Source organism: Mycobacterium sp. MS1601, from assembly GCF_001984215.1.
GTDB lineage: Bacteria > Actinomycetota > Actinomycetes > Mycobacteriales > Mycobacteriaceae > Mycobacterium.
The window spans coordinates 5,125,938-5,182,720 of sequence record NZ_CP019420.1; the positions used below are offsets into that span (position 1 = coordinate 5,125,938).

The window sequence follows — 56,783 nt, forward strand, 5'->3', positions numbered from 1 at the left end:
CCTTGTCCGGATCCTCGATGCCCACCGGATTCGACGCCGACATGGCCACCGCCGTAGCGGGGATACTCGGCCTCAAGCCCGAGTACTCGATGATCCCGTTCGACGGCATCATCACTGGTCTACAGGCCCAGCGTTACGACCTCGCGGTCGGCGACATCGGTATCAACGACGAGCGACTCGAGACCGTCTCTTTCGTCCTCAATCACACCACCCGCGACCTTCTGGTGGTCCCCCCGGCCAGTACGCTGCCCGCCTCGATCAGCACGGAGGTGGAAGCGTGTGGACTCACCGTCGGCGCGGTGCGTGGATCCCAGGAGGCCGCGGTGCTCGACAAGATTCAGGCGGCGTGCGAAGCTGCCGGCAAGACCTTCACGGCCAAGACGTTCCAAGACCAGGCGACTGTGAATCTCGCTGTGCAGCAAGGTCGTATCGATGCCAACCTCACAGATGAGGGTACTGCTGGCCTTCTCGTCGAGCAGTCGCCCGATGAGTTCAAGGCGGTCGAAGTGGGCTTTGTTCCGTTGTTGCCGACAGGCTTTGCTCTTCCCAACAACGACAACACCGCTGCGATGACGGAAGCCATTTCCGAGGCCCTCGATCATCTGATCGAGTCCGGTGACTACGCCGAGATCACAGGCAAGTACTTCAAAGACGGCGACAAGGGCCAGGTGGAGGCAGCCGAGGTGTACTCGCGCATCGTGGACGGCGCGAAGAAGACCACCAAGTGAGTGTCTCCACGAGATCAATCGGCACGCGCCGCAACGCACACGAGCGGTTGCCGATCGATCAGCTTCCGCCCACCGAGGTGGTGCCCCTGAAGCACCCATTCAGGATCGCGTCGGCCGCTGTGGTGTTGCTCATTGGCGCATTGGGCCTGCACTCGGTGGTCACCAACGACAACTTCCAGTGGGGCCGCGTGTGGTTCTACCTCTTCGATCCACAGATCTTGTCCGGCTTACGGTCGACCTTGATCCTGACGGTGTGCTCTATGTCGATGGGTCTGGTTCTTGGGGTCATCCTCGCCGTCTTCCGCGTGTCGAAGAACCGTGTGTTGTCCTACCTGGCGGGCCTGTATCTGTGGTTCTTCCGCGGGACGCCTCTGCTCATCCAGCTCATCTTCTGGTTCAACTTCGCAGCGTTGTATCCTCGGCTCAGTATTGGTATACCGTTCGGCGGGCCAGAGTTCATCGGGGGCAGCACCAACGAAGTCCTCACGGTGTGGGTCGTCGCGCTTCTCGCCCTCAGCCTCAATGAGGCTGCCTATATGGCCGAGATCATCCGTGGCGGATTGCTCGCGGTGCCAAGTCAGCAGACCGAAGCCGCGCAAGCCCTTGGCATGAGTCAAACGCTGGTGTTCCGCCGCATCATCCTGCCGCAGGCCCTGCGTGTGATCATCCCCCGACGGGCAACCAGGTCATCGGAATGCTCAAGTACAGCTCGCTGGTCAGCATCATTGCGCTTACCGACCTGCTCTACTCGGCGCAGCTCATCTACTCGCAGAACTTCGAAACGATTCCGCTGCTCATCGTGGTGTCGATTTGGTACTTGTTGTGTACCAGCGTCCTGACGGTCGCTCAACGGCGCATCGAGCGGTACTACGGCCGTAGCGCGACTGGCGCACCCGTTCCGAAGCTGGCCAAGCCGGGTCGTCCCCAGAACCGCGTCACGGCTGCGGAGGCTCCGGCGTGATCAACAGTCTGCGCCCAAGCGCCACCACGACGATCGAGAGCCTCGATGTGCCTCGCATAGGAGTAGACGACGTGCCCGACTCGCCCTCCGGCAACGCCGGCGACGTCATCGTCCGAATCATCGATCTGAAGAAGAGTTTCAGCGGACTGGAGGTGCTCAAGGGGGTCAATCTCGAAGTCAATCGAGGAGAAGTGGTCTGCATTCTGGGCCGGTCAGGTTCGGGTAAGAGCACTTTGCTGCGTTGCATCAATCACCTTGAGCGACCCAACGCCGGCGCCGTCGTCGTTGATGGATTCGTCATGGGATACCGCGCCCGGCGGGGCAAACTGCACGAGATGCGGTCGCGTGACACCGCCGAGCAGCGCCAATCAGTCGGCATGGTGTTCCAGTCGTTCAACCTGTTTCCCCACATGACGGTGATGGAGAATCTCATCGAGGCCCCTCGCAAGGTGCAGCGTCGGGGGCGGAGCGAGCTCGTCGCGGAGGCACGTTCACTGCTCGCCGACGTCGGCCTCTCCGACAAGGAGAACGCCTATCCAAGCACGCTGTCGGGCGGGCAGCAGCAGCGGGTGGCCATTTCACGCGCGTTGATGATGAAACCGTCGGTGATGCTGTTCGACGAGCCGACGTCGGCGCTTGATCCCGAGCTCGTCGGGGAGGTGCTGGAAGCGATGAAACGGCTCGCCGCGACCGGCATGACGATGATCGTCGTCACCCACGAGGTCGGCTTCGCCCGCCACGTATCGGACCGAGTCATCTTCATGGCTGACGGGGTTGTCGTCGAGGACGGCCCCCCGTCCCGGGTGATCGACAATCCCCAAATGCCAGAAACCCGAACCTTCTTGAGCACCATTCTCTAGCCGTATTCGACGACGCCCCGCCCCGCTTCGTGGCTGCACCGGCCTGTTCGGCCAAGCCAGTGTTGCGACCGCGGGCCACCGACGTGCGCACACCACCGGTTCGAACGACCCAAGGATGCCAGTGAAGACCGTCCATATCCGCGGAGCACATGACGTTCGTGTGGAGAACGGTGCTGCTCCCACGTTGTTGACAGGCCCGAGTGCCAGCGGCCGTGACGCACTCGTTCGCGTCGTGGCCTCCTGCGTGTGCGGCTCCGATCTGTGGACCTACCGCGGCTTTCGTCCGCCCGCCCACGACCGCGGCATGGGGCACGAATTCGTCGGCATCGTCGAGCAAGTCGGTGCCAGTGTCCGCACGGTCTGCCCGGGAGACTTCGTCATCGCGCCGTTCTACATCGCCGATGGCACGTGCGTGCTTTGTCGCGCCGGGTTTTCCGCTCATTGCCTGCATGGCAGCCTTTGGGGCGCAGACATCGAGAACGAAGGCGCTTCCGCTGGTACCCAAACAGAGCTTGTTCGGGTGCCGCTGGCGGACGGGACGTTGTTTCCCGTGCCCGCCGATGCGGTGAACGACGATCTTCTCCCCGGACTGCTAACCCTGTCCGACGTGATGGGCACCGGTCACCACGCCGCGATCTGCGCGGGAGTGACGCCCGGATCCACCGTCGCCGTCGTGGGGGATGGGGCAGTGGGTTTGTGCGCGATCATCGCGGCCAAGCGACTCGGGGCCGAGCGCATCGTGGCGATGTCGCGCCATCCCAACCGGCAGGCGTTGGCCGCCAAATTCGGCGCCACCGACATCATCCCCGAGCGCGGGGACGACGGTATCGCACGGCTGAAGGACATGTTCGAGGGCGTCGGCCCGCAGTTCGCCTTGGAGTGCGTTGGGACGAAAGAGTCGATGTCGCAGGCGATTCGAGCGGTTCGGCCGGGCGGCAACGTCGGCTTCGTCGGCGTGCCCGTCACCGGTGGAGAAATCTCGGTGCGCGAACTGTTCGTGTCCAATGTCGGCATCCGTGGCGGTATTGCCACGGTCCGCGACTACATGGCCGAACTCCTGCCCGAGGTGCTCGACGGACGCATCGAACCCGGACGCGTCTTCGATCAGGAGCTACCGCTGACCGAGGCTCCACGGGCCTACGCCCTGATGGACCAACGTCAGGCCATCAAGGTCATGCTGCGAGCGTGAGACGGCCAGTTGTTCGTCGGACTTGTGGCGTGTCTGCGGCAAATGTCAACTGCTCCAGAACCCCTATGGATTCGACGCCGACGGTCTTCGGCAAATTCGATCGCTCCTGCTCGACAGGGACTACGTGGTTCAGTGGATTCTTTGATTGCCGTACGCGGGCAACGTTGTTCGCCGACGACAAGTCGATTGCTGAAGCTGCAAGTCGTGTCGGCACTCGCGGATGAGCGGCCTTGCCGAGTCATAGGAATGAGGTACTGTTCATCTGTGGAACAATCGAGCAGAAATGCGCGGTCACTATTTGGTGGTCCTAGCTGCCCTCAGTCGTGCGAATGATTGAAGACACCACATTCGGCGAGATCGTCAGCGAGTCCGGGATCGGCGCCTCGGACCGCCCCTCCATGGAGATGACCGTCGTGTCGAGCCTGTTGGCCGTGCACTTTGGGTTGATGGGAAGAATCGAACGAATTGCGACCGAGAAAGACGACACGTTCCGTCTTCGGGCACCCAGCGGCGATTTCCTGGTCAAGATCTCACCGCCGGATGAGGACCCGGACATCGTTTCACTGCAGACGGCCGCTGTGCTTCATTTGGAGGCGCATGCGCCCGACCTCCCCATCCAGCGCCTGGTGAGAACCCTCGAGGGACGCGAAAGCGTCCTGCTGCCGAAGCGCGACGGTCGTTTTCCACGGGTGATGCGTGTTTTGGAGTTCATGCAGGGTCAGCTACTCGCCGACGTGAGCCCCTCGCCTGTCCAGCTCGAAGATGTCGGCGCGATGCTGGCACGGGTCACCCAGGCACTAACGACCTTCGATCACCCGAGGGCAGAACGCCGCCTGATCTGGGATCTGCAGAACTTCACACAAATGCGCGTGATGTGCGACTACGTCCCCGACCCCGACCACCGTTCGGCGGCCGAACAGGTCTTCGACCGATTCGACGCTTTCGTCACCCCAGTGCTGTCGAGGCTGCCCAAACAAGTTGTCCACGGCGACTTCAGCCCCCACAACGTCGTGGTGGACATGGCGTCGACGAACGTCGTCAGCGGCGTCATCGACTTCGGCGATGTCGTGAGGTCGGCAGTCGTCTTCGACGTGAGCGTGCCGATGGCAAATCAATTGGGTGTCGATGCGTCGTCACCGTGGAGTCGTCCCCTCGATCTGCTGCGCGGCTACTTACGCGCGACGGCGTTGAGTGAGATCGAGATCGAAGTGCTTGCCGACAGCACTCCGGCACGTCTTTTATTGCGCGCATTGGTGGCGGCGTGGCAAGCCGAGCGATCACCCGACCGTCACCGTTATCTGCTGACCCATGCCACGCACGACTGGGCGCGCTTGCAGGGGGGCCTCACCGTCCCGCGAAACCGCGTCGTCGAGGAACTGCACCAGCTCGCCACATCCGTGCGGGACAAGTCTGAAGGAGTGAGGAACGCGTGACATCACACCGCTTGGCGGCGCCCGTACGCACCATGATCAACGGGTTCAACCCCGCCACCACCGGCGACCTGCCGCCGAAGATGCGTGAAAAGGTGCAGCGGCGCGACAACGTTCTAGGACCCGGCTACCGGCTCTTCTACGAAGAGCCGGTAGAAATCGTCCGCGGTAGGGGAGCTCACCTGTTCGACGCCGACGGGGTCGATTACCTCGACGTCTACAACAACGTTCCCGCAGTCGGACATTGCCACCCCAGGGTCGTCGAGGCGGTGAGTCGGCAGGCGGCAACCCTCAACACCAACACGCGGTATGTCCAGGATTCCCTGGCGGCTTACTCCGAACGCTTGCTTGCAACCTTCCCGCCGGAGCTGGACCGCGTCACATTCGCCTGCACCGGTAGCGAGGCCAACGATCTCGCAATGCGAGTGGCCCGTTACGCCACCGGTCAGGAAGGTGTGATCGTCACCTCGAACGCGTATCACGGCCTTACGGCCCAAATTGCGGCGATGTCACCATCGCTGGGCGCCGGCTCCCCGCTGGGTCCCCACGTTCGGGTCATCGACCCCCCTGATGCGCTCCGGTTCGGTGAGGATGACATCGCGTCGCACATGCGCACCCAGGTCCGAGCAGCGGTTGCTGACCTGCAGCGGCACGGATTCGGCATCGCCGCCTTCATCGCCGACAGCATCTTCTCCAGCGATGGCATCTTCGCCGATCCGCGTGGCGTGCTCGCTCCGATAATCGAGGAGATCCACAGTGTCGGGGGACTCTACATAGCCGATGAGGTCCAACCTGGATTCGTCCGCACAGGCGACAACTGGTGGGGGTTTCAACGACATGGGATCGTTCCCGACATCGTGACCCTGGGCAAGCCCATGGGTAATGGCATCCCCATTTCGGCGGCTGTGTTCCGTGGTGGGGTCACTGAAGAGTTCGGCGCAAACATCAGATACTTCAACACTTTCGGTGGAAACTCCGTCTCGATCGCCGCCGCGGCGGCTGTCCTCGATGTCATCGAGGACGAGCAACTCGCCGCGCACTCCCGCGCCGTCGGAGAGCTGCTGCGCAGCGGCTTGCAAGATCTGCTGGGTGGCTCTGACCGTGTTGCCGAGGTGCGCGGAGCGGGACTGTTCATCGGTGTCGACCTCGTCGTCGGCGGCGGCTCACTCGTCCCGGACGGGGAGCTTGCAGCAAGGATCGTCAACGAGATGCGCGCCCGTCATGTCTTGATCTCAGCGAGCGGCGCGGAGGGCAACGTACTGAAGGTACGCCCACCTATGGCATTCGATCGCGCCGACGCCGATCGATTCCTCACGACCGTCGCCGACGTCGGCAACCTGGTGCTCTGATACCGGGCTGGGTGGCCAAACCAGATCAGCCGGTCGCCTGTGCTGACCGCCGGATCTGCATGGATTGGCGAACGAGGTCGCGGTTTTCATTGATGATCGCCGCGATCTTGTTCTCCGCCACCGCCGCGTCGCGACTCTCGAGTGCCTCGACGATCGAAATGTGCTCCTGCTCGATCCCACTGACGTCCTCGTACTCGTGCTGATCGATGGAGAGCACCAGAAGGAAGTATCGCAATTGTGTACTCAAGTGCTTGTACACCCCACTGAGATAGGCGTTGCCGAGCAAATCGATCACCGTCTGATGGAGAGCAAGATCGGCCTCGACGATCCGGGTGGGGTCATGCGAGCCCAGCACCTCGCGGAAGTCCTCCAGGGCGCGTTTCACGGCGGACAAGTCCGTCTCCGGTCCGACAGCCCGGGCGGCGAGGCACTCCAGGTGGAGTCGAGCCGCATAGAGGTCCAAGATCTCCTCATCGGAGGGATCCCAGACGGCCATGCCGCGGCGCTGATGCTGACGGATCAATCCGCCGGCCTCCAACAGGCGAACGGCCTCACGAACTGTGTTGCGGGAGATGCCGAGCGACGTCGACATCGTGCTCTCGTTGATGCGTTCGCCTGGGAGCAGGGCACCGCTCAGAATCATGTCTCGAATACCGTCGGCGACCTGCTGGGACGTGGTGACGTGAGACAAGGTCACGAAGTCGGCAGCTTCCACGTGCCCCACTGTATAACTATGGAGCCCGCGGGCGCTAACACTGTGCATTCTGACGCTGCCCTGGCCCCGGGAAGTCCGCAACTGAATTCCCGCTTGCATCATCGATTGTCTAACTGTAGAACAGATGAACGGGTCGCCGACGGTGTCGGCCTCGATTCAGTGGACTACACGGAGGCACGCATGACCGCCCAACAAACAGCCCCTATCAACCTGCTCAACTACGACGCGCTCAGTTTCGACTGCTACGGCACGTTGATCGACTGGGAGACCGGGATTCGCGCCACCCTCGAACCATGGGCTTCGAAGGCTGGGCTCGACATGACGGGCGAGGACCTTCTGCTGGCATACGCGGACTGCGAGGCGACGGCTGAGCGTGAGACGCCAACGGCGCTGTACCCAGAAATCCTTGCGAACAGCTTTCGACGCCTGGGCACAGTCTTGAACACGCCGGTGACAGACGAGGAGGCACAGCGTTTCGGAGCCTCCGTCGGCGACTGGCCCGCATTCCCTGACTCTCACGAGGCCTTGGTGTCGCTCGCGGAGACGTACCAGCTGATAATCCTGTCCAACGTCGACCGAGCGTCGTTCGCGGCGAGCAACGCTCGACTGGACGTCGACTTCGACTTGATCCTGACTGCACAGGATATTGGCTCCTACAAGCCGAGTCCTCGCAACTTCGAGCACCTCCTTGAGGCCGCAGGCGAACGAAACATTGCCCCCGAGCGAGTGCTGGTCGTCGCGCAGAGCCTTTTCCACGATCACGTTCCCGCCAAAGCGGCTGGGCTGGACTCGGTTTGGATTAACCGCCGCCACGATAACGAAGGCTGGGGAGCTACCCCGCCGCCTCCCGCGCCCGTGACGCCGGACCTGGAGTTCCCGTCCATGCAGGCTTTCGCGGACGCCGTGAAAGTCGCCAAGTCTGCCTAGACGTCCTCACTCAGGTGGAGGTGTCGCGTGCCGCGGGTTCGATGTCGATGAGAGTGCGCCGGGCGCTCCTGGGATGTCCAGTGTTGCTGATCAGGACTTCGGGTGCGGTGCGCCGCATGGTGGCCGGCTGCAGCCGCCGCAACCCTGCGTCCGGATCGGGGACGACAACGGTGGAACCGCTGGTGGGGCAACGGGTTCGGCGGCAGTTGTCGGTGGCGCCCTGTTCACGGGATCACCCCCCGTCGGCCACGACTGGGGGTGAACCGTTCATCAGGGATCTACTGGATCTCCGAGTGAGTCGCGGCGTTCACCTCACCGCACCAGGGCTGCGGCGTCAGCGGGCTTCGGTCAACAGAGTCACGTCCAGACCGTCCTGGGCGTATCCGCACACGTTGTCCTCGATGCGCTTCGACTGCGGGTCATCTCAGACAGCCTTCGCCCCAGAGGCCGCTGTAAATGATGTCACTTCAATCCCTCCGGCGCGAAGGTGACGTCGACGTTGCCCACAGTCATCGTGACCTGACCTTCGATCACCATCACGTGCGCCGAGACCCTTCGGTCGACACTCTGGGCCAGTTGCTGCACTTGCGCGTGCGGTATCTGCACCACCGACAGGTTCGATATCCCCGCGACTTTGGGTCCCACGGTGCGCCACCAAGTGGCTACGCCGGCGGCGAAGGGGAACAGCAGCACCTGGTCGGCCTGGCTGGCCGCCTTGCCCAAGGCGCGCTCATCGGGCTGGCCGACGTTGATCCACTCCAGGATCCGGCCCGTGTAGTCCGCCAGCCGCAAGTCCGGTACGCCAGGGGTGGACAGTCCCGCCCCGAACGCCAACTCGCCGTCGACGTCGCTGAGCCGGTGTGCGCGCAACCCAAAAGCCAACAAGCGCACCACCATCCGCTCATCGGTCTCGCTGGGATGACGGGCAACTGTCAGAGTGTGATCAGCGTAGTAACCGTGATCGACATCGGCGACGCCGAGATCGACTTTGAACACTGTTGCTGAAAGGGCCACGTCCTAGTGTCCACCCTGGTGGTGTTCTCCGAGGAGTCGGGTCGCCTCGAGCGCTGAGTTTGGGTGGCAGGAATCAACACATCGGGCAAGCCAACTGAATTCGAAGCACGGGTGTCGGTGAACGTCGCTGTTCAGGGCGTACGTACTGCCAGAATGAGACATGGCCCAGGTGAGTCTTGATCGCAGTACCTTGGAGCGGTTGATGGGCATCATCCAACAACTGGGGATCGGCGCAGATCTCGACGATATTCTCGAGCAGATCTGCGTCGCGGTAGTGGACATCATCGGATTCCAAGCTGTCGCCATCAATGTTGTGACCGGATCCGGGGAACTCCGGGTTCGTACCGTCCTGGGTCCGCCGGAGTTGGAGAGTCTGGTTGGCGGCACTTTGTCTCAGGAAGGCTGGCTGTCGCTGCTGGACGACAGCGAGCCGTGGGGGGAGCTCCGCTTCCGTAGGTCGCCAGAGTTGGATGAGTCGGTCCCTCACGTCGATCCGTGGCAGCAGCGCTTGGCTGCCCACCCGCCCAGCAGTGTGCCCGCCGAGGTTGAGCCGTGGCGGCCGGAGTTTGCGCTGCTGGTTCCGCTGTGGCGCAGTGGCCACCTACGGGACCTCCTGGGTGTGATCAGTGTGGATCTTCCCAGATCGGGACTCACCCCCGATTTTCAACAGCGTGCCCTTCTGGAATTGTTCGGAAAACAGGCCGCCGCAGCCATCTCACGCGTTCATGCCTTCGATCTGGCCACTGACAAAGCTAATCTGTACCGGGAAGCCTTTGTCGCATCACCGGCGCCGATGTTGGTGCTCGACTCGGACTTGTGTGTCACCGACGCCAACACCGCGTTCACGGACATGTCCGACGCCATCTCCGACGAGGTTCTCGGTCACTCGATCGCCGACCTCGTTGCCTTGCATGACTTCAACCAGACCAAGGCGTCCCTGCAAACCCTCGGTATCCACGACGAGGCCCTCGTGGCCGACGAGTGCGCACTGCTCCACCCCCGAGGCCACGCCTGGGATCGGTGGGTTCAGGTGCAGGCACGCCGAGTAGACAGTGGTGAATCTGGGCGACACTATGTGTGTCTCATTGCCGATCGAACCAATGTGCGCCAGTCGATGAACGCGCTACGGCAGCGCGCCGACTACGACCAACTGACAGGGTTGTACCTGCGTGCGGTGGGGATGGACCACCTCAATGCCTGGTGCCTTTCAGTGGGGGAGGACCTCGCACAGCAGGACCCCCAGACCTCACTGGCCGTGCTGTACTGCGATCTGGACAACTTCAAGCATGTCAACGACACCGACGGGCACCGGGCGGGCGACGACGTGCTCGTGGAGGTCGCGCATCGGTTGCGGCAGTTCACCGATCCGAGCGATATCGTATGCCGTTGGGGTGGTGACGAATTCGTGCTCATCGTCAGGCGCCGCGGCATGAAGGCCATCGTTGACCTCGCCCATCGACTCGTTGCCGCAGTGCAGGCGTTGGCGGCGGCGGCCGCTACCGGCACAGCTACGAGGATCCTCGCCCTGTCCATCGGTATTGCCGAGTTCACCCCTCCCGCTGACCCGGCCGCCGTGCTGGAAGCCGCTGACGGTGCCCTCTATCGAGCCAAGAACGATGCGCATCAACGGGTTCACCTGCACACGCAGTGATACTCCAGGCCGGTCGACCAAGGGCTTCCGGTGGATGCCCACTCCGCCTTCACCTGATTAGGAATACTCGAGGTGGAGATCAAGAGGCAATGAGCTGTAGTGCTTCTGGTGAAGGTCCAGAGCGTCGTGGAGACCGCCGAGAACCGACAATGCGGTGATGGTGGCGTGGCCGCACAACAATTCGGCAAAGTCGCTTCCCCGCTGTGCCAGGGCTTCCGGTTCGACGGCCCACATATCTGCGTGATAGCGACCGGGAGTGAGCGCCCGGGTCTCGACTCGCGCGCCGGTCCAGTCGCGGCGACCGACCGAGCACAGGACTACCCGACTGGAGTCATCGGAGTGGGGCAGGTTCAGGTTGAGCAGTCCGCCTGTGGGTAGTTCGTTCCGAAGAACCCAATGTACCAGTGTTACAACATAACCGATATGAGGGAAGGAATCGGGCGCACTGGCCAGGAACGGGATGTCGGGTTCGGATCCGTGTTGAGAGACCGCTATGGCAGGCACTCCCAGCAGCGCGGCTTCTGCGGCGGCGCCGACTGTGCCCGAGTAGTGGATGTCGTCGCCGGCATTGGCCCCGTGGTTTATTCCGGATACGACGAGATCGAAGTCGGGCAACAGATCAGCCAGGATTGCGGCGCGCACACAGTCGACCGGGCTACCCGAACACGACCACGACGTCTCGGGAAGGGGGATCGCACGGCGAGTGAGACGCAACGGCACAGCAGATGTGTGGACAGAATGACTTCGACCACTGTGGTTTCTGTCGGGAGCGAGCACTGTGACTTGGCATCCAGAACGTGTCAATGCCTCGGCCAGCAGGGCGAGTCCGCCTGCGTCGTATCCGTCGTCATTGGTCAGCAGTATCTTCGGGGCAGCACCGATGCGAGCGGTCACGTTCAGGTGACCTGGCGTTTGATGTGTGCGGGGCTCGACGTGTGCACCGTGATAGCCATACGGTCGAAGCGGTAGTACTCCAGGCTGGTTTCGAAAGGCTCGCCGGACTCCAGGAGCGCGGTCCGCTGGACGACGAGGACGGGGGATCCCGGTGAAAGTTGCAATGTCTGCGCCTGTTTGGAGTCAGCGGGCGCTGCGGTGATGGTTTCGGTGGCTTCACCACGTTTGATGGCATACCGTGATTCCAGAAGTTCGTACAGTGATCCCACCAGTGACTGATCGAGAAGTCCGGGGAACAATTCAGCTGGGACATAGACTGTCTCGACACTGAGCGGAAGGCCTCCGGCGAAACGGGCGCGTTCGATCTTGTAGACATGAGCGTCACCGGTGATCTTGAGGCGCTTGGCTACGTCGCTGTCGGGACGGATCACTCCTGTCCCGAGAATAGTGGTGCCGGTCTCGAGGCCTTGTGCCCGCAGATAGGCGGGGAGTCCGACCAGCTGATCCAGGTCGCGCACCAGCTTCTTGGATGCGACGAACACTCCGCCGCTGCGACCGTGCGTTCTGATGATGAGGTTGTCTGTCTCCAGCTCTTCCAGCGCCTTGCGCACCACCCACCTCGTGACGCCATGGAGCGCGGCCAGTTCCCGTTCGGCACCGATTCGAGCGCCGGGCTCAAGGGCTCCTGTGCTGATAGCGGTTCGAATTTCCGTGGCCAACTTGGAGACCGCGGCGTCTCTGTTCTCTTGCTCTGGCCCAGAAGACTCTCGTGCTGGCATTGTTGCTGACCTCCGATACTCGTCATCCAACCATAGCCGATTCGGTTGGATAAATGGTCGAGCAGTCGGCGAAGCTCAACTCGGGTACGGCAACCTGACCGAAACCGAACCGACGTATTCTGCACTGCGCCAAGGGCTCCGCCACCTTCGCCCTTGCGCGGAGATCACGGAGCCCTGTTGCCAGTGCCTGGTGGACGCGGTGATTCCCTTGATTAGTTGTTGATCCCGGGTAGGAAGGTGCCGGCCAAGTACCGCTCCGCCACTTCGCACGTTCCGGCGGCGTAGTCGTCTCCGAGTTCATGGGCCAGGTCGGCCTCGGGATGGGTTCCCAACCATGCGAGAAGATGAAGGCGGCGCAGGAAAACCAAGTGCGGGATGGCTTGGAAGTCTTCGGCGGAGAGCTGCCTGACCTCGGTGTATCCCGCCAGCCAGGCGGTGACAACCTTGTCGACGTCAGGTTGGTGCTCGATGAGTGTCGTTGAGCTACAGAGGTCCCACAGGTACCAACTGAATCCTGAGTCATCGAAGTCGATGACCCAGACGTCGCCGTCGGCGCTCTTGAGGAGATTGGCCGCACGCAGGTCGCAATGCACCAGACCCCCGCGGGCATCGTCGGCTCGATAGTCCTGCAGATTGCGCCGCACTTCGGCCTCGGCGCGCCGCAACAACTCGGCGCGCTCATCGGTCACGCCCGGGCCGTCGATCCATTGACCCCAGACCGCATCGGCGCCCAGCACTCCATCGAGATCCCAGCGTGGCCGGGTGAACCATGATGGTCTGGACCAGTTTTCGACATGGTGGTGCAGCAGCGCAGCTGTGCGGCCCACCAGGCTGAACGTCGCTAAGTCGTCGGACTGCGGCTCGCTGCCCGGAACGTGTTCGAACAGCGCACATGCCCGCACCTCGTCACCGGATTGCACCCAGACGAAGAGTTCGCCGTCAAGGGTCCGCCGGATGCCTGGGGTCTTGATAACACCGTCTTCGCGCAGTGACTCGATCCAGGCGAGTTCGGAGCGTACGGCGTCGGTACTCTGGTTGTCTTTTCGGTAGACCCGCAGCACGCCGAGCGGTCCGCCGTCCTCGACCAGAAACGTGGAATTCTCCGAAGTGCTGATCAGGCGCGGCTTGGCAGCGGGTGGTAGTTCATACCTCTCGAGGGCCAGCCGCGCAAACATCTCATCGTTGCTCAAAGCGGGCATTGCCTACCTACCTTCCAATGATTGGAGCACGGCGATGATTTCCTCGCCGGCGATACGCACTTCCTCGGGCGGGCCCGCGATGAAGACTCGTCCCGACGCACCGATCATCTGAACATCGACGAGAGTCAACTTGGCGGAAGCTCGTTCGGCGCTGTTTGCTGCTACTGCGGCAAACAACGCCGGTGCCATTTCGACCACCAGCATCGACATGCCGGGCAACAGCATCGATGCATCGCGGTTGCGGTTCTGGATCACCGCGTGTTGGTCCCCGATATCGTCGATCACGTCGTAGTAAAGCACCGTGGGTTTGAGCTGATCGCCTGGTGCTGCACCGATGCTACGAAGAATGGCTTCACCGGCCCGACGGACATGCTCGACCTGTTTGCTGTGCACCTCGAGAATGCCGTATTGCCGTTCGACATACAGCAGGCCGGGGTCCACCTCGGGGGCGGCGCGTAGTGCCACGTCGATGACGCGGTGAATAGCCAAGGCCGGTGCAATCTCGACGATCAACGCGAAGTCGCCTCGTTGCGGAGGATAACCGCGTGCACGCGTCGGCGTTGCGAGGTAGGCGGCGAATTGGCTCTGCAGGCCGTCGATGGGTAGGTACACCCGCAACTCGGTGCGATGCACGGAGCCGCTGGCGCCATTCGACGTCGGTTTGTCTGCGACGGACTTCACGTCCGCCGCAGGCTTGGTGGCGATCTCTTTGGGCTGGGCTGTCATCAGTCGTTGCCGCTTACCGAGAAGTACTTGCCGAGATCCTGGTGGGGCCGGGGGATCACGTGAACAGACACCAGTTCGCCGATGGACGAGGCGGTTTCGGCGCCCGCTTCAGTGGCCGCTTTCACTGCGCCGACGTCACCCTGGATGACGATTGCCACCAAACCATCGCCGACCTCTTGACGACCGACCAGTGTCACGTTGGCGGCCTTCACCATGGCGTCGGCGGCGGCCAGTGAAGCCACGTACCCACGGGTCTCGATCATTCCGATTGCATTGCTCATTGCTATCGCCCTTTCGTAATCTACTGCGGTGGAATGGCTTCGGCAGAGGTGCCGGAGCCGGCTGGAGGTTCGTCGATAACCCCGACGATCATGGCATCCAGCGGTGCCTTACCTGAAAAATGTTGTGCCACTGCTGATCCCTGTGTGACGAGAACGCGGTCGCCGGGTCCGCTGCCGAGGGTGTCCACAGCCACCAGGCGTTTCCCCGATCCGGCGCACTGCACTTCCAAGAGTGCAACGGGCGGAAAAGGGTCCACACGTTTGGTCGCCCAGACCGGGCCCACCACAGTGGCGACGAGCATCAGGTCTCCCTTACGATGTCGACGCCCAGTTTCCGAGCCTTCTCACGGGCCAGCGGTGTCAGAACTGCTCGTGGTGACACCACGATGGCTCGGTTGTCCGCCGCTGCGGCCGTGACGATCTTTTCGGTGACCGCACCGCGCTCGACGCGGACCGCCGCAGAGCTGTCGACTGATGCCGCAGCGGAGAGCGGGCGTTGGGCGTCCGGCGATGTCTGACTCAGACGGAAAGAGATGGTGCCGCGGCGGAGTCGCTGCGACTGGAGTGGATCATCGAGCATCGTGATGATGGTGTGTACGAAGTTGGATACATCACCGTCGGTAGCCAGCACCACGGTGCGGAACTCCGGAACTGTCGGGGAGCTTTGCTCCGGTTCGGCCGCAGCAGGAAGTGACTCGATGATGAGTTCACGAATCATGGCCCTGAGTTCTTGGGCACCTGGTTGGGCTGTCATGACAGACCTTCCAGCAGCGCTTCCGCGGCGTCGGCGGCGGCGCGGACGGCGTCATGTGGGCCGGACAGGTACACCCGCCCGGTCGCGCCCATCATGCGGTAGTCCACCACTTTGATCTGGCTGGCCTTCTCGGCCTCGTTGGTGACCAGGATCGCGTAGGACGACGGCTGCATCTCCATCACGAAGAGGGATTCACCCGGCAGGATCATCGATCCGGACTTGTTGCGATTGATCAGGAAGGCGTGTTCCTGGTCGATGTTGGTCACCAACCGCGATGCCAAGACTTCCGGTTTGCGGGCGTCTTGTTCGGTGACACCGAGTTCGGCCAGTACTGCGGCACCGGCTTGACGCACGGATTCAGGTGAGTGCGAGTGAATTTCGAGGTATCCGAACTGCCGCTCGACGACGAGCATGCCGGCGCGGACCTCGGAGTGTTTGAGTGCCACATCGGTGAGCGGTTCGATGTCCAGACCGGGTGCGATCTCGATGATCTGAGCTGCCATGTTGGTTCGTGGCAGGCTGCCACGGACAATGGTGCCGAGGTAGCACATCGTTTGCGGCTGCAGCTTGTCGATGAAGATGAAGGAGCGGAGGTCGGCCATCAGCGTGTACCAATCAGGTTTCGAAGCTCTTCGAACACAATCGCGCGAAGTTCATCTCGCAGTTCCGCTTTCTCGATTGTGGTGGGGTGGGATTCGGTGCGGGTAGCAGGGTGGGTGGGCTTTGTCGCCGTCTCGCCCAGGTTCGACGGCACCGGGTAGGCGGGAGCGGCAAGTTGGTGATTGGTGACCGTGGCGCGTAGCGCGTCGTCGAAATCGGGCAGGCGGACAGCGGTGCTCTGGCTGAAGGCGGTCACGCTCCACTGCACCAGGTGATCGGGGGTGAGATTGTCACCTGTCGAGCTTCCGCCACGGAAGCCGGTCCCGACGGACAGCGACATCGGCAGCGTGGTGCCCATCCCGGCGTTTCCCTTGCTGCCGGGCACGTTGACGGAGATCCGGTGTGCGGAAAGCGCTTTCGAGTACTCCAGGATAACGTTCGGGTTGTTGCTGTGGATCACCGCGGAGTGACCTGTGCCCGCGATGCGTAGCAGCGAACGTGCATCCCGGATTGCCCGAGCCACATCTGGGACCCGCAGCATCGCCAGGATGGGGGAGAGCTTTTCGTGCGTCAGAGGTTCTTCGTCGACCACGCTTTGGATCGGTGTGATCAGTACTTTCACCCGGGTGCCCACTCGGAAGCCGGCGCTCTCGGCAATGGCAGCCGCGGAACGCCCGACAACCTTGGTGTTGAAGCGGCCACCAGGGTAGACATAAGCCCGAATCTTCTCGGTCTCATCCGGGGTGCAGATGTAACCGCCGTTCCTGACCAGTTCTGCTTCGAGACGATCAGCGATCGAGTCGACAGCCAGCAACAGCGATTCGGCGGTACAGAGCACGGAGTTGTCGAACGACTTCGATTCGATGATGTCGGATGCAGCTTGCGGAACATCCGCAGTCGCATCCACCAGCACCGGCGGATTCCCCGGTCCGACTCCGATTGCGGGTGTCCCGGAGTGATAGGCCGCGCTGACGACTGCGCCTCCGCCGGTGGCCAGGATGAGGTTGACTCTCGAGTCGCCCATCAGGTTCTCGATCAAGGGGACGGTCGGTCTCTCGATCACTTGGATGGCCCCTTGCGGCGCACCGGCTTCCACTGCCGCCACAGCCAGAACATTGGCCGCTTCCACGCAGGTCCGGCGTACCGCCGGGTGGGGACTGATGACCACCGCGTTACGGGTGAGCATCGCGGAAAGCACTTTGAAGTACAGGGCTGCCACCGGGCTGGTCGAAGGGGTCACGGCGAAGATCACCCCGGCCGGTCGGGGAAGCGGACCTGTCGGCCCTCGATGTCGATCTGGGTGGTGCAAAGGTCCCGGCTGCCGTACTCGTGGATGAATCCTCGGGAGGCAGTGCGGTTCTTGGCCTCTTTGTCGTCCACCACGCCGAAGCCGCATTCGTCGACCGACATCTCGGCGAACCTGCGGGCGTTCTGGTAACCGGCCTCGGCGACGGCATTGACGATCTTCTGTACAGTAGCAAAGTTATACTGATCAAAAAGCGTTGATGCCCAACGTGCTTGGTCCAGCTTGGCCTGCGCCGCGGCCAGCTGCAGTAACGGGGTCCGGTCTTCCACTAGCTCGCCTTCCGGTGTGTCTTGGTGAACTCGTCATTGGCCTCGCTGACCGCGGTGTGGAGTCGGGACAGCACCTCTTCGGTGAGTGCCGGGTCGTACAGCACCCCGGGCTTGAGCTGGAGCACGCTGTTGTCCAGGGTGGCGAAAATGGCCCAGATGCCGTTGCGGTACAGGGTTTCCATCACGGCGTTGCCTCCTCTGGGATGGGCAAACTCCAGACCGATCACCAATCCGAGCTGTCGGACTCCCACGACGAATTCGGGGAAGTCGGCTTGGATGTCGGCGAGCCCCCTGCGGAAGGCTTCAGCAATGTAATGCGTGGTGGTGCGTGTCTCGGGACGGTTGAGGATGTTGAGCACCGACAGGGCTGCGACGCAGCCTAGTTCGGCACCGCCGAAGGTCGACATGTGGCCGAATCCATCTTCGTGCAGCCATTTGGAGCTGGTCTCGTTGGCGATCACGGCACCGAGGGGGTAGAGCCCTCCGCCTAGGCCTTTACCTGTCACGATCATGTCGGGCACGAAGTTCTCGCGCTGGATGGCCCACATTTCCCCTGTGCGCATGAGGCCGGTCTGGACTTCATCGGCAATGTACAGCGACCCGTGCTGCTCGCACAGTTTTTTCACCGTGCGGAGGTAGTCAGGCAGTGGTAGGGGAAAGCCGTATGTTGCCGGGACGGTCTCCAGGATGACGGCCGCGACGTCTCCGGCCCGCAACACCCGCTGCATCGCCTCGATGTCGTTGAAGGGTACCTGGACGAAGTCGTGGGGCTGATCGGAGAGGAACAGTTCGGAGAATCGGCGGTCGCCGGTTGCCACGGCGAGTCCGGTGTGACCGTGGTATGCGCGCTCGATGGAGACGATCTTGCGCCGTTGGGTAGCGTGCCTGGCAGATTTCAGGGCGATGTCGACGGCCTCGCCTCCACCACTGCCAAACATCACCTTCGACAATCCGGTTGGTGCCGAAGCCAGTAGGGCTTCCGCGCACGCGGTTCGCGCGAGTGCGGGGAAGTGGTGGTTGCCGACGTCGAAATGTTCGAGTGCGTCACGGACGGCGCCAACGATTTCGGGATTGCGATGTCCGAGGTTGTACGTCCCGCCATTGAGGTGCATGTCGATCAGGCGCTTGCCAGACATGTCGTGGAGGAAGTATCCCTCGCGCCTGTCGATCACCAGGTCGACATTCGAGTCCACCCAGAATTGTGTCTTGGCGGGGTTCCAGTACTCGGCTGATTTGTCGAGGACCTCGGCCTTCGACTCATACTGAAACAACCCGTACTGGTGGGCCATTGGTCGCGACTCCTTCTGTCATAGGTGCGCTCGTAGGGGGGAATGTGTGGGCGTCAGCGCGGTTGGCCGGGTAAGTCAGCCTTCTCGACGATCCGCGCCGACGCCGCTCACCAGATGTTCTGGTGGAAGCTGTCAGGATGTCGATTCGCCGACCGGCGGGTTTCGATCCGGTTCGCTGTCCCTGTCGATATGCAGTGCCCGTTCGACTTTGGCGGCGTCGTGATCGACGCGGCCGCGGGTCATTGCGTACTGCTCTTCCGGCGACAGGACCAGCCGCTTCCTGCCCACCAGTGCGAAGTACAGGATCGCCAGCAGATAGGCAATGGCGATGCCGACGACACCGGCACGGTTGGCTGGGTTCCAGAACAGTGCCACGCCCATGACGAGGGACAGGATGCACGAGATGATGGCACCGGGGGTTCCGAGCCGGCTCACGAAGGGCCGGTCCACATCAGGCATGGACCGTCGCAGGATGATGAACGAAACTGCTTGCATCACATAGGCAATTACGGCTCCGAAAACCGACATCGACAGCAGTGCAGCGCCAACCGACCCACTGCCGAAGTAGTAGAGGAGGGCGGCCAGTCCGTAGCCGACCACGGAGCCGGCGATCAAGCCCGCGTGCGGAGTGTGTCGCTTGCCATGCGTCACCGACAACACGGTGGGGTAGTAACCGGCACGAGACAGGGAGTAGATGTTACGGCCGTAGGCGAAGATGACGCCGTGGAAGCTCGAGATCAGACCAACCACGGCCAGCAGAGCCAACACCGGTGCGGCTATGGACCCGAAGATCGTAGTGAAACCCTCGTTGAGGGGCTCAGCTGATTCGCCCACCACTGCGGCACCTGGTGCGGTTCCCGCGCTCAAAATGACCGTGAGGAACGCCATTACGGTCAGCGTGAGCATTCCCAGCATCGTCGCCCTGGGAATCGCCCGGCCCGGCACATTGGACTCCTCGGCAGTCAGCGGCAGGCTCTCGATGGCCAGGAAAAGCCATGCGGCGAAAGGGATTGCGAAGAAGACACCTTCGACGCCGCTGGGGAACCAGGCGTTGCCTCCGGGTTGGACGGTGACGTTGAGGGCGTTCTGAAGGTCGAAGTGTGGCAATGCGCCGATCCAGAACACCACCAGGACTGCAAGGGACAAGAGGGCCATTGCCAGGGCGAATCGCATGGCTTGTTCCACACCGGCGATGTTGATCAACACGAAGAGTCCGTAGAAGATCAGCCACCACACCGGCTGCGGCAGTTCGAGTCCGATGGTGGACTCGGCAATGCCGCCCATGTAGCCGCCGATTCCCACGGCCACGGTGGCGGAGGCGCCCACGTAGACGATGGTCTCGGCGACTCCAGTGATGAACCCACCCCATGGACCCATGGCCGAGCGTCCGAAGCTGTACGCACCGCCGGTGTGTGGCATTGCCGCAGACATCTCGGCCACACACATGGTGAGCGTCATGTACAGGGCGAAGGCGACCAGCACGGCGACGAGCATGCCGCCGAAACCGCCTGCAGTGAGGCCGAAGTTCCAGCCAAAAAAGTTCCCGGAGATCACCGTGGCTATTGCCAGGCCCCACAGAGTACCTACGCCGGCATATCGCCGGAGTTGCCGCTTCTCGAAATATCCCTGCTCAGCATGGCGGTAGGTCACCCCCTGGGGGTCCTTCGCATCAGCCATGTCGGTTCTCCCTACTCTCAATCGTGGTCAGCCAACCCATTGACAACCAAATGACGACCTTATCCTGAATGGTCGAAGTGAACTGTGTCAAGGGACACTGTGTAATTGGGAGTCAAAGCTCTGATCAAGACTCCATGCACCGCCCCGCACGGTAGGGCCGCGCCGTACCCGGCAGTGGCGTGGTGCGCCCGTGTCCCGAATCGGAAGGCAGTCAGGAACTGCGCACGCTGGTGCCATAGCGCGTGATCAAGACACGAATCATGGTTATTTCCAGCATGTTTCTGCGCGAGTTACTCAGAGATGAGGAGGTTACACACTGAGATCTCCGCACTGCGCAGAGCAGAGGAAGTCCTCAGCTGCGTCCGCTGAGGATCATTGTTTGGTAGTCCGTGGTCGCTGGGGCCGGTGGTTCGATACAGGCAACGCCAACCATTAGTAATTGGTTGACGACGAGTGGTGGTCCCCCTGGCAATCGGTCAGCGGCAACTTGACCCGCGGCCACGACGACTTCGGGGCGAGGACCATCAGGGGGGTCATGCTGTGTGCGGTGCCACCGCACGCAGCTCCATACCCGATCGCGGTTCTAGACCAGGTTCTTGTCACCGATGAGTCCGAGAAGCTCTTCCTTGACGAATCGCCGGAGGTCCTCACGCAGGTAGCCACCAGCACTGTTGGCCGGCCGCGATGTGGAGATGGTCCTGGCGACAAACTCGAATTCGGTCAGATATCGGTCGACATCGGATTGGTCGAAAACCAACGGTGGACGCACTTTGATGACATTGCCGAACTGCCCCGCCATGCTGGTGATCACCTTGCGGTGACGTAGTTCGTTGACAAAAGCGGAGGCCGTTTGCGGATCCGGGGTCTTGGTTTCAAGGTCGCCGACAAACTCGACACCCATGTACATCCCGGCGCCACGGACGTCGGCCTGGACCCCGCTGTCAGCGATGATGCGACGCATGCCGTGCAGAAGCTGTGTGCCCTTGTCTTGGGCATTGGCGATCAGATTTTCGTCGCGGATGACTTCGAGGACGGCTCGGGCGGCTGCAACAGGTGCATTTTCCCCGCCAAAAGTGTTGAAGTACGCCACATTGTCGCCGAAAGACTCGACCACCGGCCGTCGGCAGACGACGCCACCGATAGGCATACCGTTGCCCATCGGTTTCCCCATCGTGATGATGTCGGGGACCACGTTACTGCGCTGGTATCCCCACATCGCTGCCCCGGTGCGGCCGAACCCCGTCTGTACCTCGTCGCTGATGAACAGACCTCCGGCTTGGTGCACAGCTTTGACAGCCGGCCCGAGTACGCCGGAGTCGGGGTAGATGCCATCCGAGGAGAAGAGGCTGTCGGCGACAAGAGCGGCAACCTTGACGCCGTGACGGCGCAGGTCGTCGATCTGGCGTTGGACTTGTGCGGTGAACCATTCGGCCAGCCCATGATCTGTACGGCGGAAGGTGTCCGGCGCGGGTACTGTACGCACCTCGGGACCGAGGATGGTGCCCACACCCGACGACGGAGACCACGACGCAACGTCGCGGGTGCAACCGTGATACGCGTACTCGGTGACGATAATGCCGGTGCCGCCAGTGGCTTGACGAGCCATGCGGGCAGCCAGATCGTTGGCCTCCGAGCCGGTGCAGGTGAACATGACGGTCTCCAAAGCTGAGTCATGCGTTGAGACCAAATTTTCGGCGTACTCGATGATGTCGCGCTGCAAGTACCGGGTATTGGTGTTGATCATGCGCAACTGACGGGCTACGGCATCCACTACACGGGGATGGTTGTGCCCAACACTAGCGACATTGTTGTAGGCATCGAGGTATTCGTCGCCGTGGACGTCGATGATCTTGGTGCCCTGAGCCCGTGCCGGTTGGAAGGGTACCGAATACGACAGTCGGTATGCAGGGCCCATCACCCGATCCCGACGTTCGACGAGGCTACGTGTCTCTGCGTCCAGCGCTGACTGGTCACTCGAAGACAAGGAATTGAGTGCAATGACCTCGACGGGCAACGGCGACGAGTCGAGACGGCGATCGATCATCAGGGGATACCCTCTCGTAGATGTGCCGACGGCGTTGCTCGGCCGGCGGCTCCTGGACGCGGACGCCGGACCTCCGGACAAACTTCGAACTATCGGGTGGAAGTGGTCCAAACCGGGCAACCAAATACTATCAAATGGTTGTTTTCGGTTGTAGCGACCGTATCGAGTCCAAAATTCACTGTCAAGCACGGTTTCCACGCCGAAACGTGCCGGAAGCGCTCAGGCAGGCATCCAGCCAATCGGTCGTGCAACCTGTTGAGGGTGCGCCGGTACCCGCGTGGTCGGCTTTCCCTTTCGGCGGGTTCCTGGCCTTGACTTGAGGTCGGTTCAGGCGCGCGGGCTCTCGGCCATCCGCGCCACCACTTCGGTGAGCACGTCCACCCCGGCCGTCAGGTCGGCATCGTGGGTGTACTCGGCTTCCGCATGCGACACCCCGTCCACACTGGGGATGAAGAGCATGACCGTGGGCACCAGGTCCTTCATGTTGGTCGAGTCGTGTCCGGCACGGGTCAGCACTTGCATGTGGCTCAGGCCCAGGTCGTCGATGGCGGCTTCGGCCAGTGCCACGCCCTCGGGCTGATAGGTGTGCCCCTTCCAGGTGTGGGCGAAGCGCCGTTCGATGCGCACGTCGGCAGCCACCTCGATTTCGGCGCAGGCCCGCCGCAGCTGTTCGTCGGCGGCCGCCAACAACGCATCGTCGGGCGATCTCAGGTCCAGGTGCATGTGCACCTCGCGGGCCACCACCACCGGTGAGTTCGGGTATACCGTCAGCTGACCGCACGAGGTGTGCAAGTGTTCGCCGTGCTGGTCGGCGATGTCCCGCAGCGCCACGATGATCTTGGCAGCGCCCAGGAGTGCGTCTTGGCGGTCGGCGATAGCCGTTGCGCCAGTGTGCGCTTGTGCCCCGACCACGGCGATCTCGTATTTGTTGGCCGCCCAGGTGGCCGGCACGACACCGAGTCGAATGCCCGCCTTGTCGAGTTCTCGGCCCTGTTCGATGTGGATCTCGGCATAGCCGCACACGCTCAGTCCGCCAGGAGAGTGATGGGAACCGGCCTCGAAAACATCGGTCTGGCCCCGCATTCCGAGGGCGTCCAAGGCTTCCCGGACAGTGACCCCGGCGGTGTCGGCGGTAGACAGCGCCGCGGCGAGATCGATCTTGCCGGTGAACACCCCGCTGCCCTGCATCGACGGTTTGAACCGAGAGCCTTCCTCGTTGAACCAGTTCACCACTGCGAGGTTCACCCACGCGCCGTCGGGCTGCTCGGTGTAGTGGCGTTGCAACCGGTCCACAGCATGCGCGGCGGCCAGCACACCATAGGCGCCGTCGAAGCGGCCACCCCGTGGCTGACTGTCCAGATGTGAGCCCACCAAGACGTAAGGGGCACCAGGCGCGAGCTCGCACAGACCGAACTGGTTGCCTATCCGGTCGTAGGCGACTCGAAAACCCCTGGAAGACAACCACTGCGCCAGCCACTGTCGGGTCTGTCCGTCGCCGGCGGTGCCGGCTTGGCGTTCGACCCCGCCGGCCGGGGTGGCGCCGAATCCCGACATGGTGGTGAAATCTTCGAGGAACCAATTGTCGGCCAAGCGATTCGGTGGGATTCGTACCGTGGTCATGGTGCTCCGATTCGACTTCGTATGGTGGTCATAGGCGTGCTGACAACTGGGGCTACAGTGTCGGTGTCACGCGGTCGCCGTAGGCTGCCAGTGTCGCATCGATGCTGTCGTGCTGCAGATAGGCGGCGAACTGGTCGACTTCGAGATCGCGGAGTTCCTGCAGCCGGGTCACGTGCTCATCGGGTGCGCCCAGCAGGCAGAAGCGGTCGATGATCTCGTCGGGGACGAAGTCGGCGTGGGTGTACCCGGCTTTGCGCAAGATATCCCGTATCGAATCGGTGACGGGGCCGATTCTGAGCGACCCCGAGCGCAGACTGACTGTCTTCGTCGCGCTGGCCGCGTTCTCGCTCGACAGTCAAACTGACAGCTGGCAAATCGCCTCGGATTGGAGAACTGGTGGCAGTCCCTGTGTTCGACTTACTGGCAACAGGTTCAGTCGGATTCCGATCCCACCGACGGTGTAGAGGAGTCACGTGTGAGTACACAGTCCGGCGGTGAGTCACCGGGAATCGGCGGTCTCAACTCCTATCAGGAGATCGCCAATCTGGAACATCGGTTCATCGAGTTGCTGGATCAGCGAGATACCGTCGCTATGGCGGCCCTGTTCCGGCACGGCACCTTCGAGTTGAACCATGCCCCCTCGGTCGTCTCGGCGTGGGGCGTCCGCGCTGGACAACCGGGACACTTCCGCGGACTGGGGCGACACTTCGCCGAGTTGGCGCGCAGTGACGGGAAGTGGCTTTTCAAGCGCCTCACGATCCACGCAGACGTCGACTACCCGTATCCGGCGAACTGACGTCGAATGCGCCAGTTCGTGCGCACGCATGTCGCCGGGCATTCTCTCGATTACGTCATTGTCACGTCATATTTGGTAGCCGGTCCCGCTGGTGATGGTCGCCGGGGCGCAGGGCTCGCGGGTTCAATCACACTTCCTTTGCGCCTCGTGCTCGCGACCTTTCTTCTACTCTATGAATTCATCGACGCGCTGGCCGGTGGCGCGCGTGCTGGCATCGAGGAGCCGAATTGAGGAAATCGGGGATCTCGGCGGCGGTGGCGCTGGTGGTGTTCTCGGCGTGGCTTCTTGCCGGCTGGGGTGGGCCAACTGCAGTACAGGCGGTCAGCAACCTTGGTTCGCTCTTGTTCGGCACGGTTGCCTTGTGCTGCACCGTGCTGGCAGCGAGGTCGAGCATGGGGCGTCAACGCCGTGGCTGGACGGCCTTGGCGGTGGGTTTGGCGTGTTGGGTGATCGGCGATGCGATCTGGACCTTTCATGAGTTGGTTCTGCACGTGGCGGTGCCGTTTCCGGGACCGGCGGACGCCGGATATCTTGCCTTTCCGATCGCCGCGTGCGTCGCCTTGGTCTCATTCCCGGTCGGGTACACGGGCCAGTCGCGGGCGCGCATCTTCCTGGACGGTGTTCTGGTCGCGGGTTCGCTTTTTGTGCTGTCCTGGGCCTTGGGCTTGGGAACGGTGTTCCGAGCCAGCGCCGAGTCTGTATGGACGTTCGTCGTCTCGTTGGCTTATCCGCTGTCAGATCTGGCGCTGTTGACCACGGCGACATTGGTGCTGGCTCGTGCACAGGCTGCGCAACGGACCGCTATGCTCTTGTTGACCGCCGGCCTGGCCTCAATGGCCGTGTCCGACAGTGCCTTTGTGTACTTGATCGCCGATAGCGACTACGCCTCCGGTAATCCCATCGACATCGGCTATGCCGCCGGCTTGGTGCTGATGGCACTGGCGGCACTCTCGGCATGGCGCGCACCAACTCTTTTGCACAGCCCGGCGGCGGCGCCGTCGTCGACGGCGCTGTGGCTTCCCTATCTCTTGCTGCCGTTGGCCATTGGTGTCGGTTTGGGCGCCAGTGTCGATGGACCGAACGACGTGCCCGCCTTTGTTGCCGTCGCGGTCTTGATAGCCGCGGTGTTGATCCGACAGTTCTTGGTGCTGAGCGAAAATCGCCGTCTGCTGGCGATCATGGCCCAACAGGCCCTCCATGACCCGCTGACCGGGTTGGCGAACCGCGTCTTGCTGCACCGCCGTCTGCACGAGGCCATAGCGCAACAACGCATTGATGGCAGCCGTGTCGCGGTGCTGTGCTTGGACCTGGACGACTTCAAACTCGTCAATGATTCTCTCGGCCACGCCGCTGGAGATGCAGTGCTGGTCGCGGTCGCCCAGCGCATCGTGGCGTGTGTACGCGCCACCGACACCGTGGCACGCCTGGGAGGTGACGAGTTCGCGGTGCTGCTCCAAGACGGTCCGGAGCCACCTGTCGCCGTTGCCCGACGGATTCGACGGGCATTCGAAGCCCCCTTCTATCTGGAACGGCAGCCCTGGACGCTGCTCCCGAGCATTGGCGTGGGCGTCAGCGACTCAGCGGGCGCAAGTCCTGATGCCATCGCAGACACCGTGTTACGTCATGCGGATGTTGCAATGTATGCGGCGAAACGCGGGCAGGTCGGTGGAGTGCAGACGTACTCCGCTGACATGGGTTTCATTGAGCCCGACGAGGGCGACTTCACCCGGCTGCGCAGTAGCCACGCCGCCTCCTCCGCATCGGGTTTGTCCGTCGATCTCTCTCGCGCACTCGAGCACGGTGACTTGACCGTCGTCTACCAACCAAAGTTCAGTTGCGCGAACGGAGTGATGGTCGGCGTCGAGGCGTTGGTGCGATGGTCACATCCGAGCCTGGGGCCACTGCGGCCGGAACGACCGGTGGCTCGCACCAACGGGCTGATGGACGCGCTGACTGACTTTGTGGTGACACGCGCAGCCGAAGACGCCGCCTCCTGGCGCGATCAGGGGCACCGAGTTCAGTTCGCGGTCAACGTATTCGCACCGACATTGACCGATAGCAGCTTCACGCAGCGGGTGCTGGCGATTCTGCACGCCCACGACATTCCGTTCAGCTGGCTCACAGTCGAGACCTCCGACGAGTTCTTGGCTGAAAACCACTCCAGGACCGTTCGGGTGATACACGATCTGCGAGCACACCACGTGCGCGTCGCCCTCGACAGCTTCGGTAGCGGACATGCCGCTCTGACCAAGCTGATGCACACCGAGGTTGACGAACTCAAACTCGACCGCGCGTTGATCGCCGGGATCGCCCATCAGCGCGCGCCCCGGGTGGTGGTGAAATCGATGGTGGAGATGGCGCATGCGCTTGACTTGGTGTGCGTCGGAAAGGGGGTGGAAGACGGTGATACGGCCCGGCTACTGAGCCATCTCGGCTGTGATGTGATGCAAGGGAACTATTGCAGCCCACCGATTCGCGCCTCGAAGGTCCTTGATGCCGCGCAGGCGCCGACGGGTGGCTGGGTCGGCGCCCGGTCGGAGTCGGCCCAGCCGCATCGGCCGCCTCGTGGGACACCGCCCCCCTAGGGCTATTGCTGCGAGGCGGGGTCTACGGAAATGCGACCAAGAAGCTTGCGCGCGGCCAAGGCGACCAAGCTGCGATCGAATGTCAACGTCATCTGAAATTGTCGACGCTCTTCCGGGGTGCCGGTTGTGCCCTGATCGTATTCGCGCGCGACAAGTACGGCGGCGATATCGGGACCCAGCGTCAGAATCGTCCACTCGCGGCAGAGCGGGTCGCCGGGTTCGACATGTACTCCCCGCACGCCGGGAGCGGGTTCGGGGCGAGCCCGGTGCCGAACACGGCGACAAGTGGGCTGCGTTGGCCGAGTTCGCGATACATCTGTTCGGTGACTCCGAAGAAGTAGCCCGCATGCTGCACAGTGGTCAGCACAATCGGAGGAGTGTCAGCAGCTGTGGCGAGTCGTTCCAGGTGTCGGGAGAAAGCCACCAAAGTGGGTTTTCGCACAGTCCGGACGGGCAGTTTGTCGGCGATGAGCTCGAAGATCGAGCCGCCGCGTGGAAGCGACGAGGTGGTAGGGATGGGTGGGCAAGACCAGGTTTGCGGCTCGGTGGCCAGTTCGCCGGGTCGGCCGAACCAGTAACCCTGACCCAGGGTGGCCCCGTAGGCCAACGACTGCTCGAAATGCTCCTCTGTCTCGATCCCTTCGGCCACGATGACGGTTCCGGCGCGTTCGTGGTGGGCCAGAATCGCGGTCAAGGCCCTGGCTTGCACTCGATCCGGTTGACGTTGAATAAGTCTCAAGTCCAACTTGATGATCTCAGGTGAGATGACGTCCAGGAGTGCAAGCGACTCCGGCTCTGCCCCAACATCATCGAGAGCTATGAGAAACCCGTCGGCGCGCAGAGCATTCACTTTGCGCAGTAACGTGTGCGGTTTGGCCAGTAGTCTACGTTCGGTCAATTCGAAGACAATCGTGAATTTCGACGCTGCCCGCCCCAACGCACCCGTCGTCCCTGAGCCGGGAACGTGCGCTGCGGTCGGCTCCGAATTGATGAACAACATCATTCCCGGGCTCGAGTTACCCTTCAGCGCACCCGAGGCCGCACCCTGGACGCAGAGGCGATCCAGGTCCTCGAGAACACCCATCTGTTCGGCTCGCTCGAACACGCGGGCTGGCGACATTCCGGACAGCAACGGCCATCGAGCCAATGCCTCGTAACCGATGACTGTTTGGTTCGGCAATGTGACGATCGGTTGGAAAGCCGGCAAGAGGCCGCTGCCCATGGCCGCAGCGTCGAGGTCCTCAGGCACTGGCAACCACGCTGTACCCGGCGCATCGGTGGCTATCGACATGAAACACCGTTTCGAGCAGCATCGGCGGCGCCCTTCGACTCGACTCAATTGACGTATGTTCTTCGATTAAACAGGGTGGTGGAGAACCCGTCGGTACTCCGTCCGCTGTCCAACTGGGTGGATTGCGACCGCTGTGTCGCGGGTATACCGCCGTCAACATCAGAAGGGAACCAGCCACATGAGCGAACGCGACAGCGGGCCTGAGTCAGGAATCAAGGGCATCGTGGAGGACGTCAAGGGAAAAGCGAAGGAAGTGGCCGGCATCGTCACCGACCAGGACGATCTCCGGGAAGAAGGTCGCGCCCAGCAAGACAAGGCCGAGGCGCAACGCGACGTCGCGAAGAAAGAAGCCGAGGCTGAAGCCGCGCGGGCTGCGGCTGGGGCGGCAGAGGCGCGTCAGAAGGCTGCCGAATAGGGTCGGGAATGGTCGGCCCCGTCGGGCCGCTGACTCGCCGGACTGGGCAGTTGGTCCAGCTGTGAGTCGTCTGCTCGGCGCAGCATCGTCTGCCAACACACGGGTAGTCTGTGCCGCCGCATCACCCGTGTGCCGGATGTTTTGTCAATCAACCCATTTGGCGCCAGTTTCTCATTAGCCTTCGAGGCCTCGTCGCGTTCTCGAGACCATCAGCGGCGTGGGAGTGCGAGGGCAGACCACTTGGTCAGTGTGGACGGTGAGTGATGTGGCGAGGGCGACAGCTTGAGCACTTCGAGTGGGTTACTGACTTTCTGGAAGCGCGAAACGCACTGTCGTTAACTCGTCTCTTTGTTGCTGCAACTGCGACGGCGATGAGTGTGGCATTGCTGGTCCTGCTCTTCGGATCGGGCGGACCGCGCACTCAACCCGCACAGACAATGATGTGGTTGGCTGTCGGTGGTGGCGTCGCGGGAACACTGCTGTGGCTGTGGCGCTGGCCGTCTCGGAGACAGTCTGCGGCGTTTGCTGCCATCACCACCGCGTCGATTGCATTGGCATGCTTGGCCTACCCCGACCCCTTGGCTGCGCTGCTGGGTTGCATCGCGTTCACCACCATCGCTGGGTACGTGGCGTTCTTTCATGCCGCTCCGGTGATCCGCGGGACGCTCGTCGTCGTTGTCGCGGTGGCAGCTACTCGCGCGGTGGAACTCGCCGGCGAGGGCCGTGCCGCGCTCGCAATCGTGGACCTGTTCCTGGTGCTGCAGGCAAACATCGCGATAACGCTTGCCATTCACGGTCTGTTGCGGACGGTCAAGGGCGACTTGACGGTAGCCAATCTCGACCCACTGACCGGACTGCTGAATCGGCGCGCGTTTCGACGTCAGGTGTCCGCCGAGGTCGCACAGCGCCACGATGCGGCCGGTGACGGGTACCTGTTGGTAGGGCTGATCGACCTCGATGGATTCAAATCTCTGAATGACTCTCTCGGACATGCCGCCGGTGACCGAGCCCTTATCGCTGTCGCGGACGCGTTGCGCGCCTCCGCCGCCTCGACAGCTGTGGTGGCGCGCATCGGGGGCGAAGAGTTTCTGATTGCCGATCTTGTGTCATCACACCGCGATGTTCTGATCTGTCAGCACATCTGCACCGCGATCGACGAACTGCCGATACCGACAACGGCCAGCGTGGGTACGGCGTGTATGAAATTGGACGCACTGGCGAGAGGCGACTTCGACGAGGCCATGGACAGCCTGATATCCGCGGCGGACATGGCTATGTACCGGGCCAAGAGAAATGGTGGCAATCAGTGCAATCATCACGGAACGTTACTCTGAGCGGTCGCTGAGCGTTGGCTTGGCGTCCGACCCGTCGGGCTTGATCATCGACCTCAGCGTCGCCGAGGTTTCGGCGTCAGCTGACTGCAGGACGCCTTGTCGGTGACCTGTGGCGGCCACCAGTGCGACGATGGATGCTGTGGACGACATGGTGAACAATGCCGCAATCGACGATGCGCATTTCCTCGAGACTGTGCAGTCGACGCTGGTCGAGGTGACGCGACAGTTTGCTCATCCGGTGAGCATGGATGAAACCTTGACGGCGATCACCACGGCCGCCACGCGGTTGATCGACGGTGTGGACAGCGCCGATGTCCTGTTGATCGACGACGCTGACCAATACCGATCAGCGGCTGCGACTTCTCCGCTGGCTGAGAATCTGAGCCGTATTCAGCAGCAGCACCAACAGGGTCCGTGTGTCGACGCCGCTGTGGGGGAAACGATGGTGTTGTCCCAAGACCTGCGGCACGACTCTCGCTGGCCGGAGTATTCGGCGAAGGCCATCGACGCCGGAGCCTTGGGGGTGTTGTCCTTTCAGCTCTACACCCATCAGAGCCGGCCCAGCTGTCGGGCGGCGTTGAACCTGTTCAGCTGCACATCTTTCGCCTTCGATTCGGATGCGCAGGCAGCTGCTGCAATGCTGGCCACCCACGCGGCGCTGGCATTCATTGCCCAGGACCGCCAAGCGCAATTTCAGTCCGCGTTGGCCAGCCGAGACGCCATCGGACAGGCCAAAGGGATGTTGATGGAGCGGTACAAAGTTGATGCTGTTCGCGCCTTTGAGCTGATGCGCAGATTGTCCCAGGATTCCAACATCCCGATCGTGACGATCGCCGCCCGCATTGTCAGCACCGGCTCAGGTCAGTACATCTAGTCAGGTTCAACGTGCCTGCGGGCGTGGGCGATGGCTTCGTCGAGGGAATCGATGAGGTGATTTTCGTGACTGAGGGAGTCGATGATGCCGACGTTGGTGAGCAGCGGACGGTGTTCGGGTTGTACGCCTTTGATGATGACGGTAATACCCCGAGATTCGAGATCGTGGGTGATCTGGGTCAAGGTGTGTGCCCCGGTGGCATCCAGCATGCCGAGGCGGGACAAGCGGATGATGACCACTTTTGTGTCCGGGTGGCTGGCTTTGGCAATGGCCGAGGACATGCGGTCGGCGGCACCGAAGAACATGGCACCGTCGAGGCGGAGTAGGACGATGTGTTCATCACCGGGTAATGGTGGGCCGGGCAGGTTCTCGCGGGTCACGCTGCTGCGTCGTGCCACGGTGTACAGGGCCAGAAGCGCGCTGATCGCGATGCCGATCTCGACAGCCTGGATCAGGTCGAAACACACGGTGATCACCGCTGTCAGCGTGAAGGTGGCCGCCCCTGAACGGCTGGACCGCAGTATCCGCGCAACCGTGTGCCGAGAGATCATGCGACACGAGGTGACCATCAATACTGCTGACAATGATGCGATCGGAATAGCTGCGACCGGACTGCTGACGACATAGACGACTGCCAACAGCAGAATCGAATGCACGATCGCAGACAGCCGGGTCTGTGCCCCGGATCGGACGTTGACCGCGGTGCGCGCGATCGCCCCGGTGGCGGGCATCCCCCCGAACACACCCGATGCCATGGAAGCCAGCCCCTGACCGACGAGTTCGCGGTCCGGGTCATACGGTCCGGTCGCCGACATCGAGGCGGCCACCCGCGCGGAGAGCAGCGACTCGATCGCGGCCAGTGCGGCAATCGTCAGTGCGGCACCGAGAAGCTGGTGCAGTGTGGCCAGGTCGGTGTGTGGCCAGACCGGGGCGGGCAGATGCGATGGCAATTCCCCGATCCGGGTTGTCGGCAACTGCACGGCGATGACGAGCACGGTGGCTGCGACGACGGCAAGAAGCGACGCGGGGAGTGCGGGGTGAAGTCGCGGCGCCGTCAGCATCATCAGCACCACGACCGCCACCACGACAAGTGCGGGCCACGCTGTGGTCCAATCGGCGTGCACGACAGTCGAGGCCGCGGCCATCACGGGGGATTGGCCTTGCGGGGTCGGTTGGCCGAGGGCCGCGGGAACCTGTTGCAGGAAGATGATGATCGCGATTCCGAGAGTGAACCCTTCGATGACCGGCCAAGGGATGAACGTCACGGCGCGGCCGATACCACTGATTCCGGCGGCGAGCACAACAACCCCGGCCAGTACCGTGACCAGGGCGACGCTGCTCAGGCCGTATTGGGTGACGATCGGTGCCAGCACGACGGCCATCGCGCCGGTGGGACCCGAGACCTGCACATGCGAACCGCCGAACACCGCGGCCACCACTCCTGCAATGACGGCGGTTATCAGCCCGGCCGCGGCGCCCACACCGGAGCTGATTCCGAACGCGAGGGCCAGTGGCAGTGCCACCACCCCGACGGTGACGCCGGCCACTGCATCACGACGCCAGGATCGCCGCAGCCCGGTGTAGTCACTCGGGCTGGGCAGGAGTCGAAGGGCACGATCGAGGAGCAGGTTCCTCATTCAGAGACGCCGATGGGTGGCAGTGAACTCAGCGCGTCAAGCTGATCACGCTGGGCGGCAAGCGTATCGGCGAGGAACGTTCGGGCAATCAGCAACAGTTCGGCGATCTTCGGGTGGGCGATCGTGTAGAACACGGCGTTGCCCACCCGGTGCGCACCAACCACGTGATGTCGTTTCAGGACAGCCAGATGCTGCGAGAGCAAGGTCGGTTCGATCTCGGTGGCGGCGAGGATCGCGCTGACCGGTGTCGGCTCCTCGTTGGCAGACAGAATCTCCAACACCCGGATGCGTGCCGGATGGGCCAGTGCTTTGAACAGGTTGGCCTTGATCTCATAGAGCGGTCGCCCAGGGCCGTACATGACGCTGTCGCTCATCGTCGCCTCCTTGGGTCACTGGATTCATGGATTGATGGAATTCGCAATCCATCATATAGGGGTCTATTGTCGTGCCATGACCCGCGATGACATCGCACGGACGACACCCGGCCCGTGGCAGTACTTCACCTACTGTTACGGGCGAGCGCTACCCGATTCGATGCGCTCGTGGGTGGCTCGGGATCTGGCTGGTCCCGGGGCGACGGTACGGATGATGGTTCGGGTTGCCATTCCTGCGGTTCTGGTCCTGGCGCCCATCTGGTTCATCCCCATGTCGCTGTATCTGCATGCCAGCATGACGCTGCCTATTCTGATCCCGTTCGTGTACTTCTCCCATGCCCTCAACAAGGTGTGGCGGCGTCACATGCTCGCCAAGCATGGGCTGCCCCCCGGTCTTCTCGACGAACGGGCGCGTCTGAAGAACGCTCATGTGCACCAGGCGTACGCCGACCGTTACGGCCCGCGCACCGGCCCGAGCAGCAGCCACGACATCTGATCGTTGCTCCGACGCAGACTCTCTGCTCCCGGATGCCCTCGACACCCTTGAGCCCCAGTCCTTTTGGTGGGGTTCGACGCGAACCCTTTGCCGTTCGGATGTGCGGGCCCGTTCCGTCACCACCGGAATCGTCGACTCGCCCGACGTCATCAACCACCGGCGAGGATGCGCCCCGGCCTGAAAAAGGGGTGCGCGGGGTCAAGGCCCGGTATTGTCCACGGCAACAACAAAAGGGGATTGTTATGGCACAAAAGTTTTCGGGTCGTCGTCTCGGTGCGGTGATCGGTGGTGGTGCGATCCTCGCGATGATCGGCTTCACCGCGGCGTGCAGCAGTGAGAGCAGCACCCCAGAGGAGTCGACCACGACCACCACCACCACCACGACAACGACGACCACGTCGGAGCCGACGGTGAGCCCCACGGAGAACATGCCCAACCCGAACGTCTCGGGTGTCTTCACGCCGCCGGTGGTGGCGCCGCAGCCGACGCTGCAGCATCCCTCTCCCGGCGACTAACCCATTGGTGAGGAGCAAGGTGATCAGTACGGGTGTCTCGTCGCTCGTTGATCGCCTTGGTTCTCGTCGAGAGCTGAACCACTCCTCTGTCAGAGGAGCTGGGTGGTCTTCTTCTCCCGCCGTCAAGGTGGGCAACGGTGCCTCGGCTGACCAATACAGACGTGCCCACGTTCCTCGTCCTCGGGCGGCACGCCCGGGGCTCTGTGCAACCCGCCACCGCGAGGTCGCGTAGATTTGAGGATCACTCCGAGCACCTGACACTGCATTCAACGAAGGCCATGATGTCCGAGGACCCGAACACAGACGTTCCACCGAATCACCTCTCCATCGATCCGACCAGTCCCTTTTTCAGCGAAGAGGTGCTGCGCCGCGACGTGGGTATTCGCTTCAACGGCGTCGAGAAAACCAATGTTCACGAATACAACGTCGCCGAGGGTTGGGTGCGTGTTGAAGTCCGCACCGCGAAGGATCGCCGGGGCAATCCTATGGTCGTCAAGCTCAGTGGCACGGTTGAGCCTTATTTTCGTTGAGCGGCATGGCGGGCGCGCTTGATCCCCAGCGCGGCTCTGAGCGCAAAGCGCGACTGGCCTGCGGCCTGAGCGGCCAGGCTGACGATCTCTAACCGTTTGGCGCGCAGTGTCATTGGAGGTAGGCGGTCGCGTTTGCGGTCCGTGTGGTTGAGGCTGCGCGCCGATCACACATGCGCGTCCCGCGTGGCGGCGACTCTGGTTTGCCGGACCCTCCCCGACGCGACTACTCAGGAACCGGCGAAGCGGAAATCGGAGTCCGTCTGCACCGCAGATGCCCGGTAAAATAGGCTGTTGGTTCCGCACCCGCGGATTACGGCCGGAGACCTGAGGGGGAGGATCGTTGTCGGATATCCGGATCAAGGATGCCGCCACGTTGTTGGGCGTCAGTGATGACACGGTCCGGCGGTGGATCGACAGTGGAAATCTCACGGCGCAGAGAGATTCCGCAGGTCGCAAGGTCATCGCCGGAGAAGTGCTGGCCGAATTTGCGCGCGAGCACGCGGCGCCCCCACCGGATCCGTTGGGGATCTCCAGTTCGGCGCGCAACCGCTTCGTAGGACTGGTGACCCGGGTCAATGCCGACGGGGTGATGGCCGAGGTGCAGATGCAGTGCGGGCCTTTCACCGTCGTCTCCCTGATGAGCAGCGAGTCGGCAAAGGGATTGGGTTTGCAGCCAGGTTCACTCGCCGTGGCCGTCGTCAAGGCAACCACCGTGATCGTCGAAACACCGGAAGGCAGTTCATGATGCGCGCGGTTCACTTCGCCCTCGCAGCACTCGGTGTCGCCACCCTCGTCGCCGGCTGTTCGGGCTCTGGGTCCGACTCCGTGTCCGCCACCGGTGATATCACTGTGTTTGCTGCCGCGTCGCTGAAAAGCACGTTCACCGAATTGGGTGCCCAACTCGAGGCCGCCAACCCCGGCACCACGGTGAGCTTCAACTTCGCCGGCTCGTCGGATCTTGTTGCCCAACTCGCCCAGGGCGCCCCCGCAGATGTGTTCGCCTCCGCCGACGAAAACAACATGGCCAAGGCAGTCGACGGCGGTCTTGTCGCCGGTGACCCGGTGGACTTCGCCACCAACACACTGACGATCGTGACACCGCCGGGAAACCCCAAGGGCATTGCCTCGTTTGCCGATCTCGCCAGACCGGAGATCACCGTCGTCGTGTGCGCTCCCCAGGTACCGTGCGGTTCCGCCACCGAGAAGATCGAGCAACAGACCGGGGTCACCTTGGCCCCGGTCAGCGAGGAGTCTGCCGTCACCGACGTACTCGGCAAGATCACCTCCGGGCAAGCCGATGCCGGCCTGGTCTACGTCACCGACGCCAAAGGCGCCGGCGACGCGGTGACCGAAGTTTCCTTCCCCGAATCCAGCGGTGCGGTCAATACGTACCCCATCGCAGTTCTGTCCGGGGCGGCCAACTCGGAAGCGGCGCAGGGTTTCGTGGACTTCGTCACCGGCCCCGAAGGTCAGAAGCTGCTGTCGCAGGCAGGTTTCGCCGCTCCATGAGGCTCCGGCAACAAGCCGGAAGGCTGATCCAGGTCGGTGTGCCGGTCTGGATCTATCTGCCGGCCATGGTCGGGGCGCTGTTCGTCGTTCTCCCGTTGATCGCGATTTTGCTGAAGATCGACTGGGCGAACTTCATCCCCCTGGTCGTCTCCGAATCATCGCGCTCGGCACTGCTGCTGAGTCTCAAGACCGCCACGGCAAGCACACTCGTGTGTACCTGCCTGGGCGTGCCGATGGCGGTGGTGCTGGCCCGCGGACAGTTCCCGGGACAGGCGGTGCTTCGCGCTCTGGTGTTGTTGCCCCTGGTCCTCCCACCGGTGGTGGGAGGTATCGCCCTGCTCTACACCTACGGCCGCCTCGGCCTGCTCGGTCAGCATCTCGAGGCGTTCGGTGTCCGGATCGCGTTCTCCACCACCGCGGTGGTCCTGGCCCAGTCCTTTGTGTCACTGCCGTTTCTGGTCGTCAGTCTCGAAGGCGCCATCCGGTCGGCCGGAAGCCAGTACGAGAACATCGCCGCGACACTCGGTGCTCGACCCACCACCGTGCTGTGGACGGTGACGTTGCCGTTGGTGCTGCCCGGTCTGATGTCGGGTGCGGTACTGGCATTCGCGCGGTCGCTGGGCGAGTTCGGCGCCACTTTGACTTTTGCCGGCTCCCTGCAGGGGGTGACGCGCACGCTGCCGCTGGAGATCTATCTGCAGCGCGAAACCGATCCTGATGCCGCAGTGGCACTCTCGCTGTTGTTGATCGTGGTCGCCGCGGTCATCGTCATTGCCTCGGCCTCGCGCCGACTGACAGGCCCGATATGAGTGGCCTTGACCTGCGCGCACGACTGGAACTCCGAGATGTCGAGTTCGACCTGGCACTCGATCACGGTGATGTGCTCGCCGTGCTGGGGCCCAACGGTGCGGGGAAATCCACTCTGCTGTCGCTGATCGCCGGTCTGCTTCGGCCGGATGAGGGCCGAATACTCCTGGGCGACACCGTGATCGTCGACACCACCGACGATACGTTCGTCCCCGCCCATCGCCGCGGCGTGGTGATGCTCGCCCAACAGGCGCTGCTGTTCCCGCACATGAGCGTCGCTGCCAACGTCGCCTACGCCCCTCGATGCCACGGTCGCAGCAGAACCGAGGCGTCGGCCATCGCGCAGAAGTGGCTCAAGGCGGTCGAAGCCGAGCACCTTGCCGACCGCAAGCCTGCCCAACTCTCGGGCGGGCAGGCTCAGCGGGTGGCGATCGCCCGTGCGCTGGCCGCCGAACCGCAACTGCTGTTGCTCGATGAGCCGATGGCCGCCCTTGATGTCACGGCCGCACCAGCGGTACGGCGGCTGCTGCGTGACATCCTGCGCGGCGATCGAAGGACCGCGGTTATCGTCACCCACGATATTCTCGACGCTCTGGCAGTCGCCAACAAGGTGATTGTCGTCGAACAGGGGCGGATCGTGGAACAAGGCGCCGTCCGCGACATCCTCACCTCGCCGCGCAGCGCCTTTGCCGCACGTATCGCCGGGGTGAACCTGGTTCCCGGAACAGCAGGCGAGCCTGGTGTGATCCAGACTCCCACCGGTGCACAGATTTTCGGTGTCGGAGAGCTGGTATCGGGCCGCGCCGCGGTCGGGCTGTTCCGTCCCGCCGCGGTGTCGGTGTTTCGCGATCCACCGCAGGGCAGCCCGCGCAACGTCTTTCCCGTGACGATCGTCGAAATGGACTTCACCGGGAGCACGGTCCGTGTGCGCGGACAGGGACAGATCGACGCAAGCACCGGAATCGCTGCAGACATCACCGCCGCAGCCGCTGCTGACCTCGACCTCGCGCCCGGTCAGGAGGTCTACTTCGTGGTCAAGGCCCAGGAAGTCGAACTGCATCCAGCGTTGGAAACCGACGACCGCACCTGATGTTGTGCCGCCGCAATGCTCATCAGGCCAATGCCATGAACAACTTCTCGAGCTCTGCTTCGGTCATCGGCTGCTTACCGTCCTGAGTCTCGCCGGTCAGGCATTCGCGCATTCCGGTGGCGACGATCTTGAAGCCGGCTCTGTCGAGCGCCCGCGAGACTGCTGCGAGTTGGGTCACGACGTCTTTGCACTCGCGACCCTGTTCGATCATCGAGATCACACCCGCGAGTTGACCCTGGGCCCTGCGCAGCCGGTTGAGTACCGCGGCAATGGCTTCTTCGTCACCGACCATCGGTGGTGCCCCTTTCCGTGAACAGCCCAGTCATAGTACCCGCAGGGGTATTTTCGGCAGTGCTCAGCAAGGGGCCGGTCCGGCGGCTGGAGGAATCACGCGGACGTCTCTGACCTTGTCCAGGTCATCGACGCCGCAAACTGCACTGGTCATGTCGCGACGGGGCCCAATGGCCCTACTGGCAGTCGCCCTTTCGTGATCGACTCGGATGAGCGGCGACACCACGACCTCGGTTGCGCTGTGTGATCGGCGGGAGGTTCTCGATGGGTGGCCGCGTGCAGTGGAGATCGCTGAAGGAGCCCGCCTTGGTGGTGCTCACTGTCGTCGCGCTGACCGGTGGCGGCATCGCGTGGTTGATGGGCCGAGCCGACGTCGCAGACCGAGTGTGGGCGGTGGGAACCATCCTGGCGGTGGCGCCGGCGGCGGCGTGGGTGTTCGCGGCACTGCGTCAGGGCAAGCTGGGCGTCGACGTCATCGCGGTGCTGTCGTTGGTCGGCAGCCTGGTCGTTGGTGAGTACCTGGCCGGTGCGATCATCGCGGTGATGCTGGCCGGGGGGCGCGCCCTGGAGGCCGCGGCATCCCGGCGCGCGACTCGTGATCTGAGGGCACTGCTGGAGCGTGCGCCCAGGTTCGCGCGACGCCAGGTGGGCACCACCATCAGCGTGGTCCCGGTCGATGATGTGGTGGCCGGCGACCTGCTGGTTGTTGCCTCCGGCGACGTCGTACCGGTGGACGGTCGGGTGGTGCAACCCGTCGCGGTGCTCGACGAATCAGCCCTGACTGGAGAGTCTCTCTCGGTGGAACGCGGTTGCGGTGAACCGGTCCGCAGTGGGGTCGTGAACGCCGGTGACGCCTTTGAGTTGCGGGCCACCTCCAGCGCGGCCGACAGCACCTATGCCGGCATCGTCCGCCTGGCGCAACAGGCCGGCGCCGAGAGCGCGCCGGTGGTCCGCCTGGCTGACCGGTACGCGGCGTGGTTCCTTCCGCTTGCGCTGCTGATGGCGGGTGCGGCCTGGCTGGTCAGCGGGTCTGCTGTGCGAGCTGTGGCGGTACTTGTGGTGGCCACTCCCTGTCCGCTGCTGTTGGCAGCTCCGGTGGCCATCGTTTCGGGACTGTCCCGCGCCTCCCGCGCCGGCGTCGTTATCCGCAGCGGAGGCGCACTCGAGAATCTCGGGCATGCAACCACTCTGGTGATGGACAAGACCGGCACCCTCACCATGGGTCGTCCCACGGTGATCGACGTGCTCGCTGAGCCCGGCACCGACTCACGCGACATGCTTCGTTTGGCGGCGTCGGTGGATCAAGTGTCACCGCACGTGCTGGCCGAGGCAATTGTCAGCGAAGCACTCTCGCGTGGGCTGCCCCTCAGCCTCGCTTCCGACGTTGTCGAAGAAGCAGGTCGGGGGGTGACGGCCACGGTGGATGGCCGACGCGTCGCGGTCGGCAGAATCAGTGAGGATGTTGCCGGTCGGCCATGGGTTCAAGCCGCGTTGAATCGGGTGCGCTTGGACAGCGCAGCGTTGGTGTGGGTCAGCATCGACGCAGACCCGGCCGGCGCGATACTGCTGCGAGATCCGCTGCGGCGACAGGCACCTCGCACCATGCGAAGACTTCGCGAAGCCGGTTTCACCCGATTGGTCATGCTCACCGGAGACCGGATGGAGCCCGCTCGCGACGTGGCCACCGTATTGGGGCTCGACGAGGTATACGCCCAGCAGACACCGGCGGACAAGGTGGCTGCGGTGCGCGCCGAATGCGAGAAGGCGGTGACCGTGATGGTGGGCGACGGCATCAACGACGCGCCGGCGCTGGCTGCGGCAACGGTGGGTGTGGCGATGGGTGCACGAGGAGCCACCGCTTCGTCGGAGGCTGCGGAGATCGTGCTGACGACCGACCGTCTCGATCGGCTGGCCGATGCCATGGACATTGCCCGTTGGTCGCGTCGCATTGCCGTGCAGAGTGCGGTGGTGGGCATGAGCTTGTCCGTGTTGGCAATGGCGGTGGCCGCATTCGGTTACCTGCCGCCGGCAGCCGGCGCGCTCTTGCAGGAAGGCATCGACGTTGCGGTTATCCTCAACGCGATCCGCGCACTGCGCGGTGATCCGGCCACCCACGTGACACTGCCCACCGGCACAGAGGCGCTGCTGCATCGTTTCTCAGCAGAACACGACACCCTGCGTGACACCATCGCATTGGTTCGCGACAGCGCCGATCGACTGGTGGAAGCGTCTGACGAGCAGGCCCTGCCGATAGTGAAGGCCGTACATGCAGAACTGGAACAGCGGATTTTGCCCCACGAACGAGCAGAGGAGCATGAGCTCTATCCGGCGCTGGCGATCCCACTGAGAAGCGGTGAGGCCACTGCGACAATGAGTCGAACACACGCCGAGATCGAACATCTCATCGACCGCATTGGCACCCATGTCCACGTAGCGGAATCTGCCGGCCGAGTCCAGATCGGTCAGCGTCGAGACTTGCTGGCCGCTTTGTACGGGCTGCACGCGTTGCTGCGCCTGCATTTCGCTCAGGAGGAGGAGAACTACTTCACGCTCGCGCCTGACCAGTGACCGAGATCCGCAGCAGCAACGGCGATGGATGCCGCACCGTCCAGGCGTGCCTTGAAAACAACGACCGCGCGAAAGGCGCAACGATGAACGACACGACAACAAACGGCCCGGTGGTGGTCGGGATCGACGGATCGAAGTCGGCACTGCACGCTGCGATCTGGGCCTCGGCCGAAGCGGCGGCCCGACATGTGCCTATGAGGCTGGTTCACGTGGTCTCCTCTGACAACGCGCGGGACCGGGAGGAGCCAATCGCCTACGCCGAGCGCGCTTTGCACCATGTCTGGAAGAGGCTTCGGCAACAGACATCCAGCACCGTGCGCATTGAATCGGAGGTGCGACAGGGTGATCCGGCAAAAGAGCTCGCAAAAGCTGGGCAGGGCGCGGCGTTCATCTGCCTCGGCGCTGATGGAACGGGCCGCAATGGCCGGCGTCATCTCGGCACGGTGGCGCGGAACGTGGCTCGCCACGCATCGACCCCCGTTGCCGTGATACGACGGCGCTCCCAGAATCGGTCCCCTGACGGCCCGATGCCGAGAAAGTGGATCATGGCGATTCTGCGAGAGCATCACGGAGCTGACGCTGCCCTCAGCGCCGCCGTTGACGAAGCGAGGCTACGGCATGTCCCCATCCTCGTGATGACGTCATGGTCAACCACATCCAGTACACCTGCAGCCGGTGGCGATGATGTGCAGTCCTTTGTGGACCGCCATCTGTGCACCGCTGAGGGAAGCGGAGACGACATCGAGATTTGCGCGTTGCCGGTGCCGGCCGACATCGTCCCGCTGATCGCAGATGCCGCAGGAACATTGGAGATGGTGATCGTGGCGGCGCACGACGTCGCGACCGTTCAGACGTTGACCAGCACGAGAGGCAACGAAGCTCTGTGCGGGTCAGATTGTTCGGTGCTGGTGGTGGGTGGACGGAAGACGTCGGAGCATCAACAATCGAAGGCCACCGTTTGACCAGGGGAGAGAACTGCCGTTCGTCCGCGGCACTCGATCAGCACCGGCGCGGCGTCGTCCCGACAGGCGGCACTGATCTCGGCGCTGCGACCACTGACCCGAATGTGCAGATGCTGGCCGCGGTAGTGTATCGAAACCGTCAGCGGTCCAGCATCTTCGGGCCACGAAGGGCTCAGTACAATGCGGTCTCCCCGCGTTTCCAAACCGGTGAAACAGCGCTGGACCAGGTCCACACTGCCGGCCATGGCGGCCAGGTGTACACCTTCGGCCGTCGTCCCGCCCTGGATATCGGCGACATCAGAGGCGAGCACCTGTCCGAAGAACTCGGTGGCGCGATCTCTGTTGGCTCGTGCCAGGACCCAGGTGTTGACCACCGCACTCAACGTGGATCCGTGCGATGTCCTGGCGAGGTAGTAGTCGACCATGATTGGGATCAGGTCGGGTTCCAGTCGATATCCAAGGCGGTCGAGAATTTCGCGTAGCTCGTCGGAGGAGAGCAGGTAGAGCAGCATCAGTACGTCGGCCTGTTTGGCGGCCTGGTAGCGATTGACGTCATCACCCTCGGCTTCAAGGATCCGGTCGAGACGTTGAATGTTGCCGTATCGAACTCGATAATCGATCCAATCCAATTCCCGCAGAACCTCGTAACCCTCGAACTGACTGATCATGTTGTTGTGAAACGGCACGAAAAGTCGTCGGCTCACATCGTCCCAATGGGCCAGCTCCGCGTCAGTCAGTGCCAATTCCTCGCGCAGATCCAGTCGTGACATGAGGGGAAGAGTCTGCAGAGCGTCGAACGCGCGAAGAATCACCCACACCGCCATCACATTGGTGTACGCGTTGTTGTCCACACCTTGATGCGGGCGGTCCGGATATCCGGAATGAAACTCATCGGGGCCGATCACGCCGTTGATGCTGTACTTGCCGCGATTCTTGTCGTAAACAGTTCTGCTGACCCAGAAGCGGGCAATCTCGATGAGCAGCGTGGCACCGAAGTCGATGAGGTAGGGGAGATCACCCGAGGCCTGGTAGTACTGCCACACGTTGTAGGCGACGGCGATTCCGGCGTGGTGCGCCAGGTGGCTGGGGTCCGGATTCCACCGACCCGACTGTGGGTTCAGATGCACCTGTGGGCTTTCCTCGCGACCGTCGCTTCCTGACTGCCACGGGAACATGGCACCTGCGTAGCCGGCGAGGGCGGCCGCACGGCGCGCTTCTGGCAATCTACGGTGGCGGTAACGCAGCATCGCACGGGTGATCGTCGGAAACCGCAGGTTCAGCACCGGCACGATGAACAGTTCGTCCCAGAAGACGTGCCCGCGGTATGCCTCGCCGTGTAGGCCGCGGGCAGGCACTCCGACATCGAGATCTGCAGTATGAGGTGAGATCGTCTGCAGCAGATGAAGCAGATGCAGGCGCAGCACCCGGAGTTCATCGGGATATCCGGCCACCTCGATGTCCAGACGTTCCCACAGGTGGCTCCACCGCACTTCGTGGGCCCTGCGCAGCTGTGCGGCGGGACCGAGGCCCGCCATGAGTCGGACGGCGGTGTCCGATGGTTCGGAGGTGGCCACGTCACGGCCGGTGACGATGCAGGCCACCTTGTCGACGGACACAGCCTGCTTGGCGGCGACGTGGACGGCGAAGCGGTGGCCGACAGCGACGGTGCCATCGAGTCTGGTGAGTGGTGTGTGCACACCGTCGCGCTCGGCAGTGGTGCGGACAGCCACCGCGACGAAAATGCGCGACTGGACGGTCCGCACTGTCAGCACAGCCGTGTCGTGGGATACCTCGGAGCTGACCGGCTGCAGATGGGCGCTGGCCAGGTCGCGGTAGCGCTCGACGCCGCCATTGCGCACGTCTGCGTCGATCGACGATTCGAACTCGATTGCCCCTGACCAGTCTTCGGCGACAACACGGGTACTCAGCACCGCGACGTGGGCCTCGTGCATGGCGGCAAAGCGATGTTGGGTCAACGAGGTGGTGCGACCTCTGGCATCGCGGAAGCGCACCTGTCTGGTCATCACCGCGGACCTCATGTCCATACTCTGGTGATACTCGAGGATTGACACCGCGTCGATGTCGAACCAGTCGCCACCGTCGACGCGGAACTTCAGAGGCAACCAGTTCGGTAGGTTGACCAGGCTCTCGTTCTCGGTGTGCCGACCGTTGACGATGTCGTCCAGACGATTGAAGATTCCCGCAACATAGGTGCCCGGATAATGCCGTTCCCCGGCGCGGCACTCCGGTGCGGCTCCTCGGGTGGCGAGATAGCCGTTGCCGACGGTGCACAGCGCTTCCCTGAGCTTCTCCGCTGACGGGTCATATCCGTCGAAGGTGAAAGTCCAAGCCTGCGTTGTTTCCCGCTCCTGGCTCAACCATGTGCTCAGCAGGCCGAGCAGCCGGCACACTTCGTCGGGATCGCGCACGGTGTAGCGTGCTGCAGTCGCTCGATGACCGTCTTCGTCATGGCGCACCAGAACCGCGATTCCGCTCAATCTGAGGGCCAGGAACACGTCCTCGTCGGTGGTGTCGTCACCGACGTAAATCGGCAACGCCCGTTCGCCTCGGGTGACGCGTTGAGTTATCCAGCGCACCGCGGCACCTTTGTCCCATTCGACGTCCTGATGCAAGTCGACGACTTTGCGGCCCTGGACGTGTCGCAAGCCGTGCTGCCGGGCGCAGCGCACGGCGGCGTCTTGGACGACGCCCTGATGCCGACTGTCGACATTGCGGTAGTGCACGGCGATCGAGTGGCGCTTGTGTTCGACGCGAACACCCGGTATGCCGGCCAGGTTTTCGCGAAGTGCCGAGGCTGCGCGTTCGAGAGTCGTGTCTGCGCCGGTGTCCCCGGCCGGCAGGAACGAGATGCCTTCCGGGCCTGCCAGTTCCAGGCCGTGATTTCCTGCGTACCAGAGGTTGTCGATGCCGACGCGACTGCGGACATCGCTCAGATCGCGCCCACTGACGATCGCGACCGGGCACAGCGCCGCAAGCTGGCTGAGCGCCCCGGCGGCTCCTTCAACCAGGGTCGCGTCGTCCGGATCGGCCACGATGGTCGACAACGTGCCGTCGAAGTCGAGACAGACCACAGGACCTCGGGCGGTGACCAGATCATGCAGCTCGGCGCTGCACTCGATCACGTCAGGAAGCATTGCCGCCGAACAGTATTCGCTGGCGGCTCCGTTGATTCTGTGGGTTGCGCCGTCAGCGCCCGCTCGCGATGGCGGCGGGGGCACAGTTGGCCTTGGCGAAGGCAACGACGGCCTGCTCGGGGAGATCGCGGACGATGTCGGCATCCGCGTCGATGCCGAGTTCTGCCATGTGGCGAGCAGCAGCGACCAACGTCTCGTGCTCACCGGTGCAGGTGGCGCCGGCGGGCGGGATGTCTCTCGCAGTGGTCATGGGGTCCTCCGCACGTTGTCGTCAGGACAGGAACAGTCCTGCCAGGCTGATACTGGGCCGGAGAGGGGCGCCGCGCTAGGGTCATTCGACCCTCGGGGATGCGGACGCTCGCCCCTGGTCGACTCGGTCTGCGCGCACGACATGACCAACGGCCCTCGACCGCTGGACCAATGACCTCAGACCGTGACGGCGACAACGCCATAGTCTCCAGAGATCCGTCCAGCAAGCAGCCCGGAGGGCAGCTATGAACGAGTTCATTTCACCGGTTGTGGTCGGTGTCGACGGGTCGGCTGCCTCCCTGGAGGCCGCGCTGTGGGCCGTTGATGAAGCAATGACCCGGAACACCTGGTTGGTACTCAGCTCGGTGGTGGACCCCCGGGACTCAGACTTGAGTGCCAGGCTGACCTCTGCCCGACGAATGCTGTGTTCTGCCAAGGCGTTCGTGCAAGATGCCAAGCCACGCGCCATGGTCAGGGCCGAGGTGCTCGTCGATGACGAGGCGCATGCGTGGTTGCAGCACGGACGCACGGCGTCTCTGTTGTGTCTGGCGCGTCACGCCGGTTTCGGCAGCGGTGATTCTCCCAGGTGTCCACCGGTCGCTGACGTGGTTCGTTGGGCGGAGGTTCCGGTCGCCCTGGTGGGGCGCCACCCCGCGCCCCGTCCGGATGATCGGTGGGTGGTGGTGGTCATCGACGCCTCGACACACGCCGGCACGCTGTGGGCTGCGGCCCTGGCAGAGGCAAGGATGCGCGCTGCCGCCGTCATGATGTTGGCGCCGCCTGGCGTATCGCCTGACGATGTGCAGGAGGAGCTAGAGCGGAGCGACCCCGGCGACGACTTGGAGGTCTGGGCCATGCCCTGGACTGATGATCTGTCCGGTCTGCTGGCGCAGGCAAACGGTCATGAGCAGGTGGTGGTGATCAACTCGGCAGCGGGCGCGGTTCTCGACAACTTGCTCGATGCCGGGCACGACAGTGGGTTGCCCGTGGATTGCTCTGTCCTGATGATGCCCTGCGACATCACCAGCTGCAGTCGACCCGCTCACCAACACATCGAGGGCCACCCGTTCTACTGCTCGACGCCGGTGGTGCGGGAGCCCGGTGCCGCCGGTAGCTGACGGTAACGGCCGTGCCCACTGTCACCTCGGCGGTCGGCGTCGGATGCTGCGGCGATTGGTCTGCTTGGCGGGTGGGCTGGACTTGGGGAGCAGTTCCACCACAGTGTTGGCTTGTTCTGCAGAAGTTCGGCTGGCGACCACCAGCTCGTGGACGGCGTCGTGCACCTTGCCGGCGAAGAGATCGAGATCCGGTGTCGAATCGCGGTCGGCAACGATGCCGAAAACCAGCTCGTCGGCATAGCTGAGTATGGCCACACCCGTCAGCAGGCCGACTCCGATGGGCGGGACGGGCAGCAGGTGTCTGACCGTGTGCCCACCGACGCGGTGGCGTTTTCTGGGGCCCGGCACGTTGGTGGCCAGAGCTACCACGCCGCGCTGTGGCAGCGCAGTCAACAGCCGAACAGTCCAGGCGGACAGCATGAACGGGAAGTATCGGGCCGCCTGCATCAAGAGCGCGGCCGCCTGTGGCTGACCGCTGTGCTTGCCCCCGGCCAGTCGTCGGTGCACCACACCGAGCCGTTCCAGCGCATCGTCGATGTCCACGGGCAAGAGGGTGAGCATGGCTGCAACGCGGTTGTCGGTCTGGTCGAACGCATCCGACCGCCGAATCGAAATGGGTACGAGTGTGCGTACCGGCTCCTTTCCGGGCGCTTCGTGGCGGGCCAACAGAACCGCCCGGAACCCGTGGGCTATGGCGGTCAGAGCCACGTCGTTGACCGTGACCTCGAATGCCGCGCAGATGCTCTCGACATCGCTCAGGGAGACCCGCACGGCGCGGTACCGGCGCAGAGTGCCGAGCCTGCCGGTGAGTGAGGTCTGGGCGGGCCGCACTATCTCCGAGGCCATCTGAAGGGCGCCGACACCGGCTCGAGCGAGCCTTCTGGGAAGTACGGATGAAGCCTGCCAGGCCGCCTGAATCACCTGGCGCGGATCGACACTCAGCTGTATCCGCCCGCGCGCTCCTTGCGGATGAGTCGAGCCATGAATCTGGTCGGCGAATGTCGCCCCGCCGCCGTCATCGAAGAGCCTGATCAAGGTGTTGGTGGCGGCGATACCGTCGGCGATGCAATGGTGGAGCTTGATCAGTATCGCCCAGCTGTCGTGCTCCAGGCCCTCGATCACCCAGCACTCCCACAGCGGCCGCTCGCGATCCAGTCGGCGAGCCATGATGTCTGCGGTGAGGTCGAACAGGGCGGTATCATCGCCCGGCGCGGGAAGCGCCACCCGTCGGACGTGCCGGTCGATTTCGAAGTTGGGGTCCTCCTGCCATTGCGGGGCCTTGAATTTGAGTGGGTGCTGCCGCAGCACCTGGGTGAAGCGTGGAATCGAAGCCAGTCGCGCTGCCAGAGTCGCCAAGAGGACATCCTGGGGCTCGGGTGGGCCGTCCAGGATGGCGATGCCGCCGATGGCCAGACTGATGTGGCGGTCGGCGTCCTCGGCCTCGAGAAATCCCGCCTCGAGAGCTGAGAGATGCTCCATATCAACACTATCGAGGCGACTCCATCAGCGTAGGAAGTTCGAAAGGTACCTCTTTCAAGTGACAAGCGACCCTAGTTGGGACGGTGAGCGGACCGGAAGCCTGGTCTTCAGGAAGGCAGCTTCGACCGATCCGAGAAGAGGTGCTGCGATGCGTGTACTCGTTGCCTACGCCTCCCGCCGCGGCGGGACGGCAGGGCTGGCTGCCATGATCGGAGATGCGTTCGGGCGCAACGGATGGGAGGTCGACGTTCGTCGCGCCGGTGACGTTCATGACCTGGCTGAGTTCGATGTCGTGGTGGTGGCTTCCGCGCTGTACATGGGCCGGTGGCTGGGGGAGGCCCGTCGGTTTCTGCGACGGCATGCCGACGAGTTGCGGACGCGGCACGTATGGCTGGTCAGCAGTGGGCCCCTGACGCGGGATGTTGAGATCGACACTCCGCCACCGCGTGCGGTGAAACGGTTGGCGGTGAAGGTGAACGCCTACGGTCACGCGATGTTCGGAGGGCGGCTGCTCCGCGACGCACGCGGATTTCCGGCCCGCGTAATGGCACGGTCGAGTTCGGGGGACTATCGCGATCCTGCCCGGGTGCAGGCGTGGGTCTCGGCGGCAGTGGCCAGCGTGCGGGCTGTCAGTGCCCGTGAGCGCCAGTCGCACGCGCAGCCGGAACACAACACTTCGCTCTGACACCCGTCAGCGTCCTCTGGCATTCGATGCGACGGAACCGTTCACGATCACGTCGAGATCGACGACTTTCCTGTGGGCGCTGCTCGCCGCCCGGACGTTCACTGTCGATCACGAGAGTTCCACGGGGTCCGGCACGACACGGAACAGACGTTCGACATCCTCTCGACGGCAGACCTCGGTGCCCGGCGTCAACAGCATGGCTGCTCCCGCAGCGACGCCGAATCTCATGGATTTCCTCAGCGACCACCCTCGCTCCAGGCTGGTCACCACGGCGGCCACCATCGCGTCTCCTGCGCCCACCCCGCTCACACCGGAGACAGGTACGGCGGGGAACAGCGCGGCGGTCGTGTCGGTGATCAACAGGGCACCATGGGCGCCGCACGACACCACGACGATACGAGCCACACCGTGACTGATGAGCTCCCGGCCCGCGGCTACCCGCGCCGTGTCGTCCGACAACTCCCTGCCAAGCCGGTCGCGGAGTTCGCGCACACTGGTCTTGAGGAGCCATACGTCGGAGGTGATCTGGTGCAGGCCTCGTCCCGATGTGTCCAGCACCATCAATGTATCTGTTTTGCAGCATATCTCGGCGACACGCTGGTACAGATCCGGCGACGACCCAGGGGGAGGCTGCCGCTGCAGACCACGAAGCGTGCGCCTTGCGCGGCTTCGTCCAGAGCCTTTAAACATCGGTTCTCATCCTCGGCGGTCACCGTAGGACCGGGCAGGACGAATCGGAACTGACGCCCCGTGTTGCGTTCGTTGACGGTGAAGCTCTCCCTGGTCGGCCCGGCTATCCGCACTTCTCGGATCGGGACCGAGGCGCGGTGCATGAGATCGATAATGGTTTGACCGGTGGGCCCACCCACAGGAAACACCGCTGTTGCCACAGCGCCGAGAGCCTGGGCTGTGCGGGCCACGTTGATACCGCCACCACCGGGATCGTAACGCGCAGCACTGCAACGGAGTTTCTCTGTGGGATCGACGGTGTCGGTGGCAGTGGTGATGTCCAGAGCTGGATTCATCGTCAGAGTGACGATGGATGGCGGCATCACAATCCCGTCGGGAACGTCTCGGGTGTCTCTCCGGCGACCCAGCGACTGTTCACCTCAAGCGGCTCGAGAGCGCTGGTGCGGTCGATGTGGATGATGGCGTCGAACTGGTCGGCCGAGCGGACGTGAAAGTAGTGGCTCTGCCGTTCGGTCGCAGGAAGATAGATGACCCCGATGGCTCTGCCCAGACGAACCGTGGACAACGGTTCGTCTGCCCAGCGGCTGATCCTGGGCGAAATCAGGAACGCGTCCCGGCCGGTCGCATGGAACAGCTCCTCGACACTGCCGTTGAGTGCCGGGCGAACCGTTTTCCGCTCGGCAGGGCCACCCCATTCACTGGCGGCGGTCACGCTACCGGTGTACGTGGTCATGCCGATGAGGCGAGCGCTGTCGGCGTAGGTCTGACGTGCCAACTGACCCAGTGTCAGTTGACCGTCGGCGGATACCTCGGTGGCTCTGGCATCGCCGACGTGAGAATTGTGGGCCCACACCACGATTCGTGCCGGCTTTCGGCCGTCGCGACCCAGATGCGCCGACAGTGCCTGAAGTGTTTGATGCATGTGCCGGTCGCGCAGGTTCCATGACGTCACGCGGCCCCCGAACATGGCGCGGTAATACTCCTCGGCATTGCGCACCGTCAGGGCATTCTGCGTTGCGTAGAACAATTCGTCTTCGCCCACCATGCCGTCCCGGCGGGCGAGCGTGAGGGCGTTGCGCTGCATGTCGGTGAGCTGTGCGATGACCTGTCGCTCGCAGGACAACCCGGCTCCGAACGCGGCAGCGAACCCGTAAGCCTGTCCATCGTCGCCGGCGGTGCGATCGAAGCAGGCGTACCTGTTGCGGGCTCGCCCGGCCGCTGCGGGGTCGACGTTCTCGAGGTAGTTGATGACTTCCTGCATCGATCTGTGCAGGCTGTACAGATCGAGCCCGTAGAAGCCTGCTGGTGTACTGCCGGCAGAATCGCAGCGTTGATTGTGTCGATGCAGCCATTGCACGAAGTCGCGGACATCGACGTTTCGCCACATCCAGGAGGGGAAGCGTTCGAAGCCTCGCAGCGCCTGATCAGCGGTCTGATCGGTGCCGAGTCCGCGTACGTAGCGGTTCACACGGTAGGCATCAGGCCAGTCCGCTTCGACCGCCACGGCACAGAATCCTCGTTCGGAGATCAACCATTTCGTGATGGCAGCGCGCGCCGAGTAGAACTCGTGGGTGCCGTGTGAGCTCTCACCGATCAGAACGATCTGTGCATCACCGATGATCTCATCAAGCACCTCGTGGGGTGGAACGCCGTGCGGAGCGTCGACTGCGCACCGGTTGACGCCGTCGATCGGTGTCGGCTCGGTCAGCACCGAGACGTTGGCAGGTCCCGTGGTTGGCTTTGCCAGGTAATCCCGCACCTCGTCGTCGCTGACCTGGCGGAAATCCCAGAACGACTCGCCCACCGCCACGAACGGCGTCGGCATGCTGGCGCACACCATGTCATCGACGACGTCGGCGAACGCGCGGCACGTGGACTCGGGCGCCGCGGGGACGGCGACCACGATCTCAGCGGCGTCTTCGTCGCGCAGCGTCTGCACCGCGGCGTACATGCTGGAACCGGTTGCGAGCCCGTCGTCTACGAGGATGACCGTCTTTCCGGTGACCTCGATCGGTGGCCGCTCCCCGCGATAGGCGGCCTCCCGGCGGAGAAGCTCGCGCCCTTCGCGTTCGACGATATCGCGGAGCTGCTGTGGGCTGACGCGCAGTGCGCGGATGATGTCATCGTTGACCACGACGCGGCCGCCGCGTGCCACGGCGCCGATCGCGAACTCTTCGTGGCCGGGAGCGCCGAGCTTGCGCACGATGAAGGTGTCCAGCGGTGCGCCGAGGGCTGCCGCCACTTCCCAGGCAACGGGCACGCCACCGCGCGCAAGGCCCAGTACGAGAACATCGTCGCGGTTGCGGTAGGCAGTGAGCAGCCCGGACAAAACCTGACCGGCTTCGCGACGGTCCCGGAAGACGCGGCGGGGTTCGCCGAGGGTCGTTGTGTCCTGTGTGTGGGTCATCGGAGTTCCCTGTTGTGTTCGGATCAGTTCAGATGGTCCACCGGAGCGTTGGTGGCGGCCTCGATGTGGTGCCGGGTTACGGAGCGCAGTTGCTGGGCAAGATCGGTCAGCGCCCGCGCGGCAGCAAGCTCAGCCCCGATATCCGCGATATCACGATCGGCAGGGTTGCAACGCGCTCGCCCCTCGGCCACCAAAGTCCGCTCTCCCCAATGTAACCGCGCGACGGCCTTGGTAGTGCCGTCGTGCTCGTCGGTGGTCACATCCACCGACCAGTGTTTGCCGTGCATGGCATTCCTCCCATGGGATGGCGCCGCGAGCGGCGGTCTCGGCACACGAGCGCGTGCACGAGACCGCCGCGGCGGTCACTTCGTCGATTCGATCGACACGTGCTTCTCGGTCACCGCAGACTCCTTCAACGGCACCGTCACCGTGAGGATCCCCTTGTCGTAGGTGGCTTTGATGCTCTCGTCGTCGGCGCCGGCCGGCAGTGTGACCGAGCGGAGGAAAGAGCCGTAGGAGAACTCCGACCGCCCGCTGGGCTCCTCCTTCCGCTCGCTTCGCTCCGCCTTGATGGTGAGGACACCGTCACGCACGGTGACGTCGACGTCCTTCTCCGGGTCCACCCCCGGGATCTCGGCCTGCAGCTGATACTTGCCGTCCAACACGGCGTCCTCAACCTTGATGATGTGGCCGTCGAACGGTGGTCGCAGGTTTGCCCAGCCGGGTAGCCCTGAGAAGAAGTCGGAAACGTCCGGCCAGAACGAGCGATGCTGGTGCACAGCAAGATTGCTCATGATGTGTCCTTTCGTAGTGATGTTGCCGCAAAACCAGATCCGACCACCGGGGCAGGGTGGGGGACTAGGGGCAGAAGTCCTCGCCACACAGGTCGATGGTCCGGCGAGAGTTGGCGGCGCCCCAACCCAAGGTCGAGCAACGCCCTGACGGTTGTCGCGGTTGGCCTGCAGCGAGCGGGCTCACAGGACTCCGGCAAACAAGTCGTAGCCGTATTGGTTGTGGTTTGTTCGCCGAGATGGTGCAGTTCTTTGCCGACGCGCTGTACAAACGCCAGACACTGGTGACAACCGGCCCTAGGCAGGTCCAGCTATGCGCGGGAAGCTGCTGGCATGCCTTCCAACACCGTCAAGACCGGTGCCGCACTGGGATTTCTCTACGTCGCACGGCGGTACTACCGCAACTGGGGAACCACCAAAGAGGAGTGCTCGGAGACACTGCCAGGGGACGATCTGGTGGAGGCTCCGGCCGTCCAGACCACCGAAGGAATCTGGATCGACGCACCCGCGGCCGACGTCTGGCCCTGGCTGATCCAGATGGGCCAGGACCGCGGTGGCCTCTACAGCTACGAGAAGCTCGAAAATCTTGCGGGTCTGCAGTACCACAACACCGATGTCGTACATCAGGAGTGGCAACATCTGCTGCCTGGGGATGTCGTTCGGCTGGCACCCCAGCGGTGGCTGGGACTTCGGGACGGCCTCGTGCTCGAAGTCGCCAAGGTGGTGGAAGGGCAGTCGATAGTGCTGCGCGCGACCCCTGCACGTCAGCACTGGAACGCGGTGTGGTCGTTTCACGTGCTCCCGCGATGGGATGACCGGTGCAGGCTGCTGATTAGGTCTCGAACGGGATTACGCCACCCTGGTGAAGTACTCGCCACCGAAATCGCCGGGCCGGCCTTGGCGATCATCACCCGGGGGATGCTGTTGGGAATCAAACGTCGCGTAGAGAATCTGGCCCAAGCCGACGCGGCAGCGGCGGCCGCCAGCGGGGATGGCCAGCGGGTGCGCTAGAACTCTCATCTCTGGGCGCGCTTGCCGGGCGGTCGAACTGGAACCGGCGACCGCTGACCCGCAGCGGACGAATGCGGACGAAATGTTGTTTGTCCGCGTCCACCCATGGCCGCAGCCCGGCCTGCTCTGCAACGTCGATCTCGTCGTCGGTGGACAGAATCCTTGCGAACCCCTTGACGATGACGCTCCAGCCTTGAGTGTGCTCGTGGCCGTCCGCCTCGAAGGTGACGTTGTGATTGATGGCGGTGCTGACCAGCTTCGTTCCTCCGGCGGTCCGGAACAACAGAGTGCGGTCCTGAACGGCGAAGTTGACCGGGAACACTTCGGGTTCGCCGTCAACACTGGTGATGAGGCGGCCTAGCGAGACGCTGGACAACAGATCCCAGCAGGTGCTCTCCGGTAGGACGGTGGCGAGTTGGGTTTGGTTGGACATGGCCGTGACGCTACGCAGTTTTTCACGTCGGGAACGTGGCCGAAAGGCCCTACCTCATGGAGTATTTGGGCGCGGCCCAGGTTCTTTGAGTGTCAACACACCGCCGAAACCGGAGGTCGACCGCGTCCGAGTTCCTCGGCAACTGCACTTGCCGCCCATCGGCTCCCACGTACCCAATGGGTTGGTGATCGCATCTCTGAGTCCGCACGTCAAGACTGTCTGCACAGCTATCAGTGATGCCCATCCTGGGCCGGAGGTTTACGCGGGTGAGCGGATGCGCTTTGGTCCCGTCCAATAATGCGCGGGTGGGTTGCTTAACCGGCGGACCACTCCTTGGCTTGTTCGAGCTCGTCGAGGCCGAACAGTTTCAGTTCGCCGGGAACCATCCAGGCCAAGGCGTGCAGGGCGTGCGCTATCCACTCCTTGTCGGTGACCACCGCCATGCGCTTGAAGGACGAATGGTGCTGGAACACAACACCGAAACCCTGTTTGAGGTCCTCGGTGAGACCGCCGGGTCCAAAGCCCCGGTAGTCGCTGTCGATGACCTCGACGAACCGGATCTCGTCGGTGTCGAGAAGCTGTTGCATCGTGGGTCTGAACTCGCGGATGTCGTCACCGGTGAGCTTGCCGGAGACGCGGATGCCGGTGACACCCTCGGGGGTGTCGGGTAGTACCTCGATCATGTTGCGGTGTCCTCTCTGACGTCAGTGAACGTGCCGACCCGCGGCGCGGTCCCGGATTCCTCGCAGCATCCGTTGCTCCATCACGAAGTGCGGTACGTCGAACCAGAAGTGGCCGACGGGTGTACCGCTGCCACGGGCCACCAGCCTGATGCCGCCGTTGGTCGGACGAACAACGAAGCTCCACGAGCCGTGAGCTTTCCGTCCCTCCGTCAGACGGGTGAAATCAGCCGGCGAAACCAGCACCAGATGTGACTCAGTCCGCACGGCGGCGACGATCTGCCGCGCCGACTGGCCGTACCGCCGGGCCAGCCACACGGTGTCGCCGACGTGCAGCGGTTGCCACTCCGGGTGAATGTGGTTCGCATTGTGCATGTCTGCACCGAGGGCGCGTTCCAGCCATGCGTAGCTGTAGAAGCCGCCACGGCCTTCGCCCATCTGTGCCAGCCAGGGCCAGACGGCGTCAGCCGTGGCAGGGATCCAGATGGCTCGTGTGGTCCGCGGCAGTTCGGTTTCGGTGAGCTCATCGCCGGGCAAGGAATCGACGATCTCGTCGGGATGCGCGCCCCACGTGTACATCCAGGGGCGGAACAGGCCGCGGTAGAGGGCAATGATCCACACTGCAAACATGGCCAGCGCCAGTCCGAACCGTTGTTGTCCCATTCCCGCACGATCACATCCCGAGTTGTGCTGCATCAGGGTCGAAAGGCCGCACACCGGAGGTCTTGTGGGGTCTAGCCGCGGGACTCTGCGATCACACCCGGGTGCGTCACCGGGCGTGTGGGACCTAAGACACCGGCTGACTGGGACCTTCGCCGACGGGGTATGGTCCTGCGCCGCTACGCGCACCGGCCGGGGCCGACGACAGTGAGTGCATGCACGAGGACCGCTATGTCAAGAACATCGCTGAGCTGGGGATCACCGACGCCGAGGAGGCGGGCGGCAAAGGCGCCAACATGGGTGAGCTGGTGTCGGCCGGTTTGCCTGTCCCACCGGGCTTCGTCCTGCTCCGCGGCGCCTACGTCGAATCGATGCGCGCTGCCGGTGTTGATGCCGAACTGCGTGCGCTGCACGACGAAGCGCTGCACGCCGTCGCAGACTCCGGTCGTCTCACCGAGCTGTGCGGACGAATGCAGGAACTTGTCCACAAAGGGGGGTTGGCCGACGACGTGGTCGAGGCGGCGCTGTCGGCTTACCAACGACTCGGGAGGGGATGTGTTGTCGCGGTCCGTTCCTCGGCGACGGGGGAAGACGGTCGCGATGCCTCCTTCGCCGGGATGAATGCGACGCTGACCAACATCGCCGGTGAAACTTCGTTGCGCGAAGCCGTTGTGCGGTGCTGGATGTCACTCTTCTCGCCACGTGTGGTGGCCTACCGCGCGAGCAAGCATTTCACTGCCGAACCGGCAATGGCCGTGGTGGTGCAGCAGATGGTTCAATCGGAGAAAGCCGGTGTGGCGTTCACCGCGGACCCTAGCACCGGTGCTCCGGACCGAGTGGTGATCGAGGCTGCCTACGGGCTGGGTGAGGTGGTGGTGTCCGGCGCCGTGGAACCGGATACCTATGTGGTGGCCAAGGACACGCTCGAGGTGCTGGACGTCCGGGTCGGGCGGCAGGGTTTCAAGATCGTCCGCGGGTCCGACGGCCATGACCAACGCGTCACCCTGGACGCGGACCTGGCCGGCGCCCGGGTACTCGACGACGTTGAGTTGAGGCGCGTGGCCGATCTGGCGGTCAGCGCCGAGCGCC

General features: G+C 63.4%; 57 protein-coding genes and 1 pseudogene (2 of these 58 cut by a window edge). 27 read left to right on the forward strand and 31 right to left on the reverse strand.

Translation table 11 applies throughout. The annotated features are described in order from the left end of the window. From BVC93_RS24700 to BVC93_RS24725, 6 genes are all read left to right on the forward strand, one after another. Positions 1–728 carry the 3' portion of a transporter substrate-binding domain-containing protein gene (locus BVC93_RS24700; protein WP_192860093.1) on the forward strand. 223 nt of this gene lie to the left of the window's left edge, so the window shows 728 of its 951 coding nt (coding positions 224–951); its start codon lies beyond the left edge, outside the window; it ends in the stop codon at positions 726–728. After that, the gene (locus BVC93_RS24705) at positions 725–1,567 is read left to right on the forward strand and encodes an amino acid ABC transporter permease (RefSeq protein WP_236950105.1); all 843 of its coding nucleotides are present in this window, start codon (positions 725–727) and stop codon (positions 1,565–1,567) included. Before BVC93_RS24700 ends, BVC93_RS24705 begins: the two co-directional genes overlap by 4 nt. A 229-nt stretch (positions 1,568–1,796) precedes the next feature. Then, positions 1,797–2,549, forward strand: coding sequence for an amino acid ABC transporter ATP-binding protein (locus tag BVC93_RS24710; RefSeq protein WP_083741311.1), 753 nt, complete (start codon positions 1,797–1,799; stop codon positions 2,547–2,549). A gap of 121 nt (positions 2,550–2,670) precedes the next feature. Beyond that, positions 2,671–3,738, forward strand: a complete 1,068-nt coding sequence (locus tag BVC93_RS24715; protein ID WP_083739747.1) for a zinc-binding dehydrogenase — start codon at positions 2,671–2,673, stop codon at positions 3,736–3,738. 329 nt (positions 3,739–4,067) lie between these two features. Then, positions 4,068–5,171, forward strand: a complete 1,104-nt coding sequence (locus BVC93_RS24720) for a phosphotransferase (RefSeq protein ID WP_083739748.1) — start codon at positions 4,068–4,070, stop codon at positions 5,169–5,171. A gap of 32 nt (positions 5,172–5,203) precedes the next feature. Continuing rightward, a complete protein-coding gene (locus tag BVC93_RS24725; RefSeq protein WP_083741312.1) occupies positions 5,204–6,517 on the forward strand; it encodes an aspartate aminotransferase family protein in 1,314 nt (437 codons plus the stop codon). Positions 6,518–6,542: 25 nt separating this feature from the next. Here BVC93_RS24725 and BVC93_RS24730 read toward each other — a convergent pair whose 3' ends face one another. Beyond that, positions 6,543–7,232 carry a GntR family transcriptional regulator gene (locus tag BVC93_RS24730; RefSeq protein ID WP_192860094.1) on the reverse strand — a complete coding sequence of 230 codons (690 nt, stop codon included), beginning with the start codon at positions 7,230–7,232 and terminating at the stop codon, positions 6,543–6,545. Between the two features lie 180 nt (positions 7,233–7,412). On the opposite strand from BVC93_RS24730, the gene BVC93_RS24735 reads away from it, so the two are divergent. Beyond that, a complete protein-coding gene (locus BVC93_RS24735; protein ID WP_236950107.1) occupies positions 7,413–8,159 on the forward strand; it encodes a haloacid dehalogenase type II in 747 nt (248 codons plus the stop codon). A gap of 462 nt (positions 8,160–8,621) precedes the next feature. Here BVC93_RS24735 and BVC93_RS24740 read toward each other — a convergent pair whose 3' ends face one another. After that, positions 8,622–9,173, reverse strand: coding sequence for a YaeQ family protein (locus tag BVC93_RS24740; protein WP_083739750.1), 552 nt, complete (start codon positions 9,171–9,173; stop codon positions 8,622–8,624). 160 nt (positions 9,174–9,333) lie between these two features. On the opposite strand from BVC93_RS24740, the gene BVC93_RS24745 reads away from it, so the two are divergent. Continuing rightward, positions 9,334–10,824, forward strand: coding sequence for a diguanylate cyclase domain-containing protein (locus tag BVC93_RS24745; protein WP_083739751.1), 1,491 nt, complete (start codon positions 9,334–9,336; stop codon positions 10,822–10,824). Positions 10,825–10,881: 57 nt separating this feature from the next. Here the strand turns inward: BVC93_RS24745 and surE are convergent, their stop codons facing one another. From surE to BVC93_RS24815, 15 genes are all read right to left on the reverse strand, one after another. Then, positions 10,882–11,718, reverse strand: coding sequence for a 5'/3'-nucleotidase SurE (surE, locus tag BVC93_RS24750; protein ID WP_192860095.1), 837 nt, complete (start codon positions 11,716–11,718; stop codon positions 10,882–10,884). A 2-nt stretch (positions 11,719–11,720) separates the two neighbouring features. Further along, positions 11,721–12,497 carry a GntR family transcriptional regulator gene (locus BVC93_RS24755; RefSeq protein ID WP_083739753.1) on the reverse strand — a complete coding sequence of 259 codons (777 nt, stop codon included), beginning with the start codon at positions 12,495–12,497 and terminating at the stop codon, positions 11,721–11,723. A 212-nt stretch (positions 12,498–12,709) separates the two neighbouring features. Beyond that, positions 12,710–13,696, reverse strand: coding sequence for a phosphotransferase enzyme family protein (locus BVC93_RS24760; RefSeq protein ID WP_083739754.1), 987 nt, complete (start codon positions 13,694–13,696; stop codon positions 12,710–12,712). A 3-nt stretch (positions 13,697–13,699) separates the two neighbouring features. Further along, positions 13,700–14,329, reverse strand: a complete 630-nt coding sequence (locus tag BVC93_RS24765) for a microcompartment protein (protein ID WP_083741314.1) — start codon at positions 14,327–14,329, stop codon at positions 13,700–13,702. Between the two features lie 92 nt (positions 14,330–14,421). Beyond that, positions 14,422–14,703 carry a BMC domain-containing protein gene (locus BVC93_RS24770; RefSeq protein WP_083739755.1) on the reverse strand — a complete coding sequence of 94 codons (282 nt, stop codon included), beginning with the start codon at positions 14,701–14,703 and terminating at the stop codon, positions 14,422–14,424. A gap of 20 nt (positions 14,704–14,723) precedes the next feature. After that, positions 14,724–15,005, reverse strand: coding sequence for a EutN/CcmL family microcompartment protein (locus BVC93_RS24775; RefSeq protein WP_083739756.1), 282 nt, complete (start codon positions 15,003–15,005; stop codon positions 14,724–14,726). Next, the gene (locus BVC93_RS24780; RefSeq protein ID WP_083739757.1) at positions 15,005–15,457 is read right to left on the reverse strand and encodes a hypothetical protein; all 453 of its coding nucleotides are present in this window, start codon (positions 15,455–15,457) and stop codon (positions 15,005–15,007) included. The genes BVC93_RS24775 and BVC93_RS24780 overlap by 1 nt, the downstream gene beginning before the upstream one ends. Then, positions 15,454–16,059: a BMC domain-containing protein gene (locus BVC93_RS24785; protein WP_083739758.1), complete on the reverse strand. Its 606-nt coding sequence runs from the start codon at positions 16,057–16,059 to the stop codon at positions 15,454–15,456. The genes BVC93_RS24780 and BVC93_RS24785 overlap by 4 nt, the downstream gene beginning before the upstream one ends. Further along, entirely contained in the window at positions 16,059–17,297 is a 1,239-nt protein-coding gene (locus BVC93_RS24790) for an aldehyde dehydrogenase family protein (RefSeq protein WP_335583101.1), read from the reverse strand. Before BVC93_RS24790 ends, BVC93_RS24785 begins: the two co-directional genes overlap by 1 nt. Before the next feature lie 8 nt (positions 17,298–17,305). Further along, on the reverse strand, positions 17,306–17,632 hold the full coding sequence (locus tag BVC93_RS34640; protein ID WP_335583102.1) for a hypothetical protein: 327 nt from the start codon (positions 17,630–17,632) through the stop codon (positions 17,306–17,308). Then, a complete protein-coding gene (locus tag BVC93_RS24795) occupies positions 17,632–18,921 on the reverse strand; it encodes a class-III pyridoxal-phosphate-dependent aminotransferase (protein ID WP_083739759.1) in 1,290 nt (429 codons plus the stop codon). Before BVC93_RS24795 ends, BVC93_RS34640 begins: the two co-directional genes overlap by 1 nt. A 132-nt stretch (positions 18,922–19,053) precedes the next feature. After that, entirely contained in the window at positions 19,054–20,598 is a 1,545-nt protein-coding gene (locus tag BVC93_RS24800) for an amino acid permease (RefSeq protein ID WP_083739760.1), read from the reverse strand. Between the two features lie 583 nt (positions 20,599–21,181). Next, positions 21,182–22,513 (reverse strand): aspartate aminotransferase family protein, encoded by a 1,332-nt coding sequence (locus tag BVC93_RS24805; protein ID WP_236950494.1) that lies wholly within the window; start codon positions 22,511–22,513, stop codon positions 21,182–21,184. Between the two features lie 456 nt (positions 22,514–22,969). Further along, entirely contained in the window at positions 22,970–24,262 is a 1,293-nt protein-coding gene (locus tag BVC93_RS24810; RefSeq protein WP_083739762.1) for a M20 family metallo-hydrolase, read from the reverse strand. 52 nt (positions 24,263–24,314) lie between these two features. Further along, the gene (locus BVC93_RS24815; RefSeq protein WP_083739763.1) at positions 24,315–24,521 is read right to left on the reverse strand and encodes a hypothetical protein; all 207 of its coding nucleotides are present in this window, start codon (positions 24,519–24,521) and stop codon (positions 24,315–24,317) included. Between the two features lie 216 nt (positions 24,522–24,737). Here BVC93_RS24815 and BVC93_RS24820 point away from each other — a divergent pair, with 216 nt between their 5' ends. Genes BVC93_RS24820 through BVC93_RS24830 form a run of 3 tightly spaced genes read left to right on the forward strand, consistent with a single transcriptional unit; the run spans position 24,738 to position 27,643 of the window. Next, entirely contained in the window at positions 24,738–25,058 is a 321-nt protein-coding gene (locus tag BVC93_RS24820; RefSeq protein ID WP_157517066.1) for a hypothetical protein, read from the forward strand. 6 nt (positions 25,059–25,064) lie between these two features. Then, positions 25,065–25,289 carry a hypothetical protein gene (locus BVC93_RS24825; protein ID WP_083739765.1) on the forward strand — a complete coding sequence of 75 codons (225 nt, stop codon included), beginning with the start codon at positions 25,065–25,067 and terminating at the stop codon, positions 25,287–25,289. After that, positions 25,286–27,643, forward strand: coding sequence for a putative bifunctional diguanylate cyclase/phosphodiesterase (locus BVC93_RS24830; protein ID WP_157517067.1), 2,358 nt, complete (start codon positions 25,286–25,288; stop codon positions 27,641–27,643). Before BVC93_RS24825 ends, BVC93_RS24830 begins: the two co-directional genes overlap by 4 nt. Positions 27,644–27,824: 181 nt before the next feature. Here the strand turns inward: BVC93_RS24830 and BVC93_RS24835 are convergent, their stop codons facing one another. After that, positions 27,825–28,892, reverse strand: coding sequence for an EAL domain-containing protein (locus BVC93_RS24835; protein WP_236950108.1), 1,068 nt, complete (start codon positions 28,890–28,892; stop codon positions 27,825–27,827). A gap of 220 nt (positions 28,893–29,112) precedes the next feature. Here BVC93_RS24835 and mbp1 point away from each other — a divergent pair, with 220 nt between their 5' ends. From mbp1 to BVC93_RS24850, 3 genes are all read left to right on the forward strand, one after another. Next, positions 29,113–29,349: a microaggregate-binding protein 1 gene (gene mbp1 / locus BVC93_RS24840; RefSeq protein ID WP_083739767.1), complete on the forward strand. Its 237-nt coding sequence runs from the start codon at positions 29,113–29,115 to the stop codon at positions 29,347–29,349. Between the two features lie 371 nt (positions 29,350–29,720). Further along, positions 29,721–30,683 carry a GGDEF domain-containing protein gene (locus BVC93_RS24845; protein ID WP_236950109.1) on the forward strand — a complete coding sequence of 321 codons (963 nt, stop codon included), beginning with the start codon at positions 29,721–29,723 and terminating at the stop codon, positions 30,681–30,683. 130 nt (positions 30,684–30,813) lie between these two features. Next, the gene (locus tag BVC93_RS24850; RefSeq protein ID WP_236950110.1) at positions 30,814–31,557 is read left to right on the forward strand and encodes a GAF and ANTAR domain-containing protein; all 744 of its coding nucleotides are present in this window, start codon (positions 30,814–30,816) and stop codon (positions 31,555–31,557) included. Here BVC93_RS24850 and BVC93_RS24855 read toward each other — a convergent pair. Both BVC93_RS24855 and BVC93_RS24860 read right to left on the reverse strand, forming a co-directional pair. Further along, entirely contained in the window at positions 31,554–33,194 is a 1,641-nt protein-coding gene (locus BVC93_RS24855) for a SulP family inorganic anion transporter (protein WP_083739769.1), read from the reverse strand. The two genes, BVC93_RS24850 and BVC93_RS24855, sit on opposite strands and share 4 nt — an antisense overlap. After that, on the reverse strand, positions 33,191–33,568 hold the full coding sequence (locus tag BVC93_RS24860; RefSeq protein WP_083739770.1) for an ArsR/SmtB family transcription factor: 378 nt from the start codon (positions 33,566–33,568) through the stop codon (positions 33,191–33,193). Before BVC93_RS24860 ends, BVC93_RS24855 begins: the two co-directional genes overlap by 4 nt. A gap of 76 nt (positions 33,569–33,644) precedes the next feature. Between BVC93_RS24860 and BVC93_RS24865 the strand changes: the two genes are divergently transcribed. The 7 genes from BVC93_RS24865 (at position 33,645) to BVC93_RS24895 (ending at position 38,515) form a co-directional block, all read left to right on the forward strand. After that, a complete protein-coding gene (locus BVC93_RS24865; protein WP_083739771.1) occupies positions 33,645–34,064 on the forward strand; it encodes a DUF5313 domain-containing protein in 420 nt (139 codons plus the stop codon). Positions 34,065–34,306: 242 nt separating this feature from the next. Further along, positions 34,307–34,579 carry a hypothetical protein gene (locus tag BVC93_RS24870; RefSeq protein ID WP_083739772.1) on the forward strand — a complete coding sequence of 91 codons (273 nt, stop codon included), beginning with the start codon at positions 34,307–34,309 and terminating at the stop codon, positions 34,577–34,579. Between the two features lie 281 nt (positions 34,580–34,860). Then, positions 34,861–35,109: a DUF3297 family protein gene (locus BVC93_RS24875; RefSeq protein ID WP_083741316.1), complete on the forward strand. Its 249-nt coding sequence runs from the start codon at positions 34,861–34,863 to the stop codon at positions 35,107–35,109. Between the two features lie 340 nt (positions 35,110–35,449). Next, positions 35,450–35,854 (forward strand): TOBE domain-containing protein, encoded by a 405-nt coding sequence (locus BVC93_RS24880; protein WP_083739773.1) that lies wholly within the window; start codon positions 35,450–35,452, stop codon positions 35,852–35,854. Continuing rightward, positions 35,851–36,618: a molybdate ABC transporter substrate-binding protein gene (gene modA, locus BVC93_RS24885; protein WP_083739774.1), complete on the forward strand. Its 768-nt coding sequence runs from the start codon at positions 35,851–35,853 to the stop codon at positions 36,616–36,618. The genes BVC93_RS24880 and modA overlap by 4 nt, the downstream gene beginning before the upstream one ends. After that, on the forward strand, positions 36,615–37,427 hold the full coding sequence (locus tag BVC93_RS24890; RefSeq protein ID WP_083739775.1) for an ABC transporter permease: 813 nt from the start codon (positions 36,615–36,617) through the stop codon (positions 37,425–37,427). The genes modA and BVC93_RS24890 overlap by 4 nt, the downstream gene beginning before the upstream one ends. Next, entirely contained in the window at positions 37,424–38,515 is a 1,092-nt protein-coding gene (locus BVC93_RS24895) for a sulfate/molybdate ABC transporter ATP-binding protein (protein WP_083739776.1), read from the forward strand. The genes BVC93_RS24890 and BVC93_RS24895 overlap by 4 nt, the downstream gene beginning before the upstream one ends. Before the next feature lie 22 nt (positions 38,516–38,537). Here the strand turns inward: BVC93_RS24895 and BVC93_RS24900 are convergent, their stop codons facing one another. Then, the gene (locus tag BVC93_RS24900; protein ID WP_083739777.1) at positions 38,538–38,807 is read right to left on the reverse strand and encodes a metal-sensitive transcriptional regulator; all 270 of its coding nucleotides are present in this window, start codon (positions 38,805–38,807) and stop codon (positions 38,538–38,540) included. 263 nt (positions 38,808–39,070) lie between these two features. Here BVC93_RS24900 and BVC93_RS24905 point away from each other — a divergent pair, with 263 nt between their 5' ends. Both BVC93_RS24905 and BVC93_RS24910 read left to right on the forward strand, forming a co-directional pair. After that, positions 39,071–41,374: a heavy metal translocating P-type ATPase gene (locus BVC93_RS24905; RefSeq protein WP_083739778.1), complete on the forward strand. Its 2,304-nt coding sequence runs from the start codon at positions 39,071–39,073 to the stop codon at positions 41,372–41,374. After that, entirely contained in the window at positions 41,371–42,336 is a 966-nt protein-coding gene (locus BVC93_RS24910) for a universal stress protein (protein WP_083739779.1), read from the forward strand. Before BVC93_RS24905 ends, BVC93_RS24910 begins: the two co-directional genes overlap by 4 nt. On the opposite strand, the gene otsB is transcribed toward BVC93_RS24910, so the two are convergent. Both otsB and BVC93_RS24920 read right to left on the reverse strand, forming a co-directional pair. Continuing rightward, a complete protein-coding gene (gene otsB / locus BVC93_RS24915; protein WP_236950111.1) occupies positions 42,312–45,491 on the reverse strand; it encodes a trehalose-phosphatase in 3,180 nt (1,059 codons plus the stop codon). The genes BVC93_RS24910 and otsB overlap by 25 nt on opposite strands. Before the next feature lie 52 nt (positions 45,492–45,543). Further along, positions 45,544–45,741 carry a hypothetical protein gene (locus BVC93_RS24920; protein WP_083739781.1) on the reverse strand — a complete coding sequence of 66 codons (198 nt, stop codon included), beginning with the start codon at positions 45,739–45,741 and terminating at the stop codon, positions 45,544–45,546. A gap of 244 nt (positions 45,742–45,985) precedes the next feature. Between BVC93_RS24920 and BVC93_RS24925 the strand changes: the two genes are divergently transcribed. Beyond that, a complete protein-coding gene (locus BVC93_RS24925) occupies positions 45,986–46,858 on the forward strand; it encodes a universal stress protein (RefSeq protein ID WP_083739782.1) in 873 nt (290 codons plus the stop codon). Between the two features lie 21 nt (positions 46,859–46,879). On the opposite strand, the gene BVC93_RS24930 is transcribed toward BVC93_RS24925, so the two are convergent. Next, entirely contained in the window at positions 46,880–48,337 is a 1,458-nt protein-coding gene (locus BVC93_RS24930) for a wax ester/triacylglycerol synthase family O-acyltransferase (RefSeq protein ID WP_083739783.1), read from the reverse strand. A 148-nt stretch (positions 48,338–48,485) separates the two neighbouring features. On the opposite strand from BVC93_RS24930, the gene BVC93_RS24935 reads away from it, so the two are divergent. Beyond that, the gene (locus BVC93_RS24935) at positions 48,486–49,022 is read left to right on the forward strand and encodes a flavodoxin domain-containing protein (RefSeq protein ID WP_192860096.1); all 537 of its coding nucleotides are present in this window, start codon (positions 48,486–48,488) and stop codon (positions 49,020–49,022) included. Positions 49,023–49,130: 108 nt separating this feature from the next. On the opposite strand, the pseudogene BVC93_RS24940 reads toward BVC93_RS24935, so the two are convergent. From BVC93_RS24940 to BVC93_RS24955, 4 genes and pseudogenes are all read right to left on the reverse strand, one after another. After that, a pseudogene (locus tag BVC93_RS24940) lies at positions 49,131–50,074 on the reverse strand (1-phosphofructokinase family hexose kinase). Next, entirely contained in the window at positions 50,074–52,119 is a 2,046-nt protein-coding gene (locus BVC93_RS24945; protein ID WP_083739784.1) for an erythromycin esterase family protein, read from the reverse strand. The pseudogene BVC93_RS24940 and the gene BVC93_RS24945 overlap by 1 nt, the downstream one beginning before the upstream one ends. A gap of 23 nt (positions 52,120–52,142) precedes the next feature. Further along, entirely contained in the window at positions 52,143–52,406 is a 264-nt protein-coding gene (locus BVC93_RS24950) for a DUF1876 domain-containing protein (RefSeq protein WP_083739785.1), read from the reverse strand. Positions 52,407–52,481: 75 nt separating this feature from the next. Beyond that, entirely contained in the window at positions 52,482–52,913 is a 432-nt protein-coding gene (locus tag BVC93_RS24955; RefSeq protein ID WP_083739786.1) for an Hsp20/alpha crystallin family protein, read from the reverse strand. Between the two features lie 330 nt (positions 52,914–53,243). Between BVC93_RS24955 and BVC93_RS24960 the strand changes: the two genes are divergently transcribed. Then, complete coding sequence (locus BVC93_RS24960) at positions 53,244–53,921, forward strand: hypothetical protein (protein ID WP_083739787.1); 678 nt, start codon at positions 53,244–53,246, stop codon at positions 53,919–53,921. Here the strand turns inward: BVC93_RS24960 and BVC93_RS24965 are convergent. The 3 genes from BVC93_RS24965 to BVC93_RS24975 all read right to left on the reverse strand — a co-directional run bounded on the left by BVC93_RS24965 (position 53,842) and on the right by BVC93_RS24975 (position 55,697). Further along, complete coding sequence (locus tag BVC93_RS24965) at positions 53,842–54,354, reverse strand: pyridoxamine 5'-phosphate oxidase family protein (RefSeq protein ID WP_083739788.1); 513 nt, start codon at positions 54,352–54,354, stop codon at positions 53,842–53,844. The genes BVC93_RS24960 and BVC93_RS24965 overlap by 80 nt on opposite strands. A 314-nt stretch (positions 54,355–54,668) precedes the next feature. After that, complete coding sequence (locus BVC93_RS24970) at positions 54,669–55,037, reverse strand: STAS/SEC14 domain-containing protein (RefSeq protein WP_083739789.1); 369 nt, start codon at positions 55,035–55,037, stop codon at positions 54,669–54,671. A 21-nt stretch (positions 55,038–55,058) separates the two neighbouring features. Further along, the gene (locus tag BVC93_RS24975; protein WP_083739790.1) at positions 55,059–55,697 is read right to left on the reverse strand and encodes a hypothetical protein; all 639 of its coding nucleotides are present in this window, start codon (positions 55,695–55,697) and stop codon (positions 55,059–55,061) included. A 212-nt stretch (positions 55,698–55,909) separates the two neighbouring features. On the opposite strand from BVC93_RS24975, the gene ppsA reads away from it, so the two are divergent. Continuing rightward, on the forward strand, positions 55,910–56,783 hold the beginning of the coding sequence (gene ppsA, locus BVC93_RS24980) for a phosphoenolpyruvate synthase (RefSeq protein WP_083739791.1). It continues 1,406 nt past the right edge of the window; the window shows 874 of its 2,280 coding nt (coding positions 1–874); it begins with the start codon at positions 55,910–55,912; its stop codon lies beyond the right edge, outside the window.

Excerpts from the sequence above, each read along its gene's own strand:
- BVC93_RS24945 (WP_083739784.1), bottom strand. The coding sequence starts at position 52,119 with ATGACCCACACACAGGACACAACGACCCTCGGCGAACCCCGCCGCGTC.
- BVC93_RS24850 (WP_236950110.1), top strand. The coding sequence starts at position 30,814 with ATGGATGCTGTGGACGACATGGTGAACAATGCCGCAATCGACGATGCG.
- BVC93_RS24780 (WP_083739757.1), bottom strand. The coding sequence starts at position 15,457 with ATGACAGCCCAACCAGGTGCCCAAGAACTCAGGGCCATGATTCGTGAA.
- BVC93_RS24800 (WP_083739760.1), bottom strand. The coding sequence starts at position 20,598 with ATGGCTGATGCGAAGGACCCCCAGGGGGTGACCTACCGCCATGCTGAG.
- BVC93_RS24895 (WP_083739776.1), top strand. The coding sequence starts at position 37,424 with ATGAGTGGCCTTGACCTGCGCGCACGACTGGAACTCCGAGATGTCGAG.
- BVC93_RS24745 (WP_083739751.1), top strand. The coding sequence starts at position 9,334 with ATGGCCCAGGTGAGTCTTGATCGCAGTACCTTGGAGCGGTTGATGGGC.
- BVC93_RS24795 (WP_083739759.1), bottom strand. The coding sequence starts at position 18,921 with ATGGCCCACCAGTACGGGTTGTTTCAGTATGAGTCGAAGGCCGAGGTC.
- BVC93_RS24805 (WP_236950494.1), bottom strand. The coding sequence starts at position 22,513 with ATGGGCCCTGCATACCGACTGTCGTATTCGGTACCCTTCCAACCGGCA.
- BVC93_RS24770 (WP_083739755.1), bottom strand. The coding sequence starts at position 14,703 with ATGAGCAATGCAATCGGAATGATCGAGACCCGTGGGTACGTGGCTTCA.
- BVC93_RS24775 (WP_083739756.1), bottom strand. The coding sequence starts at position 15,005 with ATGCTCGTCGCCACTGTGGTGGGCCCGGTCTGGGCGACCAAACGTGTG.
- BVC93_RS24785 (WP_083739758.1), bottom strand. The coding sequence starts at position 16,059 with ATGGCCGACCTCCGCTCCTTCATCTTCATCGACAAGCTGCAGCCGCAA.
- BVC93_RS24900 (WP_083739777.1), bottom strand. The coding sequence starts at position 38,807 with ATGGTCGGTGACGAAGAAGCCATTGCCGCGGTACTCAACCGGCTGCGC.
- BVC93_RS24870 (WP_083739772.1), top strand. The coding sequence starts at position 34,307 with ATGGCACAAAAGTTTTCGGGTCGTCGTCTCGGTGCGGTGATCGGTGGT.
- BVC93_RS24855 (WP_083739769.1), bottom strand. The coding sequence starts at position 33,194 with ATGAGGAACCTGCTCCTCGATCGTGCCCTTCGACTCCTGCCCAGCCCG.
- BVC93_RS24950 (WP_083739785.1), bottom strand. The coding sequence starts at position 52,406 with ATGCACGGCAAACACTGGTCGGTGGATGTGACCACCGACGAGCACGAC.
- BVC93_RS24965 (WP_083739788.1), bottom strand. The coding sequence starts at position 54,354 with ATGTCCAACCAAACCCAACTCGCCACCGTCCTACCGGAGAGCACCTGC.
- BVC93_RS24735 (WP_236950107.1), top strand. The coding sequence starts at position 7,413 with ATGACCGCCCAACAAACAGCCCCTATCAACCTGCTCAACTACGACGCG.
- BVC93_RS24875 (WP_083741316.1), top strand. The coding sequence starts at position 34,861 with ATGTCCGAGGACCCGAACACAGACGTTCCACCGAATCACCTCTCCATC.
- BVC93_RS24760 (WP_083739754.1), bottom strand. The coding sequence starts at position 13,696 with ATGCCCGCTTTGAGCAACGATGAGATGTTTGCGCGGCTGGCCCTCGAG.
- BVC93_RS24970 (WP_083739789.1), bottom strand. The coding sequence starts at position 55,037 with ATGATCGAGGTACTACCCGACACCCCCGAGGGTGTCACCGGCATCCGC.
- BVC93_RS24720 (WP_083739748.1), top strand. The coding sequence starts at position 4,068 with ATGATTGAAGACACCACATTCGGCGAGATCGTCAGCGAGTCCGGGATC.
- BVC93_RS24935 (WP_192860096.1), top strand. The coding sequence starts at position 48,486 with ATGCGTGTACTCGTTGCCTACGCCTCCCGCCGCGGCGGGACGGCAGGG.
- BVC93_RS24975 (WP_083739790.1), bottom strand. The coding sequence starts at position 55,697 with ATGGGACAACAACGGTTCGGACTGGCGCTGGCCATGTTTGCAGTGTGG.
- BVC93_RS24925 (WP_083739782.1), top strand. The coding sequence starts at position 45,986 with ATGAACGAGTTCATTTCACCGGTTGTGGTCGGTGTCGACGGGTCGGCT.
- mbp1 (WP_083739767.1), top strand. The coding sequence starts at position 29,113 with ATGAGCGAACGCGACAGCGGGCCTGAGTCAGGAATCAAGGGCATCGTG.
- BVC93_RS24825 (WP_083739765.1), top strand. The coding sequence starts at position 25,065 with ATGCGCCAGTTCGTGCGCACGCATGTCGCCGGGCATTCTCTCGATTAC.
- BVC93_RS24860 (WP_083739770.1), bottom strand. The coding sequence starts at position 33,568 with ATGAGCGACAGCGTCATGTACGGCCCTGGGCGACCGCTCTATGAGATC.
- otsB (WP_236950111.1), bottom strand. The coding sequence starts at position 45,491 with ATGCTTCCTGACGTGATCGAGTGCAGCGCCGAGCTGCATGATCTGGTC.
- BVC93_RS24930 (WP_083739783.1), bottom strand. The coding sequence starts at position 48,337 with ATGGAGCATCTCTCAGCTCTCGAGGCGGGATTTCTCGAGGCCGAGGAC.
- BVC93_RS24755 (WP_083739753.1), bottom strand. The coding sequence starts at position 12,497 with ATGCCAGCACGAGAGTCTTCTGGGCCAGAGCAAGAGAACAGAGACGCC.
- BVC93_RS24725 (WP_083741312.1), top strand. The coding sequence starts at position 5,204 with ATGATCAACGGGTTCAACCCCGCCACCACCGGCGACCTGCCGCCGAAG.
- BVC93_RS24810 (WP_083739762.1), bottom strand. The coding sequence starts at position 24,262 with ATGACCACGGTACGAATCCCACCGAATCGCTTGGCCGACAATTGGTTC.
- BVC93_RS24865 (WP_083739771.1), top strand. The coding sequence starts at position 33,645 with ATGACCCGCGATGACATCGCACGGACGACACCCGGCCCGTGGCAGTAC.
- modA (WP_083739774.1), top strand. The coding sequence starts at position 35,851 with ATGATGCGCGCGGTTCACTTCGCCCTCGCAGCACTCGGTGTCGCCACC.
- BVC93_RS24960 (WP_083739787.1), top strand. The coding sequence starts at position 53,244 with ATGCCTTCCAACACCGTCAAGACCGGTGCCGCACTGGGATTTCTCTAC.
- BVC93_RS24845 (WP_236950109.1), top strand. The coding sequence starts at position 29,721 with ATGAGTGTGGCATTGCTGGTCCTGCTCTTCGGATCGGGCGGACCGCGC.
- BVC93_RS24890 (WP_083739775.1), top strand. The coding sequence starts at position 36,615 with ATGAGGCTCCGGCAACAAGCCGGAAGGCTGATCCAGGTCGGTGTGCCG.
- BVC93_RS24905 (WP_083739778.1), top strand. The coding sequence starts at position 39,071 with ATGGGTGGCCGCGTGCAGTGGAGATCGCTGAAGGAGCCCGCCTTGGTG.
- BVC93_RS24920 (WP_083739781.1), bottom strand. The coding sequence starts at position 45,741 with ATGACCACTGCGAGAGACATCCCGCCCGCCGGCGCCACCTGCACCGGT.
- BVC93_RS24955 (WP_083739786.1), bottom strand. The coding sequence starts at position 52,913 with ATGAGCAATCTTGCTGTGCACCAGCATCGCTCGTTCTGGCCGGACGTT.